At 70.3% G+C, this 57671-nt stretch carries 42 protein-coding genes and 1 pseudogene (1 of these 43 running past the window's edge); 16 read left to right on the top strand and 27 right to left on the bottom strand.

Features of this window, described 5'->3' with window-relative positions:
• From ACIBA9_RS35915 to ACIBA9_RS35905, 3 genes are all read right to left on the bottom strand, one after another.
• Nucleotides 1-2457, bottom strand: the 5' portion of a protein-coding gene (locus tag ACIBA9_RS35915; RefSeq protein ID WP_399369685.1) for an amino acid adenylation domain-containing protein. It extends 816 nt beyond the left edge of the window; 2457 of the gene's 3273 nt are visible here — the first part of the coding sequence; it begins with the start codon at nucleotides 2455-2457; its stop codon lies off the left edge, out of view.
• 13 nt (nucleotides 2458-2470) lie between these two features.
• Nucleotides 2471-5083: a Pls/PosA family non-ribosomal peptide synthetase gene (locus tag ACIBA9_RS35910; RefSeq protein ID WP_399369683.1), complete on the bottom strand. Its 2613-nt coding sequence runs from the start codon at nucleotides 5081-5083 to the stop codon at nucleotides 2471-2473.
• Nucleotides 5084-5454: 371 nt separating this feature from the next.
• Complete coding sequence (locus ACIBA9_RS35905) at nucleotides 5455-6069, bottom strand: TetR/AcrR family transcriptional regulator (protein ID WP_393898169.1); 615 nt, start codon at nucleotides 6067-6069, stop codon at nucleotides 5455-5457.
• A 134-nt stretch (nucleotides 6070-6203) separates the two neighbouring features.
• On the opposite strand from ACIBA9_RS35905, the gene ACIBA9_RS35900 reads away from it, so the two are divergent.
• Together ACIBA9_RS35900 and ACIBA9_RS35895 are read left to right on the top strand one after the other, a co-directional pair.
• A complete protein-coding gene (locus ACIBA9_RS35900) occupies nucleotides 6204-6683 on the top strand; it encodes a cupin domain-containing protein (protein WP_399369681.1) in 480 nt (159 codons plus the stop codon).
• On the top strand, nucleotides 6680-7480 hold the full coding sequence (locus tag ACIBA9_RS35895) for an alpha/beta fold hydrolase (protein ID WP_399369679.1): 801 nt from the start codon (nucleotides 6680-6682) through the stop codon (nucleotides 7478-7480). The genes ACIBA9_RS35900 and ACIBA9_RS35895 overlap by 4 nt, the downstream gene beginning before the upstream one ends.
• Nucleotides 7481-7503: 23 nt before the next feature.
• On the opposite strand, the gene ACIBA9_RS35890 is transcribed toward ACIBA9_RS35895, so the two are convergent.
• From ACIBA9_RS35890 to ACIBA9_RS35830, 13 genes are all read right to left on the bottom strand, one after another.
• Nucleotides 7504-8475, bottom strand: a complete 972-nt coding sequence (locus ACIBA9_RS35890) for a TauD/TfdA family dioxygenase (RefSeq protein ID WP_362155465.1) — start codon at nucleotides 8473-8475, stop codon at nucleotides 7504-7506.
• Nucleotides 8476-8567: 92 nt separating this feature from the next.
• The gene (locus tag ACIBA9_RS35885) at nucleotides 8568-9515 is read right to left on the bottom strand and encodes an AEC family transporter (protein WP_399369676.1); all 948 of its coding nucleotides are present in this window, start codon (nucleotides 9513-9515) and stop codon (nucleotides 8568-8570) included.
• 45 nt (nucleotides 9516-9560) lie between these two features.
• Nucleotides 9561-10445: an aminotransferase class IV gene (locus tag ACIBA9_RS35880; RefSeq protein WP_399369674.1), complete on the bottom strand. Its 885-nt coding sequence runs from the start codon at nucleotides 10443-10445 to the stop codon at nucleotides 9561-9563.
• 11 nt (nucleotides 10446-10456) lie between these two features.
• A complete protein-coding gene (locus ACIBA9_RS35875; protein WP_362155456.1) occupies nucleotides 10457-11290 on the bottom strand; it encodes a hypothetical protein in 834 nt (277 codons plus the stop codon).
• A 91-nt stretch (nucleotides 11291-11381) separates the two neighbouring features.
• Nucleotides 11382-13175: an asparagine synthase (glutamine-hydrolyzing) gene (gene asnB / locus ACIBA9_RS35870; RefSeq protein WP_399369672.1), complete on the bottom strand. Its 1794-nt coding sequence runs from the start codon at nucleotides 13173-13175 to the stop codon at nucleotides 11382-11384.
• A gap of 3 nt (nucleotides 13176-13178) precedes the next feature.
• The gene (locus tag ACIBA9_RS35865) at nucleotides 13179-14126 is read right to left on the bottom strand and encodes a peptidase (protein ID WP_399369670.1); all 948 of its coding nucleotides are present in this window, start codon (nucleotides 14124-14126) and stop codon (nucleotides 13179-13181) included.
• Entirely contained in the window at nucleotides 14123-15418 is a 1296-nt protein-coding gene (locus ACIBA9_RS35860; RefSeq protein ID WP_399369668.1) for an ATP-grasp domain-containing protein, read from the bottom strand. The genes ACIBA9_RS35865 and ACIBA9_RS35860 overlap by 4 nt, the downstream gene beginning before the upstream one ends.
• Nucleotides 15415-19266, bottom strand: coding sequence for an amino acid adenylation domain-containing protein (locus ACIBA9_RS35855; RefSeq protein ID WP_399369666.1), 3852 nt, complete (start codon nucleotides 19264-19266; stop codon nucleotides 15415-15417). The genes ACIBA9_RS35860 and ACIBA9_RS35855 overlap by 4 nt, the downstream gene beginning before the upstream one ends.
• 359 nt (nucleotides 19267-19625) lie before the next feature.
• Entirely contained in the window at nucleotides 19626-20846 is a 1221-nt protein-coding gene (locus tag ACIBA9_RS35850) for an MFS transporter (protein WP_399369664.1), read from the bottom strand.
• Nucleotides 20847-21563: 717 nt separating this feature from the next.
• A complete protein-coding gene (gene leuD / locus ACIBA9_RS35845; protein WP_399369662.1) occupies nucleotides 21564-22160 on the bottom strand; it encodes a 3-isopropylmalate dehydratase small subunit in 597 nt (198 codons plus the stop codon).
• 11 nt (nucleotides 22161-22171) lie between these two features.
• Nucleotides 22172-23563, bottom strand: coding sequence for a 3-isopropylmalate dehydratase large subunit (gene leuC, locus ACIBA9_RS35840; protein WP_399369660.1), 1392 nt, complete (start codon nucleotides 23561-23563; stop codon nucleotides 22172-22174).
• Between the two features lie 39 nt (nucleotides 23564-23602).
• Nucleotides 23603-25078 carry a class I adenylate-forming enzyme family protein gene (locus ACIBA9_RS35835; RefSeq protein ID WP_399369658.1) on the bottom strand — a complete coding sequence of 492 codons (1476 nt, stop codon included), beginning with the start codon at nucleotides 25076-25078 and terminating at the stop codon, nucleotides 23603-23605.
• Complete coding sequence (locus tag ACIBA9_RS35830; protein ID WP_362155426.1) at nucleotides 25078-25764, bottom strand: class I SAM-dependent methyltransferase; 687 nt, start codon at nucleotides 25762-25764, stop codon at nucleotides 25078-25080. The genes ACIBA9_RS35835 and ACIBA9_RS35830 overlap by 1 nt, the downstream gene beginning before the upstream one ends.
• 196 nt (nucleotides 25765-25960) lie before the next feature.
• On the opposite strand from ACIBA9_RS35830, the gene ACIBA9_RS35825 reads away from it, so the two are divergent.
• From ACIBA9_RS35825 to ACIBA9_RS35800, 6 genes are all read left to right on the top strand, one after another.
• Nucleotides 25961-27652, top strand: a complete 1692-nt coding sequence (locus ACIBA9_RS35825) for a 2-isopropylmalate synthase (RefSeq protein ID WP_399369656.1) — start codon at nucleotides 25961-25963, stop codon at nucleotides 27650-27652.
• Nucleotides 27653-27922: 270 nt separating this feature from the next.
• A complete protein-coding gene (locus ACIBA9_RS35820) occupies nucleotides 27923-28975 on the top strand; it encodes an iron-containing redox enzyme family protein (protein WP_399369654.1) in 1053 nt (350 codons plus the stop codon).
• Nucleotides 28976-29011: 36 nt separating this feature from the next.
• Complete coding sequence (locus ACIBA9_RS35815; RefSeq protein WP_362155418.1) at nucleotides 29012-29701, top strand: 2OG-Fe dioxygenase family protein; 690 nt, start codon at nucleotides 29012-29014, stop codon at nucleotides 29699-29701.
• The gene (gene dapF, locus ACIBA9_RS35810; RefSeq protein ID WP_399369651.1) at nucleotides 29698-30576 is read left to right on the top strand and encodes a diaminopimelate epimerase; all 879 of its coding nucleotides are present in this window, start codon (nucleotides 29698-29700) and stop codon (nucleotides 30574-30576) included. The genes ACIBA9_RS35815 and dapF overlap by 4 nt, the downstream gene beginning before the upstream one ends.
• Entirely contained in the window at nucleotides 30573-32699 is a 2127-nt protein-coding gene (locus tag ACIBA9_RS35805) for a molybdopterin-dependent oxidoreductase (RefSeq protein WP_399369649.1), read from the top strand. The genes dapF and ACIBA9_RS35805 overlap by 4 nt, the downstream gene beginning before the upstream one ends.
• Nucleotides 32700-32702: 3 nt before the next feature.
• Entirely contained in the window at nucleotides 32703-33395 is a 693-nt protein-coding gene (locus ACIBA9_RS35800; protein ID WP_362155411.1) for a M24 family metallopeptidase, read from the top strand.
• A gap of 100 nt (nucleotides 33396-33495) precedes the next feature.
• Here ACIBA9_RS35800 and ACIBA9_RS35795 read toward each other — a convergent pair whose 3' ends face one another.
• From ACIBA9_RS35795 to ACIBA9_RS35780, 4 genes and pseudogenes are all read right to left on the bottom strand, one after another.
• Nucleotides 33496-34149: a LysR substrate-binding domain-containing protein gene (locus tag ACIBA9_RS35795; RefSeq protein WP_362155942.1), complete on the bottom strand. Its 654-nt coding sequence runs from the start codon at nucleotides 34147-34149 to the stop codon at nucleotides 33496-33498.
• Between the two features lie 60 nt (nucleotides 34150-34209).
• Nucleotides 34210-34416, bottom strand: a pseudogene (locus ACIBA9_RS35790) (LysR family transcriptional regulator); the annotation flags it as partial.
• Between the two features lie 116 nt (nucleotides 34417-34532).
• The gene (locus ACIBA9_RS35785; RefSeq protein WP_399369647.1) at nucleotides 34533-34865 is read right to left on the bottom strand and encodes a helix-turn-helix transcriptional regulator; all 333 of its coding nucleotides are present in this window, start codon (nucleotides 34863-34865) and stop codon (nucleotides 34533-34535) included.
• A 413-nt stretch (nucleotides 34866-35278) separates the two neighbouring features.
• The gene (locus ACIBA9_RS35780) at nucleotides 35279-36154 is read right to left on the bottom strand and encodes a helix-turn-helix domain-containing protein (protein ID WP_399369645.1); all 876 of its coding nucleotides are present in this window, start codon (nucleotides 36152-36154) and stop codon (nucleotides 35279-35281) included.
• A 929-nt stretch (nucleotides 36155-37083) separates the two neighbouring features.
• Here ACIBA9_RS35780 and ACIBA9_RS35775 point away from each other — a divergent pair.
• Both ACIBA9_RS35775 and ACIBA9_RS35770 read left to right on the top strand, forming a co-directional pair.
• Nucleotides 37084-37881 (top strand): alpha/beta fold hydrolase, encoded by a 798-nt coding sequence (locus ACIBA9_RS35775; RefSeq protein WP_399369643.1) that lies wholly within the window; start codon nucleotides 37084-37086, stop codon nucleotides 37879-37881.
• On the top strand, nucleotides 37878-39284 hold the full coding sequence (locus ACIBA9_RS35770) for a DHA2 family efflux MFS transporter permease subunit (protein WP_399369641.1): 1407 nt from the start codon (nucleotides 37878-37880) through the stop codon (nucleotides 39282-39284). The genes ACIBA9_RS35775 and ACIBA9_RS35770 overlap by 4 nt, the downstream gene beginning before the upstream one ends.
• A gap of 100 nt (nucleotides 39285-39384) precedes the next feature.
• Here the strand turns inward: ACIBA9_RS35770 and ACIBA9_RS35765 are convergent, their stop codons facing one another.
• The gene (locus ACIBA9_RS35765) at nucleotides 39385-40647 is read right to left on the bottom strand and encodes an acetyl-CoA carboxylase biotin carboxylase subunit family protein (protein WP_399369639.1); all 1263 of its coding nucleotides are present in this window, start codon (nucleotides 40645-40647) and stop codon (nucleotides 39385-39387) included.
• 176 nt (nucleotides 40648-40823) lie between these two features.
• Here ACIBA9_RS35765 and ACIBA9_RS35760 point away from each other — a divergent pair, with 176 nt between their 5' ends.
• Entirely contained in the window at nucleotides 40824-42029 is a 1206-nt protein-coding gene (locus tag ACIBA9_RS35760) for an AMP-binding protein (protein ID WP_399369637.1), read from the top strand.
• 830 nt (nucleotides 42030-42859) lie between these two features.
• On the opposite strand, the gene ACIBA9_RS35755 is transcribed toward ACIBA9_RS35760, so the two are convergent.
• Nucleotides 42860-43438: a TetR/AcrR family transcriptional regulator gene (locus ACIBA9_RS35755; RefSeq protein ID WP_399369635.1), complete on the bottom strand. Its 579-nt coding sequence runs from the start codon at nucleotides 43436-43438 to the stop codon at nucleotides 42860-42862.
• A 268-nt stretch (nucleotides 43439-43706) separates the two neighbouring features.
• On the opposite strand from ACIBA9_RS35755, the gene ACIBA9_RS35750 reads away from it, so the two are divergent.
• From ACIBA9_RS35750 to ACIBA9_RS35735, 4 genes are read left to right on the top strand one after another with little or no spacing between them, the layout of a single operon-like run.
• A complete protein-coding gene (locus tag ACIBA9_RS35750; protein ID WP_399369633.1) occupies nucleotides 43707-44330 on the top strand; it encodes a (2Fe-2S)-binding protein in 624 nt (207 codons plus the stop codon).
• Entirely contained in the window at nucleotides 44327-45319 is a 993-nt protein-coding gene (locus tag ACIBA9_RS35745; RefSeq protein WP_399369632.1) for an FAD binding domain-containing protein, read from the top strand. Before ACIBA9_RS35750 ends, ACIBA9_RS35745 begins: the two co-directional genes overlap by 4 nt.
• Nucleotides 45316-47586, top strand: coding sequence for a xanthine dehydrogenase family protein molybdopterin-binding subunit (locus ACIBA9_RS35740; RefSeq protein ID WP_399369630.1), 2271 nt, complete (start codon nucleotides 45316-45318; stop codon nucleotides 47584-47586). Before ACIBA9_RS35745 ends, ACIBA9_RS35740 begins: the two co-directional genes overlap by 4 nt.
• Nucleotides 47579-48718, top strand: coding sequence for an XdhC family protein (locus tag ACIBA9_RS35735; protein WP_399369628.1), 1140 nt, complete (start codon nucleotides 47579-47581; stop codon nucleotides 48716-48718). Before ACIBA9_RS35740 ends, ACIBA9_RS35735 begins: the two co-directional genes overlap by 8 nt.
• Before the next feature lie 164 nt (nucleotides 48719-48882).
• On the opposite strand, the gene ACIBA9_RS35730 is transcribed toward ACIBA9_RS35735, so the two are convergent.
• The 5 genes from ACIBA9_RS35730 to ACIBA9_RS35710 are packed head-to-tail and all read right to left on the bottom strand — an operon-like array spanning nucleotide 48883 to nucleotide 51965.
• Nucleotides 48883-49518: a DUF6875 domain-containing protein gene (locus tag ACIBA9_RS35730; protein WP_399369626.1), complete on the bottom strand. Its 636-nt coding sequence runs from the start codon at nucleotides 49516-49518 to the stop codon at nucleotides 48883-48885.
• Nucleotides 49515-50078: a hypothetical protein gene (locus tag ACIBA9_RS35725; protein ID WP_399369624.1), complete on the bottom strand. Its 564-nt coding sequence runs from the start codon at nucleotides 50076-50078 to the stop codon at nucleotides 49515-49517. Before ACIBA9_RS35725 ends, ACIBA9_RS35730 begins: the two co-directional genes overlap by 4 nt.
• 9 nt (nucleotides 50079-50087) lie before the next feature.
• Nucleotides 50088-50288 (bottom strand): MbtH family protein, encoded by a 201-nt coding sequence (locus ACIBA9_RS35720; RefSeq protein WP_362155357.1) that lies wholly within the window; start codon nucleotides 50286-50288, stop codon nucleotides 50088-50090.
• A 40-nt stretch (nucleotides 50289-50328) separates the two neighbouring features.
• Nucleotides 50329-50565, bottom strand: coding sequence for a hypothetical protein (locus ACIBA9_RS35715; protein ID WP_399369622.1), 237 nt, complete (start codon nucleotides 50563-50565; stop codon nucleotides 50329-50331).
• On the bottom strand, nucleotides 50562-51965 hold the full coding sequence (locus tag ACIBA9_RS35710; RefSeq protein WP_399369620.1) for a class I adenylate-forming enzyme family protein: 1404 nt from the start codon (nucleotides 51963-51965) through the stop codon (nucleotides 50562-50564). The genes ACIBA9_RS35715 and ACIBA9_RS35710 overlap by 4 nt, the downstream gene beginning before the upstream one ends.
• A gap of 617 nt (nucleotides 51966-52582) precedes the next feature.
• Here ACIBA9_RS35710 and ACIBA9_RS35705 point away from each other — a divergent pair.
• Nucleotides 52583-57671, top strand: a 5089-nt coding sequence (locus tag ACIBA9_RS35705; RefSeq protein ID WP_399369618.1) for an amino acid adenylation domain-containing protein, incomplete at its 3' end; no start/stop codon positions are given.

The raw sequence follows: 57671 nt of genomic DNA, 5'->3' as shown, positions 1-57671 counted from the left end.
GGCGAAGACCGGGTGCCGGGTGATGTCCTTCAGCGACACCGCGCGGCCGAGGGCGAGGGTGAGCTTGACGGCGGTCAGGGAGGTGCCCCCGGAGTCGAAGAAGTGGTCGCTCCGGCCGACACGGTCCTCGGACACGCCCAGCACCTCGGCCCAGGCCGCCGCCAGCCGCCGCTCGGCCGGCCCGAGCGGCCCGGCGCGGTCGGGAGCGTCCGGCCGTGGCACGGCCCTGTCGTCGGCCGGCGGCGCCTGCTCGGCCAGCGCCGTCAGGGCCTTGCGGTCGATCTTGCCGTTGGCCGTCAGCGGCAGGCTGTCCCGCCAGTGGAAGGCCGAGGGGACCATGTAGGCGGGCAGCACCGCGCCGAGCGCCTCGCGCAGTTCCTCCGGCCGGTGCCGGCTGCCGGTGTAGAAGGCGATCAGATGCTTGTTCTCGCCGGCCAGCTCGGCGACGACCACCGCGCCGTCGCGTACCCCGTCCACCCGCAGCAGGGAGTTCTCGATCTCGCCCATCTCGATCCGGAAACCGCGGATCTTGACCTGGTTGTCGCGGCGGCCGAGGAACTCCAGCTTGCCGCCGGGATGCCAGCGACCCCAGTCACCGCCCAGGTACAGCCGCTCACCCGGCCGATAGGGGTCCGTCCGGTAGGCCTCCCGGGTGCGCTCGGGATCGTTGACGTACCCGCGACCCACGCAGACACCCGAGAACGCGATCAGCCCGGCGGCGCCGAGCGGCACCAGCGACAGACTCTCGTCCACGACGTGGACGTGGACGTTGTTGACCGCTCGGCCCAGCAGCACCCGCTCCGGGACCCGGTCCAGGACCTCGTGGTTGGTGTCGTCCGAAGTCTCGGTCAGACCATAGGCGTTGACGAGCCTGATGCCGGGCTGGATCGCGAACCAGCGCTGCACCAGCTCACGCTTGAGCGCCTCACCGGTGACGGACACGCAGCGCAGGTCGGGCAGTTCGCGGGGACGCTGTTCCAGGTAGGAGACCACGACCTCCAGGTAGGAGGGCACCACCTGTGCCACGCCGACCCGGCCGCGGACCAGCGTGTCCAGGAACCGCTCGACGTCCACGATCACGTCCTGCTCGACCAGCAGGGTGCGACCGCCGACCAGCAGCGCGGAGACGAGCTGCCACAGGGAGATGTCGAAGCACTGCGGGGCCGTCTGCGCCACCACGCATCCCTCGCCGACACCCAGGTCGTCGATCTTGGCGTGGAGGTGGTTGAGCATGCCCGCGTGTTCGCACATCGCGCCCTTCGGCTCACCGGTGGAGCCGGAGGTGAAGTAGATGTACGCCAGCTGGTCGGCGGCCACCTTCACACCGAGGTCGTGGTCCGCGTGCGGTTCGGCGTAGGCGGCGTCCACCAGCAGCCGCTCGACGTCCGGCGCCGTGGCCAGCGCCTCGTCCAGACAGGCGGTGCTGCCGGCCTCGGTGACCACCAGGCGGCAGCCCGCGCGGGTCAGCGTCGCGGCGATCCGGCCGGCCGGGAAGTGCGGCTCGATCGGCAGGTACGCGCCGCCCGCCTTGAACACCGCCAGCGTCGCCGCCAGCCAGTCGAGATCGCGCTCGGTGACGACGGCGACCACGTCCTCCCGGCCCAGTCCGCGCGCCAGCAGCGCCCGCGCCAGCCGGTTGGCCCGCCGGTTCAGCTCGTCGTACGTCCACACCCGCTCGCCGTGCACGGCCGCCACCGCGTCCGGATGCTTCCGTACCCGCTGCTCGAACAGCTCGTGGGCGCGCGCGTCCGGCAGCGGCCGCCGGGGGCCCGCCAGCCCCTCCAGCTGTTCGCGTACCTCGTCCTGCGACAGCAGGCTCTGCCGCGTGTGGTCGGCGTCCAGGCCGGCCGCCATCAGTCGCAGCGCCGTCAGGTGGTAGCCGCCGATCCTGGCCGCCGCCGCGGCGTCCAGCACGTCGGTGCGGTACCGCAGCCGCAGCATCAGCCGGCCGCCCCGCTCGGACCAGCGCACATGCAGCGCACCGTCGTCCGCGTGCGCCTCATCGGCTCCCATGGGGCCGAACACGACCTCGTACGAGGGCTGCGTCACCCCCAGCTCCCGGCGCAGCTCCGCGACCGGGAACTCGCGGTGCGCGAGCACTTCGGCCTCGGCACGCTCGGCGGTCGTCACCAGGGTCCGCCAGGACCCCGGGGGCACGGCCAGGCGGCACGGCAGCGGCTCGCCACGCACTCCGGTGGTGTATCCCGTCACCACCTCCTGCTCGCCGGACAGGGCCGCCAGCACCTTGGCGTGCGCGGCCAGCAGGAGCGCGCTGACCGGCACTCCCCACCGCCGCACGAGTTCGCGTACCGCGTCCGTCACGTCGTCCGGTACCGACGTCTCCTGCTCGGCCGCTCCCGCGACCGGTTCCGGTGCCCATCGCGGCACGGTGGTGAGACCACCGGCGGTCAGCACGCGGCTCCAGAACTCCCGGTCCGCTTCCACGCCTGTTCCCATCGCTTGGCCTTCCTCAACTCACGGTTGCCGCGGTGACGCCGGCCGCCGAAGCGGCCGGCCCGGTGCCGCCGCGGGAGCGGCCGGGTTCCGGCATGTCCACGGCGGGATTGCCGCCCCAGTGCGCGTGCGCGGGGACTTCCTCGCCCTTCATCAGGAAGGAGTCGGGTGCCAGCATCGAGCCGGCGCCCAGGGTCACGCCGTAGTGGACATGCGCGCCGACGCCCAGCGTGGTGCCGGCGCCGAGCGTGGTTCTGTCGGACTTGAAGGTGCCGTCCTCCTGCGAGTGGCACTGGATCTTGGTGCCGGCGTTGAGGGTGCACTCGTCGCCGATGACCGCGAGGGTCCGGTCGGTCACGTAGCAGCCGTCGTCGAACACCCTGGCGCCGATGCGGACACCCAGCAGCCGCCAGACGAGGGTCTTGAGGGGGGTTCCGTTGAAGACGTTGAGGTAGTGGTCCGGAACCTTCCACAGACGCTCGTGCAACCAGAAGTTCCGGTCGTAGATGGAGCACAACTGGGGGCGCAGCCGGCGGAACAAGGTGACGCACCGTTCCACCAGTACGTAGTACGCGGTGGACAGGGCGAGCGTCAGTGCCAGATACACGGCGATCACCACGTCGCCGAGCACGCCGTACAGGTCCACGGTGGCGAGCGCGAGAAGCGTGAGCAGGAAGACGTGCAGCCAGCGCACACCCAGCATCCAGGCCATCGAGCGCAGGTTGTAGCGGTTCTTCGCGGCGAGATGGCGGCGGAGCGTGTCGCCCGTCCGCAGATGGTCGAACCGTGCGTCACGGTCCACCGAGCGGGGAATCTCGAACGACGGCGAACCGAGCAGTCCGACGCCTTCGCGGACCTCTCCGTCGAGCGGAATCATCACCTTGGTCGCGAGAAGGCAGTTGTCTCCGGTCCTGCCGCCCACGGGATAGGCGATGTTGTTGCCCAGGAAGTTGTGGGGACCGATCGACACCCGGGACAGCCGGAAGGAGGTGCTGGAGTAGTCGGCATTGATCACGGAGAGGCCGTCGGCCACCATCGTTCCGCTGCCGACGGTGACGAGCAGTGGCGTCTCGTGCTGCACTTCGGTGCCGAAGTTCGACCCGGTCTGCTCGACCCGCGACAGGTCGTATCCGAGTCCGCGCAGATAGTGCACGACGTAGGAGCTGTCGCCGAAGAGCCAGGTGAAGAACTTGATGTTCGTCAGGCGCGCCGTCAACCGATGGGCCGTGTAGTGGAATCCGTAGAGCGGGTAGACCCGGTCGGGCTTGACGGCCAGACCCAGCAGCCGCGGTACGGCGTACATCGCGAGCAGGCCGAGGACGGCGAAGCCGACGAACAGCACGAGGGAGAGCCCCAGCGCGTCGGAGATCAGCTCCGGCCGGCTCAACGCGGCCGTCTGCGGATCGAGCCGCTTGCCGATGGCGGGCACCTCGGTGAACAGCATGTACATGCCGCCGACGGCCAGCGGGACGTACAGGAAGATCATTTGCAGCAGTGTGACGGCACCGAACCAGACCCGGCGGGCGGCGCCGCACGGGGCCGATGCGACCCGTAGGTAGTCGATCGACGTGGGCTCGGCGGGGGAGCCGTGCCAGTGCTCACCGCTCGGGACCGCCTGTCCGCGGTGCAGCGCGGAGGCGTGGCCGAGCTGCGCACCGTCGCCCATCGAGGTGTCGATGTCCAGGACCGTCTTCTCACCGATGTACACGTCCCGGCCGAGCGTGACCCGGCCGGTCTGGATACGGCCGCGGTGCGCCCGGTAGCCCAGGAAGAAGGAGTCCTTGCGGATCACCGTCCCGGCGCCGATCGTCAGCAGGTCGGTACAGACCGGGACGGAGGGGGAGAGGATGATGACCCCCTTGCCGATGCGCGCGCCCAGGGCGCGGAGATACAGCGTGTACAGCGGAGTGCCGACGAGGAAAACCATCGGGTTCGCGTGCAGCAGTACCTTGACGAACCAGAAGCGCAGATATTTCAGGCCCCAGACGGGGAACTCGTCCGTCTTCCAGCGGCCGACGAGAATCCATTTGGCCAGCACGGGGAACACGCACAGGGCGATGAATCCGATGCCTCCGAAAAGCAGCGACCGCAGGTAGACGTCGGCCAGTCCCGAACCATGGGCGATCCATTCGTAGCCCGTGGCGGTGACGAACCCGGAAACCAGTGAGTAGATGAGGAAGATCAGACATTGCATCGTCCCGCACAGGGCATGGCTCAGCCGATTCGTGTGCGGCGCCGGGGCCACCGGCGTCATGGGCGCCGGCGCCGAGGGGGAGACGGCCGCCCCGACCGTACCGGGAGCCTTCTGCACGAGGGCCGCCGTCAGACCGCGGATGGTGGGGTACCGGTAGATGTCCCTCATGGAGGGAGACGGCAGCTCTGGTATTTTCCGCACCCGTGCGCAGAACTGGGCCATGACCAGCGAGTTGGCGCCGAGGTCCTCGAAGAAATGGCTGTCGACCGGAACACGCTCGACGCACACGACGTCTGCCAGCGCATCCGCGAGTCTTCTCTCGGTCTCGGTCTCGGTCTCGGTCTCGGTCTCCATCTCGGTCGGTACGGCGCCGCGCATGGTGACGGCAGGTTCGCCCGGCCCGGATATATGGACCCCGGAGGACTGCTCCACCATTCGATCTCCTGGATGACGTATGCCGATCGGTGGTTCGAAGGGGTTTTCTGATCACGAACCGCCATGTTTCAGTCTGGCCAGGACGTCCACAGACTGCCACTCCGGATCGGCGGCCGGATACGGCGGGAAAATGCCGGATGCGCGCGAATTCCTGGCATTCCGTGCCGCGTGGGCCGCGTGACGGATCACCCGAACGGCTGCCTCCATGGCACTGCGGCCCGGAGAGGCTTGGGGGCGGCGGGTCCCGGCCTTATGGGGCCGCGGCTCGGGGAGTGCGGGAGAAATGCGAAAGCGGGACGGAGACACCGGCCTGACGGGGGCATGGCTGCCCGGGCCGCGCCTGCCCCGGGGCGTACGTCGGCCCGCCGTCGTCACCGCCGTGCGGTCCTGCGCACCATGGCCTCGGTGAGCGTCGTCGCGGTGCGTACGGCGCTGGCGACCGCCTCGTCGGGGTCCAGTCCGCACAGGTCGGTGAGGCAGAAGAGCGCCTCCGCGCTGACCGCCACGGCGAGATCCCGCTTCAGCTGCGCGAAGGCCGCGGGGTCCGCCGCCCCCAGCGTGTCCTCGACCGGCGAGAGCGCCTGGTCGATGAGCCCGAAGCGAATGCCGGGGCGGGTCCGCGCTGTCTCGGGCCGGGTGATGGTGGCCGCGATCATGGCCCGGACCGCCCCCTCTCGGACGAGTATGCCGCGCAGCAGGAACTCACAGGCGAAGGCGACGCGTTCGACGGGGTCGGCGCAGTGCGCGACCGGCTGGAGGGCATCGGCGGGCGCGGGCCAGGCGTCGGCGAGGGCCTCGCCGATGAGGGAGGGGAGGTCGGGGAAGTACCGGTAGGCGGTGGCCTCGGAGACCAGGGCCGCGCGGGCGATCGCGGGCATGGTCACCTCGGCGCCGGTGCCGATCAGTTCCCGGGCGGCCGTGACGATCGCCGTCCGCGTGCGCTTCTTCTGGTTGCTGCGGCCGCCGTCCGTCTGCGTCGTCGCCATCGGTGCGCTCCTGCCTCGTTCCGTCCCGGCCCCGACAGACTAGCACTGCTCCACTCTCGTCATGAGAGAGCACTTGCATGAAGAGACCGGGTTCTCTACTCTCCTGAGAGCGAACTCTCACAATGGAGGCGGCGATGAACGAGGTTTCCGTGGTCGGCCCGGACGGTGGCGAGACCATCCAGCTGGGCCCTACCCGGATGCGCATCCTGGAGGACGGGAGCACCACCGGACACCGGATCGGCATCGGCGAGATCACCCTCGCCCCGCACACCGAGGGCCCGCCGCAGCACCGCCACGCCCAGCACGACGAGGGGTTCTACGTCGTCTCCGGAACCGTGCACTTCACCGTCGGGGAGACCACCCACGTGGCCCCGGCGGGCACACTCGCGATGATCCCGCCCGGCGCCCCGCACACCTTCGCCAACCCAGGCGACGAGCCGGCGGTGCTGCTGAACACCTTCACCCCGGATCTGTACGTGGGGTACTTCCGCGATCTGCGCGACATGATCGCCGGCGGCGGGGAGCCGACCCCCGCAGCGATCGCGGACGTCATGAGCCGCTACGCCACCGTTCCCGCCACCGACTTCACCCGACCGCCGAAGGACAGGCCATGACCAGCACCATGCACACCCTCTCTCTCCCCGTCGGGGAACTCGCCATCACTGTGGAGGACCAGGGCCAGGGCCGCCCCTTCCTGCTGCTGCACGGCGGCGCGGGGCCACAGACGGTCACGCCGTTCGCGGGCCTGCTCGCCGCCCGGCGGCCGGCCAGGACCCTCGTCCCCGTCCACCCCGGGTTCGGCGGCACCGCCCGCCCCGACTGGCTCACCGATGTCACCACCCTCGCGCAGGCGTACGAGCGCCTGCTCGGCGAACTCGGCCTCACCGACGTCATCGTCGTCGGCAACTCCATCGGCGGCTGGATCGCCGCCGAGATGGCCCTGCTCGGCAGCGACCGGATCGGCGGCGTCGTCCTCGTCAACGCCGTCGGGATACAGGTCCCGGGCCACCCGGTCGCCGAGACCTTCTCGCTCACCCCTGCCGAACTGTCCCGGCTCGCCTTCCACGACCCGGCGAGGTTCGCCGTCGACCCGGCCACCCTGCCCGAGGCCGCCCGCACGGCGATGGCGGCGGGCCGCGCCGCACTCGCGGTCTACTCCGGGCCCCACGCCATGGAGGATCCCAGCCTGCGCGAGCGCCTGGCCAAGGTCACGCACCCGGTCCTCGTCGTCTGGGGCGAGAGCGACCGGGTCGTCGACACCGAGTACGGGCGAGCGTTCGCGGCGGCCGTTCCGGGGGCCCGGTTCGCGCCGCTCGGGCGCACCGGCCACCTCCCCCAGGTCGAGAGTCCCGACCAACTCCTCTCCCTCGTCTGGGACTTCGCCACCGCCCATCCGACCCGTCGGCCCTGAAGGGGGGACGGGCCGGCCGACCGTTACCAGGCCTGCATCGGTTCACCCGCGACGTGCCGGGAGACGAACCCGTCGGGGCCCTTGGCGGGCTCGCCGAGCACGGTGACGCGGTGCATCACGCGGTCCACCCCGAGATGGGCGAAGTCCGTGGGGGCGAAATGGCAGGTGCTGCGGTTGTCCCAGAAGGCGATGCTGCCCGGCTCCCAGCGGAAGCGGACGGTGTACTCCGCGCTCGTCAGATGCTGGAACAGCAGCTCCAGGACGTGCCGGCTCTCCAGCTCGGAGAAGCCCGTGATGCGCGTGGTCGACCCCGGGCTCACGAAGAGGGCCCGCTCGCCGGTCTCCGGGTGGACCCGTACGACGGGGTGGATCGCGACCTGCGGGTCGGCGCAGTACATCCCGAGGATCTCGCGGTCCCGCTCGTCCGAATGCCGCAGGTGAACGGCGGTGAAGAAGGCGTGCTCCGCGCTGAGCCCGTCGACGAACTCCCGCAGGGCCGGTGACAGGCCCTCGTAGGCGGCGACCGTGTTGGTCCACTGGGTGTCACCGCCGAACTCCGGTGTGCTCTCCGCCCGCAGAATGGACAGGTCGGGCGGGTTGACCGCCTGGGTGAGGTCGCTGTGCCAGCCGGCGAGCGGGGAGGACCATTTGCGGCGGTAGTGCTCCTCGAAGTCGGCGCCGTAGCGCTCGTTGTCGGCCTTCGGGTCGACGGTGAGGATCTCGGGGTGGCCCTCGGGGTGGACGCCGTGCTTCTTCCCCGGGCGCCGGGTGAGCGCTCCGAAGCGGCGGCCGAAAGCGATGTGCTGGGCGTGGTCGATGTCCTGGCCGCGGAAGAACACCACCCGATGGGTCAGTACGGCCCGGCGGATCTCGGCCACCGTGGCGTCGTCCAGTTCCTCGCGCAGGTCTACGCCGGATATCTCGGCCCCGATCCGGCCGGCCACCTGTCGGACGGTGATCCTGCCGGTCTGCGGAGGCTGAAGGGTTTCGGACATGGCGGTGCCTTTCAGGGAACGTCGAGATGCTTGACAGGTGTCTGCGGGGAGGTGTCTGCGGGAAGGGAGGCGGAGGAAGCAGGGCGCCGGCGTCAGGTCCGGTGCGCCCACTGCATGAGCAACGGCAGCAGAAGCAGCGCCACGACCGAGCTCTTGACCACGAGGGCGGCGGACATGTCGACGCCCACCTCGTACCGCTGGGCGAAGATGAACAGGTTCTGCGGGGCCGGCATCGCGGCGATCAGCACCAGGTAGCGCAGCCAGTCGCCGCGCACCCCGAAGCCGTAGTAGGCGACGGCGAATGCCAGGACGGGGAAGACCACACACTTGAAGGCGATGATGCAGACCTCCTCCAGGGTGGTCCCGCGCACGGACAACCCCACCCCGCCCAGGTGCAGTCCGAGGGCGAACAGCGCCACCGGGGAGGCGCTGTCGCCGACGAAGGCGAAGCTGTCGAGGACGGCGTGCGGAAGGCGGACCGACAGCAGGTTGAGCAGGATGCCCGCGTTGCAGGAGACGACCACCGGTGTCAGCAGGGAGGCGCCCACCGCGGCGCCGAGCTGCCGGCTCCGGCTCCCGGTGCGGTCCGCGCGGCCCAGTTCCATCACCGAGATGATGACCAGGGACAGCACGCACACCTGGAACAGGAGGACGGGGAAGATCGGTGCCGCGTTGCCGAACAGCATGATGAACACGGGTACGGCGAAGTAGGCCGTGTTCACCTGGACGGCCGCCATGACACGCAGCGCGATCCCGCGCGGCTCCCGGACACCGGAGGCCCACGCCAGCGCGCCGATGAGGAGCACCGCGACACCCGCCGCCACCGCGTACCCGGTGATCGCCCGCCAGTTGAACAGGGTGCCCAGATCGCTGGCGTAGATGTTGCCGAACAGATAGCAGGGGACCGCGAAGAGGAAGGCGTAGTCGGCGAAGGCCTTGGAGCTCTCGGCCGGCACCACCTTCCGTCTCGCGAGGAGAACCCCGCACCCGAAGGCCAGAACCACCGGCGCGAGCTTCTCCAGCGCCTCGACCGCTCCCATGCGTGTGCCCTTGCTTTCACGGCTCCCGCGAAGGAGCCTCGTTCGCTACCGTGCGCCCGTGACGAGGCGCTGATAGCCGCTGATCAGTGTCCGGACGACCCGGTTGCCGCCGACGTCGTAACGCTGCTCGTCGATCCGGGACACGGGGAGGATCTCGCAGGCCGTGCCGCACAGGAACGCGCCGTCCGCCTCGCTGGCGAAGTCGGGTCCCAGATCGCCCACCGTGCAGGCGATGTCCTCCCGCTCGGCGAGCGCGAGCACGCAGGCCCGGGTGATGCCGTCGATGGTGCAGCGGGTCGTCGGCGTGTACAGCGCGCCGTCCTTGGTGAAGAACAGGTGGGCGCCGGTGGCCTCGACGAAGTTGCCGCGGTCGTCGAGGAGCAGGGCGTCGTCGAAACCGGCCCTGAGGGCCTCGTTCTTGCAGACCGTGCCGATCATGTAGTTGCCCGCCGCCTTGCTCTTCACCGGCGCCGAGTCGGGCGAGGGCCTGCGATAGCGCCCGATGGTCAGGGCGATGCCCGTGTCGAGGGCGTCGGTGGCCGCGTAGTAGCCCGCGGGGAGTTCCCACGCGGCGATCGAGGTGTGCACGGACGTCTTCAGCGCGGCGGTCTGGATCACCTCCGAGCCGCGCCAGGCGTTCATCCGCACATAGCCCTCGGTCATCCCGGTCCGCTCCACGACGTCGAGCGTGGCGGTGCGCAGGGTCTCGTCGTCGTACTCGAGGTCGAAGTCCAGGATGCGAGCCGACGCGCGCAGCCGCGCGATGTGTTCCGTCAGCATGAACGGGGCTCCGCCGTAGACGCGGATGCCCTCGAAGACGCTGGAGGCGTAGTGCAGCCCGTGGCTGAGGACGTGCAGGGTCGCCTCGGGCCAGTCCACCGGTGCGCCGTCGTACCAGATCGTGCCGGTCCGCTGGTCGAAGGGGATCACGACGGTCTCCTTCAGAGCGCCAGGTCGAACAGCGGGTTGCCCAGGTCGCCCACGAGGGCGACGAAGCGCCGCTGGTGCGGGGTCAGGGCACGCACGGACACGCCGTGCAGCGCCAGGGGGTTGATGGGGTACAGCACCAGCGTGTTGCTCTGGTACGGGACGGTGGTGACCTCCTCGACGTACTTCGGGTCGATGTCGAAGCGGTTGTCGCCGTACTCCGAGGCGCTGGTGTGGAACTTGTGGGCCCCGGTGCGGTACCGGTAGAGCACGAGGTCGCCACCGGCGGCGTCGTCCTCGGGCAGCCGCATGTAGAAGAGGCCGCCGAAGAGCTTGTACGGCTTGTCGACGTGCGGGCCGCGGTACGACGACGGTTTGCCGGTCACCGCCGAGTTGATGACGGCGGTGCAGTCCATGAGGATGTCGTGCGTCTCGAAGGTGTCCCGGTTGCGCCGCCCGACCCGCAGCTCACGCAGCGGCCGCCCGATGCCCCGCTCGGCGTCCGGCAGGTTGGCGAGCAGGTCCTCCTGGAAGAGGTCGAGGAACTCCTCGTAGAACGCCGGGGACGCGTGGTAGGTGACGAAGTCCTTCCACACCTGTGCCATGGTCCGGTCGCCGAGGATCGACTCGGACATGTAGTTGTAGCGTTCGTTGGAGGTGATCGGCTTGCCGATCCGCTCACCTATGTACTCGGCCGTGGGCATGGACTTCGCCAGCGCCTCGTACAGCTCCGTCGGCAGCGCGTCGCGGATCACGATGTGCGGGAACGGGTCGCGGCGGATGTCGTCCTTGGTGACGCCGGCCAGCAGCGAGGTGATCGCGGGTGTGCCTTCGCGGGTGTCGCTCACAAGTGGCTCTTCTCTGTGGTGGATCGGTTCCGTGGTGGATCGGTCGTGGGGTGGTGCGGCTGCGGGGTGGTGCGGCTGTGGGGCGGTGCGGTCAGCCGGCGCGTGCGCAGAGCCAGGTCTCCAGCACCAGCAGCGACCAGAGGGTCTCGGCGGCGTGCGCCGTGGGCGTCTCGGTCTGCGTGCGGAAGAGGTCCCGGACGGCGTCCCCGCGGACGTAGTCGTGGCAGCGGGCGCCGGGCGCGAGGAGGAGGTCGCCGATCATGCCGTACAGCGCCTCCCCGGGCCTGATCATGGCCGTGATCGGCAGGGTGAAGGGCTGCTTGGGACGCTCGACGACACTGCGCGGCACCCAGCGGCGCGCGGCCTCGGCGACGGGCGCCTTCACGACGCCGTTCGCCACCTTGACGTGGGCCGGCAGCGAGTGGGCCAACCGCATCACGGACGGCTGGAGGAACGGGATGCGAGCCTCCACCGAGTGGGCCATGCCGAGATGGTCGACCCGGCGCAGGATGTAGTACGGGAACCGCTCGAACTGGTCGTACCGCAGCAGCGTCTCCAGCTTGTCGAGCTGCCCCGACCGGACCCGTTCGTCGAGGTCGTCGCCGATGCCGTCGCCGAAGAACCCGCCCGCGCGATCGACCAGCGCCCGGTACTCCGGGGTGTACAGGCGCTCCAGGGCCGGGCGGTGGACGGCGGCCATGGTGTCCTGGTAGGCGCGGTGCCAGGTGACGGAGTCGTCCTGGGCGGCCTTGCCGAAGCGGGCGTACCCCGCGAAGAGTTCGTCGGCGCCGTCACCGGTCAGCGCGACCTTGAACCCGGCCTCGTGCACGGCCTCGAACAGGGCGAAGGTGCTGAGGCTGTGGGGGGCGTTGTTGGGCTGGTCGAGGTGGCGGACGAACCGCTCGACCAGTGCCGGGAAGTCGGCCGGATCCAGCAGCACCTGGTGGTGCCGGGTGCCGCAGTGCCGGGCGACCTCCGCCGCGAAGTGCCGCTCGTCCAAGGGCCATTCGCCCCGGTAGGCGATGTTGAAGGAGGCGACGTCGGGCACCAGGTCCGCGGCGAGCGCGGTGGTGTAGCTGGAGTCCAGGCCACCACTGGTGATGACGCACACCGGGACGTCCGCGTCGAGCATGCGGCTCATCTCGTCCCGCAGCAGCGCGTCGAGCCGGGCGGCGGCGGTGCCGACGGTCGGCTCTGCGTCGGCCCATTCGACGGGGTCCTCGGCCTGCGGTGCCTGGGTGACGGTGAGGCGCCCGTCCGCGAAGCGCAGTGTGGTGCCGGGTTTCAGGGTGCGTACCCGGGAGTAGACGGTGCCCGGGCCCCAGACCGCCCGGCCGCCGAGATACCGGTCCACGGCGAGCGGGTCGATGGTGTCCGGGAAGTCGGGAAGGCGGCTGAGCGCGCGCAGCTCGGAGGCGAAACACAACCGGTTGCCGCTGCCGGAGAGGTAGTAGTAGAGCGACTTCATGCCGGCGTGGTCCGTGAACAGCTTCAGACACGGCTCGTCACGGCGGTCGACCACCGCGATGGCGAACATGCCCTCCAGCCGGCTGACGAAGGCGTCTCCGTACACCTCGTACAGCGGCAGCAGGACGTCACCGTCGCTGTCCCCCCGGAAGGAGTACCCCCGCGCGGCCAACTCGGCGCGCAGCGCGCGGTGGTTGTAGATCTCGCCGTTGAAGACGCAGGTCAGTCCCGGGCGTTCGAAGGGCTGGTGGCCGTCCGCGATGCCCTGGATGGCGAGCCGGTTGTTGCCGAGCGTCCAGCCGTCACCGGAGCGGCGGCTCATCTCGTCGGGTCCGCCCTCGCGCATCGTGTGCGCGACGTCGTCCCACGCCCCCGGGCCGATCGTCGCACCGCCGAAGGAGCCGTAGATGCGGCACATGGGTCAGGCCTCCGTCCGGGTGACGGCACCGACCGGCTCCAGGGCGCAGTCCACCCCGCTCTGCCGTGCGGCCGGGTAGTGGCGGCCGAGGAACTCGGTGACGATCTCGACCTGCCGCAGGATCTCCTCCAGCTGGGCCGGGGTGGGGCTGGTGCCGTGGCCGTCGAGTGCGCTGTTGCCCGTTTTCAGGTAGACGGGCGCGGCGATGCGGACGATGTCGGGAGCCTCATAGGTGCGGACGAAACCGCCGGACGTACGGGGATTGTCCACATGGCAGTCGAGCGGGATGGCCACCGCCTGGCGCAGCGCTCCGATCATCGGCAGGGTGAGGTCGCGCACGGGGTTGAAGCTGTTCGCGCCGAGCATCTCCAGCATCTGCGCGGCGGCCGGATTGCCCTGGCCGCAGTGGGCGGACACCTTCAGGTGGATGTCCATGGGCAGGTCACCGGCGTTCCGCAGCCGGCCGAGCACCCACAGCAGGCCCTCGTCGTAGACGACGAATCCCCGCACACCGAGGTCGATGCCGCGCTTGACGTCCTCCACGGCACGCACGATCTGCTCCTGGCCACGCAGCCGGTAGCCGATCCGCGCGCCTTCCGGCGTCTGCACGCCGGCGCCGATGTCGTACCCGGCCCGGGGGCCGACGGACATCAGGATCTGGGCGCCGTACTCCTTGCCGAGGGCGACGTACTCGCCGATCGTCCGGGCGGTGTGCCGGTACATGCCGCGTGTCTCGGTGATGCGGTTGATGGTGAAGCCGCGGCGGCGGCTCTCCGAGAGCAGGGTCTCGGCCGCCTCCACGGAGTTCACCGTGGGCACCTCGATGCGGTAGTGGCCGCCGTCGGCGAAGGATCCGCCGGAGCCCGCGAGGTTGTGCGCGTCCTCGTCCGGCAGTCCGAGCTGGGCGAGTTGCGCGCGGGTCTGCTGGTAGAAAGCGGTCGTGTGCATCATCTGGTGACCTCCATGCCGAGCAGCTCGGCCGTGCGCTGGACGATGTCCTCGGCGATCCGTATCGAGGTCGCGCGGTCGGCGTGCACGACCTGCACCTCCCCGAAGTTGCCCAGGTTGCCGCGGCAGGGCGGGATCGTGTCCGTGTCGGGGAACCGGACGGTGAGGGAGTGCAGATCGGCGCCGTACTCGGCCGCGGCCCAGCCGAGATCGGGCACCCGCTCCGGCCGGGGTACGGCGTCCACGGCGCCGAACCACCGAACGGTGGCGTGGCGGGTGAACTCGGTGGGCCCGCGATCGACGCGCTCGTTCAGATGGATGCGGACGAGCAGCTCGAAGATGTCGCCACCGCCGGCGAGCCGGAACAGGTTGGGCAGACAGGACCCCATGATCCGCGGATTGAGTTCGATCAGCCGGGGCCGGCCGTCCGCGCCGATCATGATCTCCACATGGAAGATGCCGAGCCCGAGGTCCATCGCCTCGATGACCGCTTCGGCGAACTCCATGACGCGGTCGTGTTCTTCGGGGCTGATTCCGGCGGGGATCGTGGTCCCCGTCTCCAGCGCCTCATGGCGGTCCCAGGTGGAGCGCTCGCTGACCGCGAGGCGCAGGAACCGGCCGTGCGCGAGGCCGATCTCGGCGGAGACGAAGCGTCCGCTGAGGTACTCCTCGACCAGGATGCCCGTCCGGTAGGCGCCGGCCGCCCGCGGCCCGGTGAGCACCGTACGCAACTCCCTGACGTCGGCGACGACATGGGCACCCTCGCTGCCCGACCCCCGGGCGGGCTTGACGACGACGGGGTATCCGGTGCGCGCGGCGAACGCGGCGGCCTCGTCGAAGCCGGCGACCACCGCGTGCCGGGTGCTGTCCAGGCCCGCCGCGGCGAGGATGTCGCGGCAGCGGTCCTTCTGCTTGGCCGCCGCGGCGGCGTGCGCGTCGGTGAACGGCACACCGATCTCCCGCGCGATCGTCGCGACCGGCACGACGAGCGCGTCGACGGTGGCGACGAAGCCGTCGACGGGCCTTTCGGCGTGGATGGCCCGGATGCTGCTGCGCAGCGCGTCGATGTCGGTCGCGTCCCGCAGGACGTGCACCTGGTCGACGTGCTTGGCATAGGGGGAGGACTCGAAGTCGATGTTCTGGGACTCCTCCATGCGCAGGGAGCGAATGAGGGTGACGTGGTGGCCGAGCCGGGCGGCCGCCTCGAACGCCGGGGCGTTGCCGGCCTTCCAGGTCACGAACACCACGTGCTTCGGCGCCTGCCCGTCGTCCCGGTGGATGTGTGCCGTCGTCATGCCGTCTTCCTCGCGAATCGCTGCCCGATGCGGACATAGGCCGGGCTGTCGGTGCCGGGGGCCGGGATGAAGGAGATGGAGCCGGCCAGGACGTTCCGCTCCGACATGGAGCTGAACCCACCCGCGCCGGACAGGACGAGGTCTCCCTCGTCGAGCCGCAGCCAGGCCCCGTCGGGCTGCCGCTCGGAGTAGGCGTAGCGCAGATGCTCCCGGCCGGGCGTGACCTGGAGCAGGTAGCCGTCGGAGGCGTAGGTGCCCACGCAGTCGTCGAAGGCCATGGTGAACGGCAGCCCCGTGCGGATCAGTCCGTCGCCGGTCAGGATGCGCAGGAGGTCCTCGTAGAGCCCGAACGCCGGGTAGGCGTTGGCGAGCAGCACCAGGAAGGACCGGCTCTCGGGGAACACCTGGACGAAGTTGTGGTGGCCGCTGCCGTTGGAGTTGAAGCCGAAGGCGCTGGGGCCGAACATCAGCCAGCCGAGCCCCCAGGCATGCATGAAGTGGTGGCCCGGGACGGGGATCTGCGGGGTGCGCATCTCCTGGGCGAGCGCGGCGGACAGCAGCCGCTCGCCGTCGGGGGTCACTCCGTCGTTCAGGGCGAGCGCGGCGATCCGCGCCACTTCCTCGACGGTGAGACAGACCGAGAACGAGCCGGCGGCGTCGTCGGCGATCGTCTGCCGGGGCGGATCGTGGCGCACATAGCGCTTGGCGCCCTCGTCCCACAGGAAGCCGTCCGAGACGGTGCCTGCGTAGTGGCCCTCCTCGGCGAGGGTCTCGGGGATCTCCTCGATGCCGAGCGGGGTGAGCATCAGCTCGTTGACGGCGCGCCGCCAGGGCATGCCGAGCAGCTTCTCGATGAGCGCGGCGACGATGGAGGTGCCGACCGCGGAGTACGCGAACACCTCGCCCGGCTCGAAGAGTTGACCGTACCCGTGGAGCGTGTCGAGGTAGGCGTCAAGGCCCGGCAGGTCGGTGTCGTGCCAGATCTCGTAGGAGTCGTCCACACCGCTGGTGTGCGACAGCAGATGGCGCAGGGTGACCGCTACGGCGGCGCCGTCCCGGCGCCGGAACGCCTTGGGCAGCACCTCGTGCAGCGGCTCGTCCAGGCCGACCAGGCCCCGGTCGACCAGGCGCAGGGCGACGAAGGCGAGCATCGGCTTGGTGAGACAGGTGACACGCTGACGGGTGTGCGCGCCGTACGCGTCCCCGGTGCGTTCGTCCACCACGCCGTGGTAGGTGAACTCCGTCGTGCCGTTCAGGTGTACGGCCATGCCGGCGCCCGGCACGCCGTGGCCGCGGCCCGACTCCCGCAGCGTCAGCGCCAGAGCGCGCAGCGTGCCGGCGGTGCCGGTGGCGCCGGGCGCCTCGGGTGTCCGCGCGCGGATGCTGCGCAGGAGCGCGGCCTGGGCGGCGAGTGTGCGGTGCTCGTACACCTCCGCGACGCGGACCGCGCGGCCCGCCACGTCCGACAGCCGGGCCGCGAGCAGGTTCGCCAGCAGGGAGTGGCCGCCGACGGAGAAGAAGTCCAGGTCCGCGGTCGGGGAGGGCATGCCGAGCAGGTCGGCCCAGACCCGGGCGACCGCGCTCTCGTCCGGATCGCCCCCGGTGACCTCGGCGACGGTGTGCCGCCCCCAGTCGAGGTCCCGCGCGGCCAGCGCGTTGCGGTCGACCTTGCCGTTCGGCAGCCGGGGCAGCCTGTCCTCCACGAGGACCTTGGCGGGCTGCATGTAGTGGGGGAGCTTGGCGCGCAGCCGCTCGGTCAGCGCCGCGACGGACACCGTGCCCCCGTCGCGGGCGACGTAGCACACCAGCCGGGTGTCGTCGCCGACGGGCACGGCGAGCGCGGCCACGTCGCGCAGCCCGACGCCCTCGCGCAGGACGGCCTCGATCTCCCCGAGTTCGATCCGGAAGCCGCGCACCTTCACCTGATGGTCCCGGCGGCCCAGAAAGCGCAGTTCACCGTCCTCGGTCCAGCGGGCCAGGTCACCGGTGCGGTAGAGCCGCCCGTCGGTCCGTTCCGCGAGGTGGGCCGGGGCGGCGACGAAGGCCGCGGCGGTCCGCTCCGGGTCGTTGATGTAGCCGTCGGCCAACCCGGCGCCGCCCAGGTGGAGTTCACCGGTGGCGCCCTTCGGCACCAGTCGCCCGCGCGCGTCGAGCAGGAAGGCGACGGTGTTGTGGATCGGCCTGCCGATGGTGGGCGCGGTGTCGACGGGGCCGGTGAAGCACTTGGCGGTGGAGTAGGTGGTGTCCTCGGACGGGCCGTACAGATTGAAGAGCCGTTCGATGTCCGTCTTCTCGAAGGCGGCGTTGACGAGTTCCTTGGACAGCGGCTCGCCCGCCACGTTCAGCACACGGGTGGAGGACGGCACCACCGACCGCTGGAGCAGCACGTTGACCGCGCTCGGCACGCTGTTGACGAGGGTGGGACGCAGCCCCTCCTCCTCGGTGAGCGTCAGGACGTTGTCCACGACGATCACACAGCCGCCGCGGGTGAGCGGCGCCCACAGCTCGTAGACCGACAGGTCGAAGTTGAGCGAGGTGGAGAACAGGACCCGGGCGAGGTCCTCGACCCGGTACGTGCGTTCCGCCCAGGCCAGAAGGGCGGTCACGTTGCGGTGGCTGATCACCACGCCCTTGGGCCGGCCGGTCGAACCGGAGGTGTAGATCAGATGGGTGGCGGCGGACACGGGCACGGCGAGACCGAGCGGAGTGTCGTCCGCGCCGGAAGCCTTCTCCCACAGTTCCGTCAGCGGCAGCCCGGACGCACCGGTGTCGTCGAGCCATTCGGGCGCGATGGGGCCGTCGTGCACGACGGCGGCCATGTCGGCGGTCTCGGCGATGGCCCTCAACCGGTCGGCGGGATAGGCGGGATCCAGCGGAACGTAGGCACAGCCGGCCTTGTGGACGGCGAGGAGCAGCACGACCAGTCGGTGGGTGCGGGGCAGGCAGACACCGACGCGGGAGTCCGGGCCGACCCCGGCGGCGACCAGGGCACGCGCCAACCGGGCTGCCTGCCGCTCCAGCTGACGGTAGGTCAGCGTCGTATCCCGCCATTCGACGGCCGGCGCGTCGGGGGTCCGTGCGGCCTGGGCCTCGACCAGGGCGTGCAGGGGGGTGTCGGACGCGTAGGGGAGTGCCGTGTCGTTGACCTCGGTGACCAACTGGTGGGTCTCGGCCTCGGACAGCACACAGAGGTCGGCCACCGCGGTGTCGGGGCGGCGGACGGCGTCCTCGAGGAGGGTGTCGAGACCCGCGGCCATCCGGCGGACGAACTCGTCCGCGAAGAGGGAGCCGTCGAAGCGGAGCGTGAACAGCAGCCCCGCGGCGGCCGGTTCGCTCTCCAGCAGCAGGGAGCATCCGCCGGTCGTACGGTCGGCGCGGTCGGTGACCTCGGTGTCGCCGGTGCCGTCGTGGTCGACGTAGCCCACGCGCAGACCGGTCCCGAGACCGTTCGGCGCCCGGCCACCGTCGTCGGCGGCCGCCCGGTACCGGGCGGCCCAGGTGGACGCCAGGGAGCACAGGGTGACGTGCGGCGCGAGCGAGGCCCGTACGGCCACCGGACGGTGCGGGGGAGCGCCGCCCGCACCGCCGGCCCGCGCCAGCGCGAAGTCGTCCTGGCCGCTGTAGCGGTGTACGAGCACCCCGAACGCCGCGTGAAGAAGGTCCGGCACACGGACCCCTCCACGGTCGGCGAGGGCGACCAGGTCCTCCGGTCGGTCATAGGTCCACGCGTACGTCTTCGGCGCCTGTGTGCCCGCCTCGGGACCCGCTCCGTCCCGGAGGGGGAATTGCAGGGCAGGTGCTTCGTCCGCCGGTATCACGGTGGACGAGGCGGTAGAAGTGTCCACCATCAGCCTGATCCTTACGTCACGTTCGAAGAGCGAATGGAATCGGCGTTCTTCCTCTTTTCGAGGACCCCTTCAGGGTGTCGCCGAGAATGATCGCCGCATTTGATGAAAGCACGGATTGTCTCAGTGAATGGGCGGCGTCGCGTGAAGAATTCGACGGCATCAATTCACATGAAAAAAGGGCAGGGGGTGCCGCCGGACCGGCGGGAAGTATTTCCGCGCACATACGTGTCGTCCCGAAAGGGGCGATTCCTCATGGTGCGGGGCCGATTTCGCGGGCGCGGGCCGACGAAGGCCGACACTGCGCCGAAGGCCTCGGTCGGATCTCCGGCACACGGGACGGCGGACGCCTCCCGGCGTGCTCAGACCGCCACGGGATCGGGGTCGAGGCGCCTGCTGCGCTGGGCCCAGCCGGCGACGGCCGGCATGGCGGCTCCCACCAGGGCGAAGCCGACGGCCATCGCGAGCCAGCCGGCCGTGCCGTGCTCGACGGCCAGCCAGGTCAGCAGGGCGGGAGCGATGAGCTTGCCCAGGTCGGAGCCCATCGCGTAGGTGCCCTGGTACTGGCCCTGCGCGTGGTCCGGGGCCAGCCCGAACGACATGCCCCAGCTGCCGGCCGACTGCCGGATCTCACCGAGGACATGCGCCAGGGCGCCGCAGATCAGCAGGACCGAGGCGAGCAGCCAGGAGGGCCGGCCACTGAAGGCGAAGACCCCGCAGGCGAGTGCCAGACGCAGGGCGCCGGATCTGGAGGCCCGGGCGGCCGAGGAGGGCTCGTCGGTGCCACGCGCCGCTCTCACCTGCAACAACACCACGGCAACGGTGTTCGTGATCAGGATCGCGGCGATCATCCAGCGGGGTGCCGTCGTGTGGTGCAGCACCCAGATCGGCAGGACGACCTCCAGCAGCACGTTGTGCATGGACAGCAGACCGTCCAGGACCACGAACGTCAGGTAGGGCCGGTCCCGCAGCACGATCAGGGCGGGTCCGCCGCGGGCCGGCTGCGGCGCGACGACGGGCAGCAGCAGCGAGAGCAGGCCGGTCAGCAGGTACGTGGCGGCGTTGAAGGCGACGGCCGCCCGGTAGGCCGTACCGGAGTTCAGGGCGAGCAGCACGCCCGCGAGGACGGCGCCGACGGAGACGCTGATGTTGCTGGTGGCCCGCAGATAGGCGCGTACCGACACGCGCTGCTCGGGTGGGACCAGAGCGGCCACCACGGCCATGCGCGCGCTGCGGCTGGCGCTGTAGGCCAACGCCTGCGCGGACACCACCACCAGGTACATGCCAAAGCCGTGAACGGCGAGGAGTGCTGCGGTGAGCGGCCCGAGGGCGAGGAACGACCAGATCTGCACCGAGCGGGGGCCGAGCCGGTCGGCCAGATGGCCGGTGGGTGTGCTCACGGCGAGGGCGACACCGGCGGCCGCGCCCACCCCGATGCTGAACTGTCCGGGCGTCAGATGGAGGACGGTGATGGCGTAGATGGCGTTGAGCGCCATCCACAGGCCCTGTCCCAGAGTGTGCACCAGCGTGATGCCGGACAGAAGGCGAGCGGGTCCTTTCGGCGGCATGAGTCGGCTCAGCATGTGCCTACCGCATTGTTTCCTGCTTTTGCGCACGTCAGGATCTCTGACACGCCCCTACCTCTCGTTCAGCGCCATTGCCAACGACAAGATTCGGGTATTTCCCCCGTAATCACAGGCCGAGATCGTCGGCCTCTCGGGTCCATCGAATCGGCGTCCGGGGTGCCGTGTCCAGGAAATATGTATGTGACGCCGATCACACTCGGAATTTTTCCGCGCGCAGGGGACGGTTCGCTCGTAAAAACAAGGAAAAGAAAAAGTGCTTGCAGCCCGTGGGCAGGTGGCACGGCTTCCAGGCCGTGGCTCCCGTGGTCCGGTCCCGTGCGTCGGCGGCCGTGACCGCGGTCGGGCCGTGGGCGGCCGAGCCGGCACCGGTGGCGGTCGGGGTGGCGGTCGGGATGGCGGCCGCCGCGTTCGGGCCGGCGCTGGAGGGCCCGCACATGGTCACGACGAGGACGTCACCTGTACACCGAGTGGAGCGGCCAAGTCGCTCGGCTTCGCGTCCGGCGCCTGCGTCCGGGTCCTCCACGACCGAGTTCCACCACCCGTAGGGTCGGTCCCAGGACGCGCCGGAGGGCGCCTGCCGGGTATCCGCCCCGGTCAGGCGCCCTCTCCTCCGGACAAGGTGCTACGCCGCGCGCCGCGCGCCGCGCGCCGCGGAACGCGGCAACCGCCTCTCCTCGCCCCACGACCACCGCACTCGTCTCACACGCAGACGACCTACGCGGACACGTCCAACCAGGGGGCGCGAGCCCGCTCGTACGCCGCGATCCGGTCGGCGGCACGCAGCGTCACCTCCAGCTGGGTCAGCCCGGCGACGAGCCGGTCGCGGGCGTCGTCGTCGAGCCGGAACGGCGCCGCCCGGACCCCCGCCGCCTCGCAGGTGACCGTGCGCTCGGCCACGTCGACGCTGATCTCCGCGCCGGCGTCGGCGGTGGTGGCGGCCATCAGGGCGGCCGCCGCCGCCGGCTCGCACCATACGGGCACCAGCCCGGCGTTCGGCATGTTGTTGCGGAAGATGTCCGCGAAACCCGGCGCGATGACCGCCCGGAAGCCCCACTCGTGCAGCGCCCACGGCGCGTGCTCGCGCGACGAACCGCAGCCGAAGTTCGGACCACTGACCAAGATCGTCGCGCTGGCACGCTCGGGCCGGTTGAGGATGAAGTCCGGGTCGAGGCGCCACTGTTCGAAGAGGCCGTCGGCGTAGCCGGTGCGCGTGGTGTTCTTCAGCCAGGCGGCGGGGATGATCTGGTCGGTGTCGACGTTGGGCCGGTCCAGGGGGACCCCACGGCCGGTGACGCGGATGAGCGGTTCCATACGGCTTCTCCCTACAGATCGGCCGGTGTGGCGAAGCGCCCGGCGACGGCGGTGGCGGCGGCCGTGGCGGGGGACACGAGATGTGTCCTGGCCCCGGCACCCTGACGGCCTTCGAAGTTGCGGTTGGACGTCGACGCACAGCGCTGCCCCGGCGCCACGGTGTCGCCGTTGATGCCGACACACATCGAGCAGCCCGGCATGCGCCACTCGAAGCCGGCCGCGGTGAAGACCCGGTCCAGCCCCTCCCGTTCGGCCTCGTGCCGCACGAGCATCGAGCCGGGGACGACGAGGCCGCGCACCCCGTCGGCCACGCGCCGCCCACGCAGCACGTCGGCCGCCGCGCGCAGATCCTCGATCCGGCTGTTGGTGCAGGAGCCGATGAAGACCACGTCCACGCCGACGTCGCACATCGGCGTGCCGGGACGCAGGCCCATGTAGCCGAGGGCGCGCTCGGCGGCGGCCCGCTCGGCGGGGTCGGTGCTGTCGGCGGGGTCGGGAACCGCGCCGTCGACCGGCACGCTCTGGCCAGGGTTGGTGCCCCAGGTCACCCGCGGCACTATGGCACCCGCGTCGACGACCAGTTCGCGGCCGAAGACGGCGTCCGGGTCGCTGCCCAACGTCCGCCACTCGGCGACCGCCTGGTCCCACAGATCACCCCGCGGGGCACGGGGGCGGTCCTTCAGATACGCGAACGTGGTCTCGTCCGGGGCGACCAGACCACTGCGCGCCCCCATCTCGACAGCCATGTTGCACAGCGTCATCCGCCCTTCCATGGACAGCGCGCGTACCGCGGGACCACGGAACTCGATGAGCGTTCCCGTGCCCGCGTCCGTGCCGCCGGCGGCGAGGATGCCGAGCGCGAGATCCTTGGCGGTGGCACCGGGCGGCAGTTCGCCGGTGACCGTGACGGCCATGGACTCCGGTCGACGGGCCCGCAGGGTCTGTGTGGCGAGGACGTGCTCGATCTCGCTGGTGCCGATGCCGAACGCGATCGCCCCGAACGCCCCGTGGGTGGCGGTGTGGCTGTCGCCGCAGACGATGGTCGTACCGGGCCGGGTGAGCCCCATCTGCGGGCCGATCACATGCACGATGCCCTGCCCCGGGCTGCCCACCGGGTGCAACTCGATGTCGTTGTCACGGCAGTTCTCGGCGAGCACCCGCAACTGCTCGGCGGCGCCGGCGTCGGGCGACAACTCGCGCCCGTCGGTCGGGACGTCGTGATCGGTGGTGGCGACCGCGAGGGCGGGACGGCGCACCGCGCGGCCGGCCTCGCGCAATCCGGCGAACGCCTGGGGCGAACTGACCTCGTGCAGCAGGTGCAGGTCGATGTAGATGAGGTCGGATGCCCCGGGTTCCACGACGTGCAGGTCCCAGATCTTGTCTACCAGGGTTTTCCGGGTCATGACTCGCCCTTTCAGAGCATGTCGCCGACGACGGGTGCGTCAGGAGGACTTCGAGTCCGCGAGGTAGCGGCGGCGGAGCAGCGCGCGGTCGGCCTTGCCGACGACGGTGCGCGGGATCCGGTCGAACGCCAGGACCGCCCCGGTCAGCCCGTGCGAGGCGAGGAGTTTGTCGACGGCGCTGACGGCGTCGTCGTCGGAGGTCCCCGGTGTCGCGCGCAGCACCACGAGCACGCGGTTGGTCAGGGTGTCCGTGTCGGCGGCGAGGCTGACGGACTCGGCGACCGGGCAGTGCCGGGCGATGAGTTCGTCGAGGAAGGGAGCGGCCAGCGGACCGTCCGTCGCCAGCAGGAGGTCGGTGACGCGCCCGAGCAGGCGCAGACTGCCGTCCTCCAGGCGCTGGGCGACGTCGCCGGTCCGGAAGTCGGGGCCGTGGAAGGTGGCCGCGTTGGCCTCGTCGTCGTCCAGGTAGCCGTCGCTGGTGCAGTCGGAGGTGAGCACCAGATGGCCGAGGTCGTCACGGTCGTACCCGGCAAGCGCCTCCAGACGGGCGCGCACGCCCGCGACCTCGTGCATACCGCCGACGGTCTGCACCTCGTCCGCCATGTTGCCGAGGGCGAGGCCGAACTCGGTCGAGCCGTAGATGTGGCGGATGTGGATGCCGAGCACGTCGGCGGCGTTGGCGATGAGGGCCGGGCTGGCGTAGGCGCCGCCGCACATCGGGCGGCGCAGCCGGGAGAGATCGGTGCCGGGCCGATTTCCGGCGGCCGCGATCAGGTCCTCGTAGTGATTGGGCAGCATGCTGGTGTACGTGGCACCGGTCGCGCCCAGCTGCGTCAGCAGCGTCGCGGGTTCCGCGCCCGGGTCGGCGAGGATCAGGCGGGCGCCTGCGAGCAGCGCCGCGAAGGCGTGCAGGTCGGTCGCGTGCGCCACGTCGAGGGTGTGCCGGCAGAAGAACGCGTCGCGCTCGGTGGCCTCGATGTGGGCGATCCAGCGCCGGCGCTCGCGGACGAAGGGCTCCTGCCGCCAGGTGACGAGCTTGGGCGCCTTCGTCGAGCCGGAGGTCCACAGCATCCGGAAGGTTCCCGGGGCCAGCGCCCGTCCCTGCGGCGCGGCGTCGGCCGGAGCGCCGGGGGTCCCCAGCTCGGCGAGCTCCACGCGGGGCAGAGTGACGCCCGCCCGGTGGTGGTTGTCGGGGCCGACCCAGAGCACGGGTTCCGTCATCCGCAGGGCACGGGCCACCGCGGTGGCGTCGAAGTCGGCGAGCAGCGGCACATAGGCGGCACCGGCCGCGCAGATCCCGAGCAGGAAGGCCATGTAGGAGGCGTCGTTGACCAGGCCCGAGCACACGACGACCCGGCCCTCGGTGACGCCGCGGGCGCGCAGGCCGACCGTGATCCGGTCGGCCCGCTCGAGCAGTTCGGCGTACGAGGTGCGCTCGCCGGCCGTGGTCTCGACCGCGACGGCGTCCGGCCGGCGTTGCGCGATCTCCCGAATTGCCTGGTACAGCGCAGTCATCAGGAGACCCAGCCCGCATAGGTGGCGAAGCGGAAGTCCTTGGCGAGGCAGTCGACGCTGCGGAATCCGGCGTCGCGCAGCCACTGCAATTGGGTTTCCAGGTCGATGCAGACGTCGAATTTCATCCGCTCGCGACCGGCCGCCCATTCTTCCGCCGGAGCCTGCTCACGGACCACGTGCAGTTCGTGCTGACTGTCGTAGAGGGATTCCAGGTGCGGCAGCGGGCCCTGCACCTGTTCGACGTTGACGAAGACACCGCCGGGGCGCAGCGCCTCGCGAATCCGGCGGAACAGGTCGCGCTTGTCGGTGTGGCTCAGGTGGTGGATCGCGAGACCGGAGACCACCGCGTCGAACTGGCCTTCCGGCAGCGGGTCGGTCAGGTCGCCGGCCTGCACCGAGACCCCTTCCTGGCTGGCGAAACGGCTGCGGGCCTGCGTCAGCATCAGTTCCGAGCGGTCGACGAGCACCACGTTCGCCTGGGGGAGTTCCCGCAGGATCGCCGCGCTCAGCAGACCGGTGCCGGCGCCGAGGTCGAGGACCCGCGGCGCGGCCGGCACGGTCGCCGCGACGGTACGCACGGCGGCCTCGTAGATCAGGTCGAACGACGGGATCAGCTGACGGCGCAGCGCGTCGAACGTCGTCGGGTCCCAGAGGTCGTTTCCCTTGATCTCAAACGTTTGCGTCACGTCTTGTCTCCGTTCGTCATCATGCCGCTGCTGCGGAACCGTGGTGAGTATTGCGGCGCCAAAGAAGGGGTGTCAACGCCGTTGCGGTAAAGCGCAATGGCGCTTCCAATTCCCCGACTTCGCTTCTGCGCAGAATCCTGGAAGGCCGCTAGTTCGCTGGCTAGCATGCTTTGCAATTTATGCGCGAGGAGTGTCCATGACGAACGAATTCGCGACCCGCCCGGTCTGGAACGAGCAGCGCCCGAGCCCCATGCCGGCCCACCGCTACCGCTCGTACGCCGAGGAGGTCGAACCAGTTCTGCTGCCGGACCGGACCTGGCCGGACCGGACGATCACCCGTGCCCCCCTGTGGTGCTCGGTCGATCTGCGCGACGGAAACCAGGCCCTCGCCGTGCCGATGGACCCGGCCCGTAAGCACCGCTTCTTCCAACTGCTCGTACGGATGGGCTACAAGGAGATCGAGGTCGGCTTCCCCGCGGCCAGTGCCACGGACCTCACCTTCATCCGGGAGATCATCGAGAACGACGCCATCCCGGACGACGTTCGCATCCAGGTCCTCTCGCCGTGCCGGCCCGAGCTCATCGACCGCACGGTCGAGGCCGTGGCCGGGGTGCGCAAGGTGACCCTGCACATCTACAGCCCGACCTCCGAGCTCCAGCGCCGGGTGGTCTTCCGTCAGGAACGGGCCCAGATCCGGGAGCTCGCCGTCGCGTCGGCACGCCGACTCGCCGCGGCCGCCGAGTCGCTGACCGGCGCCGATGTACGTCTGCAGTACTCGCCGGAATCCTTCACCGGCACCGAGCCGGGCTTCGCCGCCGAGGTCTGCAACGCGGTCCTCGACGTCTGGCGGCCCACCCCTCGGCGACCGGCGACGATATGCCTGCCGGCCACGGTGGAGATGACCACCCCCAACACCTACGCCGACTCGATCGAGTACATGAGCCGCAATCTGGACCGGCGCGACTCGGTCCTCCTCTCGCTGCACCCGCACAACGACCGCGGCACCGCCGTCGCCGCGGCCGAACTCGGCCTCGCCGCCGGAGCGGACCGCATCGAGGGGTGTCTGTTCGGCAACGGCGAACGCACCGGCAACGTCTGCCTCGTCACGCTGGGCATGAATCTGTTCAGCCGTGGCGTCGACCCCGAGATCGACTTCTCCGACCTGGGCGAGGTCCGCCGGGTCGTGGAGGAGTGCACGGCGCTGCCGGTGCACGAACGCCACCCGTGGGCCGGCGAACTCGTCTTCACCGCCTTCTCCGGCGGCCACCAGGACGCCATCAGCAAGGGGATCTCGGCGCTCGCCGACCAGGCCCACTCCAGCGGATACGACCTGCGTGACGAGCACTGGCAGGTGCCCTACCTGCCGATCGACCCGAGCGATGTCGGCCGCGAGTACGAACCGGTCGTCCGGGTCAACTCGCAGTCCGGCAAGGGTGGTGTGGCGTTCGTGCTCAACGACTCCTACGGTCTGCGCCTGCCCTCGCAACTCCGCGCGGACTTCGCCGTCCGGGTCCAGCAGGTGACGGACCGCGAAGGCGGTGAACTGAGCCCGGAGCGACTGCGTGAACTCTTCTACACCGCGTACACGTCCCCTCCCGGCTCCCTGCGGCTCCTCGACCACACGCCGTCCTCCGTCACGGTCAGCCTCGACGGCATCGACAAGGAAATACCCCTGACCGGAAGCGCGTCGTTGCCCGCATTCGCCGACGCGCTCACCCAACTCGGACTGGAACTCACCATTACCACGGCCACGGCACACGAACTCCCCGACGGCCGGGCGATCGCCTATATCAACAGCGGTGGGACCTGGGCCGTCGGGACCGGGGAGGACACCACCGCGGCGGAACTCGACGCCGCGGTGGCGGTGATCAATCAGACGCGCCCCTGACCAGCGCGAACCTCAACACCGGCAGGGCCACCGGGCACGGGTGGCCCTGCCGGTGTCGGTGCATTCCATTTGCTAACGTCCGTGGCGGCGTGATCGCACGGTGAAAAAATCTATTGATGAGTGCGATAAACAAATGGACTTGGACCCCACGCGACGCCTCTGGGTAGGCTGACACCAATCGAAGCCGAAATCTATTCGGCGTTTCGCCTGAGGGAAAACTCGCAGCCCTTTCGGCGGACCGAAAGAATGACGACCGAGAGGAATCCCGACATGCCTGATCCGCAGCAGAACGACTTCCCGCTCCTGGCCGGCTTCACGGCGGCGCTCACCTCGGCGACCTTCGAAAAATGGCAGGAGCTCGTCGACGACTACGCCCACCGCGCCGAGCTGGCCGGGGAGTGCCGACGGCTTGCGGACCTGGCCTTCCACGGTCGCGACGCCGCGGCCCGCGCCCACCTGCACGAGGTACTCGAGGTCGTCTACGCCTACGAGTTCAGCCAGTCCGCGGCCCGCAACCCCGACCAGGACCCCCAGCCGGTCCTGCGGGACGTCACGAGCATCCTCGAGAACGCCATGCTGGACCACGAGTTCCGGCAGGTGCCGGAGGAGCTGCTCAGCGGCTACCCCAGCGGCGAGAAGGAGTACGTGCGCTGGCTCAAGGCCCTCATCCAGGACCACCCGGCGAGCGCCCACCCGATGTACTCCGAGCACCTGACGAGCTCGGCGACCGCCGAGGACATACGCTTCCTGCTGGCCCAGGAGACCTCCCTGGACCCGCGCTTCGACGACATCCTCGCCGTCATGCAGCTGGGCGCGACCGGCGCCGAGAAGATGGAGATCGCCGCCAACTACTGGGACGAGATGGGCAACGGGGAGTTCGCCGACGTCCACACCACGCTCTTCTCCCAGTGCCTCACCTCGATCGGCGTCGACCAGGGATACATCGAGTCGAACCTGCTGCCCATCGCCAAGGAGTGCGGCAACATCTCGGCCGGCCTCGCGCTCAGCCGCCGCCACTACCTGCGCGCCATCGGCTACTACGGCGTCACCGAGTTCCTCGCCCCCCGACGCTTCCGCCAGCTGGTCACCGCATGGGACCGCCTCGGGCTCCCCCCGGAGGGCAAGATCTACCACGACATCCACATCAACGTCGACGCCCACCACGCGGCCGGCTGGTACAAGAACGTCATCGGGCCGGTCGTCGAGCGTGATCCCGCCGCCGGCCGCGAGATCGCACTCGGCACCTTCGTACGGCTCAACACCTCGGCGCAGTACCTCGACCGAGTCCTCGAGGTGTGTCTGAAGCAGCCCCAGCCCGCCTGAACCACCGTTGCCCCGCCTCCCCGAAAGGCATCGAACGTGACTCTCAACGCGCAGCACTTTCAGGTCTTCGACCTCCCCGAGACGGGGGACGACATTCTGAAGAGCTTCGACGACCTGGCCTTCGACGAGTACATCGGCAACGGCAACCGCTGGCGCCGCTTCTCCCAGTACCGGCTCGAACACCGCGACGGGGCCTGGGAGTTCGAGCGGCTCCCGCACCGCCCGTACGTCACCTACTCCAAGTTCAACCCGATCGCGGGCGGCATCCGGCGGCACTACCAGCCGATCCAGGTCGACCTGGTCGAGCACATCCGGGAGGCCTGCGCCCAGATCCCGTTGCCCGAGGACGACGTCTGGCAGATCAACGTCCACCAGTACCGGGTCATCGCCAACAAGGAACTGCAGGGCGTCGTCGTCCCGGAGGGCGTGCACCAGGACGGCCACGAGTTCGTGGTGATCTCCGTCTACAACCGCGTCGGCGTCACCGGCGCCGAACTGACCCTGCGCCGCGCGGACGACAAGGAGACACCCATCTTCACCGCGACCCTGCCGGCGGGGCAGGCCATCGCGTTCGACGACCGTGCGCTGTGGCACTACGTGACCGACATCGTGCCGATCGAGGAGGAGGGCCACCGCGACATCACGGTGGTGTCGTTCTCCCGCTGGAGCGAGCGCTGGTACGGCGACGACTTCGAGGAAGAGGCCATCGGCGAGGGCCGCGGATGACCACCCTCCTCAAGTACCACACCCTCGGCAACGACTACCTCGTCGCAGACCCGGAACTCGGCGCGCCCGCGCCGGGTGCCACGGCCACCCGGGCCCTGTGCGACCGGCGCACCGGCATCGGGGCGGACGGGGTGCTCTACGGCCCCCTCCCAGCCGCAGGCGGGGCGGCCGGCCCGCAGGACGCCTTCGGGGTACGGGTCTTCAACTCCGACGGTTCCGAATGCGCGCGCAACGCGAACGGTCTGCGCATCTTCGCCCGCTACCTGCGCGAGCACGGCCGCACGCGCCGCGACGAGATCACGCTGCGGACACCCGGCGGCGACGTGAGCGTACGGCTCGGCAGCCCGGTCACCGCGCCCGGCACCATCGACCTGGGCTCGTGGACCCACCACGCTCCCGCGCCGGCCGACGGCGGGGAACTGATCGGCGTGCCCCTCGAGATCGAGCCGGGCACCGAACTCACCGCGACGGCGGTCCACAACGGCGTACCCCATCTGGTCGCGCTGGTCGACGACGCGACCGCCGAGCTCGCCGCCCGGATCGGCCCGAAGATCGTCGAGTACGCCGGCTTCGCCGAGCGGCCCAACGCCGAGCTGCTCACCGTCGAGGACCGGCGTACCGTGCGGATCCAGATCTGGGAGCGGGGCGTCGGATACGCCCTCGCCTCCGGCAGCGGTGCCTGCGCCGCCGCCTGCGCCGCCTACCGGCTGGGCCTCACCGACCCCTCGGTGACCGTCGTCATGCCCGGCGGCACCGTGTCCGTGGAGATCACGAAGGACGAGCGGGTGCTGCTCTCCGGCCCCAGCTCCTACGTCGGCCAGATCACCCTGGCCGACGAGTTCGTACCCCACCTGCGCGCGGAGCCGTCCCGGTGAACCGGAACACCCAGGGCCCGGCGCAGGCGGCGCCGGGCGTCCACGCGCCGGCCGGCCGAGCCCTGAAGATCCTTCCCGGTGGCTGCCCGCTGGACTGCCCGGACGCGTGCTCCTGGCAGGTCGAGGTCGAGGACGGCGTCGCGGTAGGGCTGCGCGGAAACCCGGAGCATCCGTACACCCGCGGAACCCTCTGCGTGAAGGTGAACCAGTATCTGGAGCACACACGGGCCCCCGACCGCCTGCTGCATCCGCTGCGCCGGACCGGGCGCAAGGGCGAGGGACGGTTCGAGCGGATCGGCTGGGACGAGGCCCTCGGCGAGATCGCCGACCGCCTTACGGAGGTGATCGACCGGTACGGCGGCCAGGCCATCTGGCCCTACCAGGGAACCGGGAACCTGGGCTATCTGCAGGGCCTCCAGGGGCGCGCCGGCAGCCGGCTGTGGAACACCCTGGGCGCCTCGCGCCACGACATGACCATCTGCTCGGTCGCGGGCCTGGTCGGCACCGGATACACGCTCGGCACCAGCCGGGGCATCGACCCTGAGGATCTGCGGCACGCCCGGCTGATCCTGTTGTGGGGCTGCAACACGCTCACCACGAGCCACCACCTGTGGAAGGTGCTGTCGCAGGCGCAGCGGTCCGGGGCGTACGTCGTGGCCATCGACCCGGTGCTGACCAAGACGGCTCGGCTCGCCGACGAGCACGTGCCGCTCAACCCCGGCACGGACGCCGCGTTCGCCCTCGGGCTGCTCAACGTGGTGCTGTCGCTCGGCGCCGAGGACCGTGCGTACCTGGCGGAACACACCGAGGGCTGGCCCGAGTTCCGCGCACGCATCGAGGAGTTCACACCGGAACGTACGGCCGAGATCTGCGGACTGCCGGTGGAGACGGTCGAGCGGCTCGGGCGGCGCCTGGCCGTCACCCGGCCCACCGGGATGAAGGCGGCGCAGGGCATCCAGCGGCACGCCGGCGGTGGCATGGCCCTGCGTACGCTGGCGGCGCTGCCCGGGGTGACGGGGGACTGGAAGCTCCCGGGCGGCGGACTGGCCTACTCGACGGACGGCTACTTCGGCGGCGACCGCGAAGCCCTCTTCCGTGACGACCTGCTGCCCGGACCGGTACGAAGCCTGTCGATGACCCGCCTCGGCGAGGCCCTCACCACGGTCGACGATCCACCGGTCAAGGCGCTGTTCGTCTACGGGGCCAACCCGGCCACGGCGGTGGGCGGCCAGGACCAGGTGCACGCGGGCCTGCTGCGCGAAGACCTGTTCACCGTGGTCATGGACCATTTCCGCACCGACACGGTGGACTACGCAGACATCGTGCTGCCGGCCACGATGCAGACCGAACACACCGATCTGCTCGACGGGTACGGGCACATGTACATCACCTGGAACGAGCCGGCGGTCGCCCCGCCCGGCGAGTGCCTGTCGACCACGGAGACCTTCCGCCGGCTCGCGGCCCGGCTCGGCCTGACGGAGCCGAGTCTCTTCGACTCCGACGAGGACCTCGCCCGGCAGCTGCTGTCCAGCGGCCACCCGTCGCTGAACGGCATCGACCTGGAGCGGCTGCGCCGTGAGGGCTACGCCCGGCTCGACTACCCCAGTCCCTTCGTCCCGTTCGCCGACGGCTTCCCCACACCGTCGGGGAAGCTGGAGTTCGTGTCCGCGACGGCCGCCGCCGACGGCTACGACCCGCTGACCGGGTACACGCCCCCCAAGGAGGCCGCGGACCCGGAGCTGGCACGCCGGCTGCCGCTGGTGCTCATCTCGTCGGCCTCCCACTTCTTCCTCAACACGACGTTCGCGAACAAGGAATCACTGGTACGCCGGGCCGGCGCACCCTTCGTGGAGCTGCATCCCGCCGACGCGGCGGCCCGGGGACTGGCCGAGGGACAGCAGGTGCGGATCTTCAACGACCGGGGAGCCTTCACCGCGCGGCTCCAGGTGAGCGACTCGGTGCGGCCGGGAGTGGCCCGCACCACCAAGGGCTGGTGGGCGAAGCTCACCGGCAACAGGGCGGGGGTCAACGCCACCGTGGCCGAGCGGGACTCGGACATGGGCGGCGGCGCCGTCTACCACGACAACCGCGTCGAGGTGTCCGCGGCCGAGCAGCGAGGGTGAGGTATGGACGACGACGAGGCAAGGCGCGCGGCGCTCCTGCTGGAAGCGCAGGAGAAGGCTCGGGAACTGTTCGACGAGATCGAGCACCGGCAGCTGATCGTCGCCGGGAAGAGCGAACGCGAACTCAGCGACGAGATCCGGGACCTGGCGCACGAGATGTTCGGCATCGAACGCTTCTGGCACAAGCGCATCGTGCGCGCGGGCCCCAACACCCTGCACCCCTACCGCGCGAACCCGCCGGACCGGCTGCTCGCCGAGGACGACCTGGTCTTCTGTGACTTCGGACCGCTACTGGAGCAGTGGGAGGCCGATGTCGGCCGCACATACGTGCTCGGTGACGACCCGGTGAAGCATCGGCTGCGCGACGACGTCTCGGCCGTCTTCGACGCCGGCCGCCGCTACTTCCACGAGCATCCGGACATCACCGGCGCGCAGCTGTTCGCCGAGGTCCAACGGCTGGCGGGCGAGGCCGGCTGGGAGATCGGCGCCACCCACGCCGGCCACCTGGTCGGGGAGTTCCCGCACGAACGCATCAACGGCGACGACATCGAGTACTACATCACCACCGGCAGCGACGAGCCGATGCGCCGCCCGGACCGTGCCGGGCGGCTCTGCCACTGGATCCTGGAGATCCACCTCGTCGACCGGTCCCGCGGATTCGGCGGCTTCTACGAGCAGTTGCTCGACCTCGGCTGACGACGCCCGTCGACGGCGAGGCATCCCGGTGCCCCCCTGCCCCCTACGGCCGCCGCGACCTGCGCGGCGGCCGGGGGACTGGGACGTCATGGTGAGCCGGTCAGGCCGCGGTTTCGGTGACCCGTCCGGGCTCGTCCATCAACGGGGTCTGACGGAGCGCCGCCTGGGCGACGGAGAACGCGGCTTCGACCACGTCGGCCGGCGTGCCCGGCGCGTGGACGAAGGAGATCGGCACGAACCCGGGGTGGAAGGGCAACGTGCCGCCGGGGACGGGCGTCAGATTCCACTTCTCGCCGCTGTCGGCGAGCAGACCGATGACGCCGAGCCCCGCCCGGGTGGCCGCTCGCAGCCCGGCCAGGTCGGGGCCCTCATAGGCGACATGCCAGGGAACTCCCTGGCCGTCGAGGGCGCTGATGATGTGGGTGCGGGTATTGCACGGCTCGGCGGGCAGCACCATGGGAATGGAACGACCGGAAGCCAGGCTCGCGGCGTCGTGCGCGTACCAGGCCAGCTGCAACGAGCCCAGCGAGCGGCTGCGTTCGCCGCGGGAACGGCCGATGATGACGGCGACGTCCGTCTCCTGCTCGGCCGTCCGCGCGGCGATGTGTTCACTCGCCCCGACCCGCGCGGTCAGCGTGACCCGGGGCAGCGCGCGGGTGAGGCCGACGAGCAGGTCCTGGAGGACGTCCTCCAACTGCTCCGAGACGCCGATGGTGAGCCGGAGGCCGTCCCTCGGTGCGGTCAACCGGGCCATTGCCTCGTCATTGACGGTGAGTATCTTGCGAGCGTAGAAAAGCAGTTCCTCACCGGCGTCGCTGAGTTCGAGCCGGCCCCTGGTTCTGACGAAGACAGGCCCGTGCAGAACCGCTTCCAGACGACGAATGTGGTAGCTTACCGCAGGCTGGGTCAGTGCGAGCGCATCCGCTGCCCGCCGGAAACTCCCCGTTTCCACGATGGTGTTCAGCGTTCGCAGCTGATTCACGTCGAGATTACGGGACGTGATGGTTCGTTCTGGACTCATGGGTCTTCACTTTCGCATTCGGCAAGCCGCCTCGAACATCCCCCGATATTCGAACTGATCTTCACGAAGAAGGGGTTTGCGCACATCCGCGGGTGGGACGCTTTTCGAGCGTGTCCTCAGTAACGGCCGTGGTCATGTGCGGCGTTCGTCATGGCAGGTTGGCGCGGTGCCGGGCAGCCGGCGCAGGTCCGGCTGCGGGCGCCGACGGCGATGCCGAGCTGGAAGCGGTTGTTGATACCTAATTCGTCCATCATGGAGCGGAGCATGTAGGTCACGGTGCGACGGCTGACGCCGAGCTGCCGGGCCGCGCTGGCATCGGTATGACCGGTGGCCAGCAGGGCGATCAGTCTCTCGTGGCGGTCCTCGACCGTCTCACCCGGACCGTATGGAGGTGATGTGATGGCGCGTTGATGTATATGGCCACAATTGTTGCACATGACTCGAACCAACCTGAGATTGTCATCTGGTCGAATGATGAAGAGCACCCGTGCGGGTGCCGGCACTGACGAAGCCGCCGTCGGCGGCGAAATGTCTCAGCGAGGCGGAAAACCGGGGGTGATGGTTTCGCCCGTCTCCATGAAGACCACCGTCTCGACCTCGTCGTGAGAGGACAACGATGTCAGGTGTGGTCTTTGCATGCGGCAGAATTCTGACCAGGCTGTCGTAGGCGATCTTTCCGGAGTGAGCCGGGCGGCTGTGTGGGGGTTTATCGTGCCGTCCTTCCAGTTCTGCAACACCGTCTAGCGTGGCTGGGACCCTGCGCCCGTACGACCGGGAGATGGAATTCCACAGTCCCCTCCGATCCGGACCGGCACAGGTGCCACGCGAAACGCTACGGTCGATCGGCGGACTCAGCCACGCACTATCGATACGTGGACACGGCGTCTCCCGACACGTATGAAAGCCTGGTCAAACGCTGTTGGGTGAGGGTCCCCGGAACCGCGTGGAGCGAGAACAGGCGCTGCCTTGTCCGCGTACCCAGCATCAGCGCGTAGTCGAAGTCCAGGCGGCCGACCCGGTCGTCCAGCACGCTCACGATCGGAGCGGGGGCGCTGGAGACCTGGTGCTCGTCCCACATCCGCGAGAATTCCGCGCTCGCCCCGCGCAGATCGGCCACGAGGGTGGCCGCCGCCGGGTCGTAGCCGCGCTCGGCCACGATGACGCGCAGGTACCCGACGTAACTGCGACCGATGGCCTCCTGGTGCTCCGCCGAGTTCAGCACCGACCGCCGCCAGCGGCCCGAGCCGAACCAGCACCAGAACATGTTCCCCTCCCAGCCGGGCAGGCCGGCGACGTGGCCGAACAGCGTCGAGTGCAGGTCGTTCTGTGCCGCCACGGTGGCGAGGTCGTCCACGACGAACGCCGGTGACGTCGCCGCCACCGCCCGCATCACCGAGAGCAGTTGGGGATCGACGCCGCCGTCCGGGTCGGCCACCGCGGGCTCGGTGCGACCTGCCAGCAGGTACAGGTAGGCACGCCCGTCCGGGGTCAGCCGCAGCGCGCTGGCCAGCCCGGCGAGGATCGCGGCCGACGGCTGCGGGCCACGGCCCTGCTCCAGCCGTTCGTAGTACGTGGTCGACATGTTCGCCAGGCGCGCCACCTCGTCCCGGCGCAGTCCCGGTGTCCGGCGCCGTTGACCGCTCTGCAGCCCGACCACCTCCGGTGACAAAGCGTCACGTCGTCGGCGCAGGAAATCGGCCAGTGCCTCCCGCGTGGCCGACTCGGCGTTCTCCCGCATCGGCTACACCGCCCCGCACGGGCCACAAGCCCCCCCTCCTGGTAAGGGGTTGCCGGTCATCATGTCGAGGACGACCGCCGAGCCTCGGGAGGCTTGTGTGCCAGGGGCCAGGGAATGGGGCGTGACGGCCACATTCACTCCTTTGCGGTGGGGAGACCGAGCCTAGAGCCAGTGCGTGTGGGATCACGGCAGGGCTGCCGGGCTGCGCAGCCAGGGGACCGAGCCGAACGTCTCGATGATCTTGGATGCTCGATCTGTGTGCCGCAAGGGCGCGTGGATGCCGTTGGCTGGTCTCGGCTGGTGTGATGTGGCCCTGGAGTTGGTGCTGACCAGGAGGGCCCCGGAAACTCGCCGCGAGTGCGGATCTATCGCCGCCGCGACAACTCAGGCTCCAGCTAAGGGAGTTGGGCTGCCTGGCATTTGCTCACGCGATCCGTCACCCTCGGGGCGTCGACGCCCGGGGAAGCGTGGTGGTGCTCGGCGACGGCGTGGCCGGAAAACGGCCCAAGGCCCGCTTGCGCCGTAAGCACCTTTTGAGCGGAGGATGGTCAGGCCTTTACCCGTCGGCCCGGCCCGGCCTCGTCCCCTGGCCTCTCCCCCCGGCCGGGGCGGCCGGCGGCGGGCGAGGCCTCCGCCGCCACGGGCTACCGGCTACCCGGATTGCCCCCGGTGAATCCAGGCTCGGCCGGCAATTCCCGTCGATAATGCTCGCGGCGAAACCTATCCGGTTCTCGTCGTCCCGGTCAAGGTGATTCGGGCGATGACCTGCGTCTATAAGACTCCTTTATCGATGAGTTTAGTGCGCGCGAGTTCCGGCGGTCGAATATAAGAAAGTTTGATCACCATCGGCCGCTGGGTCCCATGGGCTGGCCCTATATTTTGATCACCGCACCCGGGGATTGATTGGAGCTCTCACCATGCTCGAAGTGATGCATCATGTCCGGCGCCCCGGCGCCGGACCGACCGTGTTGTTCGTCCCGGGCCTGGGGATGACCTCGCAGTGTTTCGCACACATGGCGGCCGGCCTCGGCCCGGACCACGACGTCGTCACCGTGGACCTGCGCGGGCACGGGAACAGTCCGGTACCCCCGCTCGGCTGGACTCTCGAGGACGCCGCGGCCGACCTGGCGCAGGTCGTCGAGCAGCTCGACCTGCACGACGTCACGCTCGTCGGCTGGTCGCTCGGCGCGACCGTCACCTACAACTACCTCGACCGGTACGGCACCGACCGGGTCTCCCGGCTGGTCTCCGTGGAGATGTCGCCCCACCTGCTGCGGGAGGAGGGCTGGGAGCACGCGGCGTTCGGTGGTCTGGACGCGGTGGGCGCGCTGCAGGCGACCCAGCAGCAGTGGGCGGACCCGGACACGTACCTCACCGCCCTGATCGAGAATTGCTTCGCCTCCGGCAGTGAACCCGAACCCGGTGTGCTGCAAGCGCTGTTGGCCGAATCCCTGAAGACGTCGCGGCTGGCGCTGCTGGCCCTGTGGAGCGGGGTCCTCACCCAGGACTGGCGCGAGCGGATCGGCACCCTGACCCTGCCGACATTGCTGGTGCACGGGGCCAAGAGCCGGATCTTCCCCACCGAGGTCGGCAAGTGGCTGCTGGGCGCGCTGCCCGACGCCCGGCTGGAGATGTTCCCGGAGAGCGGCCACGCTCCCTTCCTGGAGGAACCGGACCGCTTCGTCCGTGTGCTGCGCGACTTCATCGACGGGACGGCGGCCGCGTGAACCGGCTGCGCGCCAACCCCTGGGCGACGCTGGTGGTGTTGTCGCTGGGGTACTTCATGACCTTGCTGGACTCGACGATCGTCACCATCGCGATTCCCAGCATCATCGACTCGATGCACGCCGCACTGCCCCAGGTGCTCTGGGCGCTCAACAGCTACATCATCGCCATCACCGTCCTGTTGATCACCGCGGGCCGCCTGGGCGACCGGTACGGCCCGCGGCAGGTGTTCGTCGTGGGCGTCCTGCTCTTCACGGTCGCGAGCCTGCTGTGCGGGCTCGCGACCGTACCCGGCGTCCTGGTGGGCGCCCGCGTGCTGCAAGGTGCCGGGGCCGCGCTGCTGATGCCGCAGAGCGTGACCCTGATCGTGGCCTCTTTCCCGCGCGAGCGGCGCGGTACGGCGCTGGGGGTGTGGGGCGCGATCGGCGGCGTCGCCTCGGTACTCGGCCCCTCGCTCGGCGGCCTGCTGATCAACCTGGCCGGCTGGCGCTGGATCTTCCTCGTCAACCTGCCGATCGGCGTACTCGTCGTGGTGGCCGGCCTGACGATCGTCCCGGACCTGCGAACGGGCCGGCAGCACTCCCTGGACATCCTCGGCGTCGGCATCGCCTCGGTGGCTCTCGCCTGCTTCGCCTACGCGGTGACCAACGGCGCGGATCACCACTGGGGCCCCCTCGTCTGGGCACTGCTGGTGGCGGCCGCGCTGTTCGGCACCGGCTTCACCGTCCGCCAGCGGCAGCGCCAGGACAGCGACCCGCTGGTGCCCTTCGCCCTCTTGCGGATCCGCGGGTACACCGTGACGCTCGGGATCGCCGCGGCGATCACCGGAGCCACCTTCGGCATCACGGTGGTGGCCGCGCTGTACTTCCAGTCGGTACTCGGCCTGAGCGCGTTTCGGGCAGGGGTGATCCTGGCGCCGGCGTCGGCGATGTCCCTGCTGATCGCCCTCGTCGCAGGCCGGCTGGCCGACCGGATCGAGGGCCGGTACATCCTGCTGACCGGCATGGTCGTACAGGGGGCCGGCATCCTGTGGACCGCGCTGCTGATGACGGGCTCGGCGCACTGGACCGCCTTCCTGGCCCCCATGGCGGTCATCGGCATGGGCAACGGCTGCTCGATCGCGCCGAGGACGACGGTGGCCATGCGCGACGTCCCCCAGGAACTCACGGGCGCGGCCTCCGGAATCCTGGAGACGACGCGACAGTTGGGCGCGATGGTCTTCACCGCCGGCGTCGTGGCGCTGGCACAGGGCCTGGAGTCGGTGACGGGCGGCAGCGGCGCGGCGATGCGCGCCGCCACGGTCCTGCCGATCGCGGCGCTGGCCCTGGGCGCCGTCGCCTGCCTGGCGCTGCCGCGCGAGACGACCGAGCCCGCCGTGCGCGCACGGCCGCTGCCGTCGGACTGACGGCGACCGACCCCGGGAGCGCGGCTGCCCCGCGGCGAACAGGACTCTCGAGGAGTCCCGTCGCCCCGGGGCAGCCGCACTGCGCGCACGTCCGGGCGGGCTAGCTTCTCGAACCGCTCTGTCCGGGCGTGTTGTCGAGGAGGAAGTCGATGTTCGCGTGGACGGACGAGTGATCGTCGGACGCGAACAGGACATGGCCCGCACGCCAGTACCGGATGCGCAGGCCCTCGTACGCGAAGACCTTCGGAGCCCGGCGGCGGTCGAGGTCGATCGAGACGACCGCCTCGGGGTGCGGGAAGGCATAGGACGGCCAGGCGAAGGGGGCGTCGGTGGGACCGTTGAAGAAGCCCACGCCGTAGTGGGCACCGGTCGGCCGGGGCCGGCCCGGGGTGCGTCCGTTGAGCATCGCGTCGAAGTACGCCTCGTACGGCCGTATCTCGTACGCCGATTCGAGCAGCTCGACCACGCGGTCGCCCGGGTAGCGGGTGTGGATCTCGACCAGCTCGATCCGGTCGTCCAGCAGCTTGATCTCGGCGTGCATCGGGGAGGTGACGAAGCCCAGCGCCGACACGACGGCCTGGAGGTACTCCTCGACCTGCGCGGTCCGCTCCTCCGTGTACCTGCTGGGCACCACGTGGCCGACTTCCTCGAAGTGCGGCATACCGGTGTTGACCTTGTCGGTCAGGGTGAACAGTGTGAGCCGGCCGTCGACGACGAGCCCCTCGGCGCTGATCTCGGGGCCCGGCACATACTCCTCGACGATGACCTCGTGCGTACGGTGGTCCCCGGCCAGGTGGGCCACCCGCGTGTCACGGTCGTCGCGATTGGTCTCGGCCAGGTCGTACGGCTCGAAGACGCGCGCCAATTCGGAACGGTCGGCGACGAACGTCACGCCGTGGCTGCCGCTGAACGATCGCGGCTTGACCACCACCGGCGGCTCCAGTCCGCCGAGCAGGTCCTCGGGGGAGAGCAGCGAAGTCCGGTGGAAACCCACCTTGGTGAGCCCGTGCTCGCGCAGCACCTCACGGGTCGCCGCCTTGTCCAGGACGCGGGCCTCGACGGCGGACGGCGTGCCGGGGATGCCGAGCTGCTCGCGCACGGCCGCCGCCAGCTCCATGCAGAACTCGGTGATGGCGAGGACGGTGGCCGGCTCGGTGTCGCGCACGCAGTCGGCGATGAGCAACGGGTCGAGCGCCTTGACGGTCCGGGTCCGCACGGCGGTCTGCTCGCCGATCTGCGCGAGGGACTCGGGTGTGTCGACGACGAGGAGCGAGGCGCCGAGCGCGGTCGCGTCACGGACGGCGTCGTCCAGTTCGTGGACGCTCCACGGGACTCCCACGAGCACGACGGTCTTAGTATTCATCCTGCTATTTTCCATACGCGACGCTGAGCCGACAATGCCGGAGACTTTCAGCAGTTGTTATCGGTCGATCAAAAATCATTATTGGACCGCTTGACGGCAGGTTGCATAGGATCCATTTGACCTGATGCCACACGGCGTGCGAATTATTCGAAAGATATCGACTGTCTCTTTCGCGCGTGACCGTGTCCCTCCATCGATGTGCCAGGAGAGTCATGATCGGAACGATCGACGCGGAGACCCTGCTCGCTCACGCCCGGACGATCGCCTCGTCCGGCGGGAAGGCAGTCCCCGACGGGGCCAAGGAGCTTTCCGACCTGGAGATCTGTGGTCCTGCCGAGATCACGGCGATGACCAGGGCGGCGGCCGAACGCGATGGCGGTGTGCTCGTCTCCAGCGGCGGCACCACGGGCACCCCGAAGCTGACCTACCTGCCCCACCACATGGCCTTCGACCGGCTCCTGCCGGTCTGGAGCCCGCTGGGCGTCGGTGACGTCGTACTCAACCTCTATGACGCCGGCCGCATGTGGGGCACCCACTATTTCGTCCAGAAGCTCGCCGAGCGCACCGAATCCACGGTGATTCCCTCGGGGCCGATGACGGCCGAGGAGCTCGAACTCCGGCTTCCGATGCTCCGCGAGGTCGGCGTCACCGCTCTGGCCAGCGTCCCCTCCGTGCTCGCCGACTTCGCCGAGACCGTGCTCAAGACCGGGGTGAAGCCGCCGGTCAAGACCATCATCTGGATGGGCGAGGCATGGACCGAGTCCAAGCGGGAGCTGGTTCGGCAGGCCTTTCCCGACGTACAGCTGTGGGGCATCTACGGCTCGGTCGAGACCTGGGCGATGGGGTCCAACCGGCCGGGGTGCGACGAGACGACGCTCCATCTGCTCGCCGACGAGATCTTCGAACTGGAGGACGCGGGCGCCCTGTTGACCCGGGCCGGCGATGGATGGACCGTGCCCGTCGTCCGCTACCGCCTCGGCGACCGCATCGAGGCGGCGCAGTGCCGTTGCGGACGCGGCGACGCCTTCCGGGTCCTGGGACGTGCCGACGACGGCTTCGGTCTTCTCGGCAACTTCGTCAACATCGCGGACATCGTCGATTCCGCTCGGCAGTGCCCGGACGTCGTGGATGCCCAGCTCGTACTGGTCCGCGACACCGACATGGCCGACTCGGCGCGTTCGATGACCGTCGAATACACCGGTACGGCCGCCCCGGAGACCGTCCGGAGCTGGCTGACGGGTGGCAACGTGCGACTCGGCACCGTCGACAGCCAGCACCCCGAGGCGATCTCCGCCCGCCGGGTCGACCGGCTGCGCCGCATCACGAGGACGAACAAGACGCCGGCCGCGGTGTGGCAGGACGCGCTGGGAAGCGGTTCGTAGCCGGCCCGCCGAAGGGCTGCCCCAGGGCGGACACGCACTCGGGGACGCCCAGAGGGGGCCGGGGCCTGGCCGGAGCGTTGTCGATCACGTCCGTCCGCGTCACCCGATCCCCGGCCGCGAACCCCCGCCGCCGAAGGAGGCGTTGACCTGGGGCCCGGCTGGCAATGATCTGGTGCCGGTAGTGATCCCGGGCGCGGTCGATGACTGACCCGGCGCCCTCGCGACGAGCGCGGCTCATCCGCTGTTCGCCCGCATCCACGGCGACGTCTCGCCACCGCGCCCGGAGGTCATGCAGACGCGGCTGATCGAGCGGGAGCGGGGGAACCGCCGGGGCCGTTCGCCGCGTAGGGAGGCCACGCGGCGGGCGGGCAAGGTCGGTGGCGGCGGCTGGGCGGCGTCGGTGGCGGTCGGTGACCAAGGTCTCTGGAGACTGGGCGAGTTGGGTGACCGCGGGCGGCGCACCGCGTACGGAGATCCGCAGCCGGGCGGGTAGAGCCTGCCGGCGGCGAAGGGCACCCCGCCGACCGCCCGCCGCCATCACGAGCGGCACGAGCCGGCGCCCGGTCGGCAGACCGTGCCGCCGGCGGAAACCCAGCCGATAGGCGACACCCCATACCTGCACCGTCATCACGAGCACGTCGGCCGCTCGGCGTACGGAGCGGACTCGGCGGTCCAGTCCTCATTCCACCGACGACGCCTGGACCCGGCGGCGGGTCCGTGCACCGCTCGCGCGCACGGCGTCGGCCGTCGCGCTGGCCGGCACAGCGCACCGCCCCGGCGGCGGGGGCCGCCGCCGGGGCCCTGCCGGCGGTCGGTGACAGTGCCCGTGATCAGCGGCCCGGCGCCCCCGCCCGCAGACCGTCCATGACGAGGTCGAGCAGACGTCCGGCACGGGGCCGCCAGTCCTCGTGTGGCCCGAGTTGCCACAGGCCCGCGATGGCGAGGAGGAAATCGTCCCCGGTGACTCCGGGGCGGATGGTGCCGGCCTTCTCGTTGGCCCGGAGCAGGAGTTCCGCCGCGGACGTCACGGGTGTGTGGGTGGGCTTCGCCGGGCTGCCCGGGGCCCCCGTGACCTGGCGTATCGCGTCGGCCAGACCCGCCTTGGTCATGGCGAACTCGGCGAGCCGGTCCATCCAGGCCCGCAGCGCCGCCTCGGGATCCCGGCTCCGCAGCAGCCGGGCCGCGCTGTCGGCGACCTGCTGCATCTCGTGGCGGTAGATCTCCAGTACGAGTGCCTCACGGTTGGGGAAGTTGCGGTAGAACGTGCCCTGGCCGACACCGGCCTTCTTGGCGATCGCGCTCAGCGGGATGTCGGCGCAGCGCGTCAGCTCGGCGAGTGCCACCTCCAGAATGCGCTCCCGATTACGCTGCGCGTCCGACCGCAGCGGTACGTCCTTCCTCGGTTGCACTCGTCCTCCTCGAGAGGTTCATGGCCGAACCCCGCCTTGCTAACCGGACAGCTGTCCGTTACGGTTCCCAATAGCGGACAGCTGTCCGGTTGATAACACGATAGCCGTGCGGACGACCCCGCGGCAGTCGGCATCCCCGCCCACGGCCCCAGTACCCCGTTTGCTCAGCTCAGCCCGGCACCGACCCGCGCCACGCACTCCCCACCGCGACCGCTGCACCCCGGTCCTCGGACATCCCATCGTCCTGGAAACGCGAAAGAAGCTGATCATGGCCCTGTCGACGTCCAGTGTCATCACCTTGAGGATCAACGGCGAGAAATACACACTGCCCGTCGATCACCGCACCACCCTGCTCGACGCCCTGCGCGAGCGGCTCGACCTCACCGGCACCAAGAAGGGCTGTGACCAGGGGCAATGCGGAGCCTGCAGCATTCTGCTGGACGGCCGCCGAGCCCTCGCCTGCCTGCAACTGGCGGTGGCGGCCGAGGGCCGGGAGATCACCACCATCGAAGGCGTCGCCGACGGTGAGCGGTTGCACCCGGTACAGCAGGCGTTCCTGGACCTCGACGGATTGCAGTGCGGTTACTGCACTCCCGGCCAGATCTGTTCGGCGATCGGAGTGATCGCGGAGCACGCGGCGGGCTGGCCCAGCGCCGTCACGGACGATGTCCGTCCCGAGGCGGGTCCGCCCCCGCTCACCGCCGAGGAGATACGCGAGCGGATGAGCGGCAACCTGTGCCGCTGCGGCGCGTACGTCTCGATCGTCGAGGCGGTGGCTCGCGCCGCCGAGGCCGGCACGGAAGCGGAGGGGAAAGTGGACGGGGACGGGGCCGGGGCCGCCGCGCCGCCTGACAGCGTCGGAACCGTGCGCCCGAAGGAGGCCGTGGCATGAGGGAGTTCGCATACCGACGCGCCTCGGACGTGGCCGGCGCCGTCGCCCTGCTCGGCGCCGACCCGGACACGCGCTTCCTCGGCGGCGGCACCAACCTCGTCGACCTCATGAAGACCGGAGTCGAACGCCCCACCCGGCTCATCGACATCCGTGAACTCCCGCTGGACGACATCGAGTCGACACCGGGAGGCGGCCTGCGCATCGGCGCCACCGTCACCAACGCCGACCTCGCCGCCCACCCCGAGGTCCGGCGCCGCTACCCGGCCCTGGCCCAGGCGGTACTGGCCGGCGCGTCCGGGCAACTGCGCAACATGGCCACGGTCGGCGGCAACCTGCTCCAGCGCACCCGCTGCGGCTACTTCACGGATGTCACCAAGCCCTGCAACAAGCGTGTCCCCGGCAGCGGTTGTCCCGCCATCCAGGGCGAACACCACAACCACGCCATCCTGGGCGCCTCCGACCACTGCGTGGCCGTACATCCCTCGGACATGGCCGTCGCGCTCACCGCTCTCGACGCCGTCGTCCACTACGAGACCAAGGCCGGGCCCGGGGAACTGCCGATCGACGGGCTCTACCTGCCCGTCGGCGACACCCCGCACCGCGAGACCGCCCTGCCCCCGGGGGCGCTGATCACCGGCGTCACGCTGCCGCCCGTGCCCACCGCGGCCAACTCCCGCTATCGCAAGGTGCGCGAGCGCGCGTCCTACGCGTTCGCGATCGGCTCGGTCGCCGCGGCGCTCGACGTGCGGCTCGGCGTCGTACAGGACGCCCGCCTGGCCTTCGGCGCCGTCGCCGCACGACCGTGGCGGGCGCTCGCGGCCGAGCGGGTTCTCGTCGGCGCCCCCGCTGGTGCCGAGACCTACGCGGCGGCCGCCGACGCCGAACTGTCCGCGGCGAGGACACTGCCGCACAACGCGTACAAGGTGGCCCTCATGCGCAATCTCGTGGTGGCCGTACTGACCGAACTCGCCGAGGAGGCCGCCCGATGACCACCGTCGCCACCGGCACCCCCACCCGAGCCGCCTCCGTCGGCCGCGCGCACACCCGAATCGAGGGCCGGGAGAAGGTCACCGGAGCGGCCCGCTACGCGGGCGAGATCCCCTTCGCCGACCTCGCGCACGGCTGGCTGGCGCTGTCCACGGTCGCCCGCGGCCGCATCCGGGCCATCGACAGCGACGCCGTCCTCGCCATGCCCGGCGTTCTCGCCGTCCTGGACCACCGCAACGCCCTGCGCCTGGACACCGACTACACCGGTCTGCTGGGCATGCGGCCGGACCCGACCTGCGCCGTCTTCCAGCACGACCGGGTACCGCATCTGGGCTGGCCCGTGGCCCTCGTCGTCGCCGAGACGTCAGAGCAGGCCAGGGAGGCGGCGGAGGCACTCGTCGTGCACTACGAACAGGAGCCGCACGACGTCGACTTCCGCGGTGAGCACCCGGACGCCTACCCCCTGGACAACCACGGGCCGGCCGTGACGGGGAAGGGGGACCTGGACGCCGAACTGGCCGCCTCCGCCGTCGTCGTGGACGCCGAGTACACCACCCCCGAAGAGCACCACAACCCGATGGAACCCCACGCGGCCACCGCCCGCTGGGACGACGGCCGCCTCGAAGTGATCGACTCCAACCAGGGCGCCACCTGGGTCGTCGGCGAACTCGCCAACCTCTTCTCGCTCGACCCGGCCACGGTGCGGGTGCGCTCCGAACACGTCGGCGGCGGCTTCGGCAGCAAGGGCGTGCGCGCCCACCAGGTGGCCGCCGTGATGGCCGCGACCGTCCTGCGGCGCCCGGTGCGCGTCGTCCTGACCCGCCGGCAGATGTTCTCGCTGGCCGGCTACCGCAGCCCCACCACCCAGCGGGTCAGGCTCGGCGCCGACGCCGACGGACGACTGCGCGCCCTGGAACACCGCTCGCTGAGCGTCACCTCCACCGTGTACGAGTTCATCGAATCGAGCGCCGGACCGGCGCGCGTGATGTACGACGCCGACGCGCATCACACCGCCAACCGCGTCGTACGGCTCGACGTGCCGACCCCCACCTTCATGCGCGCCCCCGGCGAGGCACCGGGATCGTTCGCGCTGGAGGCGGCGCTGGACGAACTCGCCGAGAAATGCGGGACGGACCCCATCGAGCTGCGCCTGCGCAACGAACCCGACAGGGGGCCGGTCTCGGGCCTGCCGTTCGCCGGCCGCCACCTGCCCGCCTGCTTCCGTGAAGGCGCCCGCCGGTTCGGGTGGGCGGACCGGGACCCGCGACCCGGCCTGCGACGGGACGGCCGCTGGCTGCTGGGCACGGGCACGGCCGCCGCCTCCTTCCACGCGGGCGCGGCACCGTCCACGGCCACCGTGACCGCACACCCGGACGGCGGCTTCACCGTCCGGATCGCCGCGGCGGACATCGGCACCGGAGCCCGTACGGCCCTCACCCTGGTGGCCGCGGACGCGCTGCGCGTCGCCCCGGAACGGGTCCGGGTCCGCATCGGGGACAGCGACTTCGGACCGGCGATGATCGCCGGCGGCTCCATGGGCACCCGCTCCTGGGCCTGGGCGGTCACGGCGGCCGCGGACGAACTGCGCGACCGGCTGGACCTCGGCACCGACATCCCGCCGGAGGGCACCACGGTGCGCTCGGACACGGCCGCGGCCATCGGGGCCCTCGCCCCCGCCGAACGCCACTCCTTCGGAGCGCAGTTCGCCGAGGTCGCCGTGGACCCGGGCACCGGCGAGGTACGCGTACGGCGGATGCTCGGGATCTTCTCGGCGGGCCGCATCGTCAATCCGCTCACCGCACGCGGCCAGTTCCTGGGCGGGATGATCTGGGGCATCTCCATGGCCCTGCACGAGGAGGCCGTCCGGGACCGCGCCTCGGGCGGTCACGTCGGCGCCGACCTCGCCGGCTACCACGTGGCCACGCACGCCGACGTGCCGCACATCGAGGCCGACTGGATCGACGATCCGGATCCGCAGGACCCGGTCGGAATCAAGGGCATCGGCGAGATCGGCGTCGTGGGCGCCGCGGCCGCCATCGCCAACGCCGTGTGGCACGCGACCGGAGTACGCCACCGCAGCCTGCCGATCCGGCCGGACCGCGTCCTGGCGGGGGCCGGGCGGACGCGGGCGGACGCGACCGGGGGAGCGCGGGCCGGCACCGGGGCACCTGCGGAGAGGGCGGCGGGGACCGGCGGGCGAGCGCCAGCGGACGCGGCGGCGCGCACCGGCCCGAAGACGCCGGCGGACGGAGGATCACCGGATGCTTGACCTGGCCGAGGAACTGGACCAGTGGATGCGCGAAGGCCGGGACTTCGCCGTCGCCACCGTCGTGTCCGTCGGCGGCAGCGCGCCACGGGGCCCGGGCGCCGCCCTCGCCGTCGACAGCGCGGGCACCGCCATCGGCTCGGTGTCCGGCGGCTGTGTGGAGGGCGCGGTGTACGACCTGTGCGTGCAGGCGCTCCAGTCCGGCGAGAGCGTCACCGAACGCTTCGGCTACAGCGACGAGGACGCCTTCGCCGTCGGGCTGACCTGCGGTGGCACCCTCGACGTACTGATCACACCGGTGTGCGGGCAGCCGCCGGAACGGGCCGTCCTTGCGTCGGCGCTGTCGGCCACCGGCCGGGGTGAGCCGACGGCCCTGGCCCGGGTGGCCCGCGGCCCCGCCGCACTGCTCGGCCGCGCCCTGCTGGTACGAGCCGACGGCACGTACGAGGGCGGTCTCGGCGGCCCCGCGGAGCTGGACCGGGCGGCCCTGGCCAACGCCGGGGCCCTGCTGGAGGCGGGACGCACCGGCACGGTGGACGTCTCCGAGGACGGCTCGAACTGCCCCGGCGGCCTCACCCTGCTGGTCGAGTCGCACGTGCCGGCCCCGCGCATGATCATCTTCGGCGCGATCGACTTCGCCTCGGCACTCGCGCGGGCCGGCAAGTTCCTCGGCTACCACGTCACCGTCTGCGACGCCCGCCCCGTCTTCGCCACGCGGGCCCGCTTCGCCGACGCCGACGAGGTCGTGGTCGACTGGCCGCACCGCTATCTGCGACGCACCGAGACCGACGCCCGCACGGTCCTCTGCGTGCTCACCCACGATCCGAAGTTCGACGTCCCCCTGCTCAAGGAGGCCCTCGGAATGCGGGTGTCCTTCATCGGCGCCATGGGCTCACGCCGCACCCACGAGGAGCGCGACCGGCGCCTGCGCGCGGAGGGCGTGACCGAACACCAGCTGGCCCGGCTGCGCTCCCCGATCGGCCTCGACCTCGGCGCCCGGACACCCGAGGAGACGGCCCTGTCGATCGCGGCCGAGATCGTCGCCGCCCGGCGGGGCGGGACCGGGGCGCCCCTGACCGGCTCGAAGGAGCCGATTCACCACGACGCGCTACCCGGCGGGGCGACGGCCGCTTGAGAGACGGCGCTTCTTGACGGGGAGGCGATGGCGGTGTCGGCGGCCCCCTCGCGCACGTCGCCTCCCCGGCCGGCCTGCCGGACCGCGCTGCCGCGCGTGCGGGCAGGTGTGCGGCCCCGGCGATCTGCTGTTGGGGCACCCCAACTGCGCTGAGTTGCCTGCACCTACGGCGGCGGACCACCGCAAGCCTGCTCGGCCTCCCGGTAGCGCTCCACCAAGAGCGGGTCCATCACGGTGGACCCCGGTCCGAAGAACTTGCCGAACCGCTTCCGGTATTGCTGGAACCACTGCGGTCGCTCGGACAGGAAGAAGACGTCGTGCAGGGCGATGGCACGGATGGCGAACAGGGGCAGGGGTGCCTTGCTCACCGCGAAGCGGGGGTTGCGGGCGGCCGTCACCTCGCAGTTCTCGTGGAACTGGCCGATCATGAGCCCCTGTTCCACGAAGGCGTCCTTCACCCGGGCATGGGCCTGGTCGAGCAGTCCGGTGTCCTCGCTGCGCAGGTCCGGAAGTGCGACCACCATGGCCCGCAGCATGGGATTACGGCCTTGCCAAGTCGTCAGCTCGTACTCTCGCAGACTGCTGCGGGCGATCTCCTCGATCAGCTCCAGGGTCGGCGCATGGCCGGCCAACCGCAGGCGGATCTCCATCGTCCGGTTCTTGCGCGAGGGTGCCACGAACGGACAGATGGGCCCCGTGCGGCCGATCTCCGGATGACTCGCGGAGATGTACTCGGTCAGCCATTCCTCGACCGCCTCCAACGCTGACGCGAAGTCGACCAGGGATGCCGCGGACGTCATGACGCACCGGTCGGTTCGGTGACGCGGTCGACGGCGATGCGTGCGAGCCGATGGATCTCCGACTCGTCGGGGACACGGGCGTTGACGAAGGTGAGAATGTCGTCCTTCGCGACGATCACCCAGGCGGTCTCGATGCGGAAGTGGTCGACGGTGGACAGCCAGCGCACCAGAAAGCCGCCGTCTCCCAGCTCGACAGGCGCCAGGTCCACCCTCGAGATGTCGAGCCGCACGCCGTCGTTGAGCTCCATCCGGTACTGCGCGCAGGCGTGCACCGCGTCGAAGAGCTCCTGGTAGATCTGCCGGCAGGTCCCGTGGCCGAACTGGGCGACATGGTGGAACACCACCGATCCCACGACGTTCGTGAACAGCGCGGAGGCGTGGTGCACCGTCTCGGGATGCGTGCCGTGCGTGAGCATGTTGGTCAAATCGACGATGGCCCGCCCCGACTCGTCGCCGGAGACGAAGGCGGGATCGTAGGCGGCGCTCGGCTCCTCGCCGTAGAACGACTCCTCGAGGTCCTCCTCCCGTAACAGCAGCAGCTGGAATGCGGCGTCGTCCATCGAGGTCTCCTATCGGCGCACGAGGCTCAGCGGGCGCATGTCGGTCCAGTGCTCCTCGACGTAGGCGAGGCAGGACTGGCGGTCGCTCTCGCCGAGCGCGACCGTCCAACCCGCGGGTACCTCGGCGAACGAGGGCCACAGCGAGTGCTGGCCCTCGTCGTTGACGAGCACCAGGAAGGTGCCGTCGGGGTTCTCGAAGGGGTTGCTCATCATCGCTCCTTGCGCATGCGGTCGGAGGGGGGTGTGCCGGTCAGTGCTCCTGCGCGACCCTGGACACGTAGGAGTGGATGCCGTCGATCGAGGTGAACTGGCCCATGTCGTCGAACTGCGGGTCGATGACCACGCCGTGCCGCTCCTCCAGGACGTGCTGAAGGACCACCAGGGTGAAGGAGTCGATCACCAGCTCGGCGTCGTCGGTCAGTTCCTCCGACGGCCCGAGTCCCGCGTTCTCGGTCAATATCGTCCTGAGGTCGTCTTTCGAGATCACCGGTCCCCCTGTGCCCGCGAGGGCGATTGCGACGGGACGCGTCCGTGCATCAGCGCACGGTCGCGGATCAGCTTCCCCATCGAGTTCCGCGGCAGCAGTCGCGTGACGTGGAACCTCTTGGGGACCTTGACGGGGCTCAGCCGCTCCCGGCACCAGGCCGTCAACTCGTCCGCGCCGACGGTGGGTTCGGCGCCCACGAAGGCCTCGATGACCTCTCCGTGCGTCACGACGGCCTCCGTCACCCGGTCGTGGGTCAGCAGGACGTTCTCCACTTCCGTGAGATCGACCTTCAGTCCGCCGATCACGGCCAGCGAGTCGGCCCGGCCGAGCATGCTGAGCACCCCGGTCGCAGGGTCCTGCCGAACCCGGTCGTAGGTCCGCAGCCAGCCGTCCGTGTAGCGGTCCGCGTGCTCGCCGTACAGATACGGCGAGTGGTCCATCCGCACGTACAGCTCCTCGTCGACGACCTTGACCTCGGCCCCCGGCACCGGAAGCCCCAGTTGCGGAGGGACGGACGTGCCGGACAGGTCACCCGCGATCAGTCCGATCTCGGTCAGCCCGTAGACCGGGCTGATCGGCAGGCCGAAGCGTGCACGAAAGTTCTCGTACGTCTCCTGCGGCACCCGCTCGCCGCCGGACACCGCGAGGCGCAGTGCGGGCAGTTGGGGCCGGTCGGCGACGCGAGACAGCAGGTCGTAGTGGACGGGGGTTCCGTAGACGGCGGTCGTCCCGGTAGCCGCCATGAGCCGCACGACCTCGGCCGGGCGCAGTGTCGGCGGGATGATCAGTGTCGCCCCGGACGCGAGGGCGTGCAGCACGCCGCTGACCAGGCCCATGTTGTGCATGACCGAGTTCAGCAGCATCATCCGGTCGCCCGCGCCGGGGATCCCGGGGAGGGCGGCATGCCGGTCGATCTCGGCCAGCACGGAGTCGGCGGGGCGACCGATCACCTTGGGCCGGCCGGACGAGCCCGAGCTGAACTGCACCAGTCGGATACCGTCGACGGCGGGCCGGCCGTCCGGCAGCTGCCGGACCGTGAAGTCGGACTCCTGACGGAATCCGGCCACCGGCCCTCCGGCGCCGGACGCGGCGACGAGGTACTGCGGACCCACCAGCCGGGCCAGCGGTTCGTACTCCGCCGGTTTCAGCCGGAAGTCGACCAGTACCACCTGCGCCCCACGGCTCCACAGGGCCAACAGGACCTGTATATAAGTGAAACTCGGCGTCATCCTCAGGAGAACCGAGCTGCCTTCGCCGATTCCCTGGTCCCGGAAACGCTCCTCGAACTCGGCTACCGCACCGCGTAACTGTTCCCGGGTGACCGGAGCGCTCGAAACGGCCCACGGGTCGTCGTCCGCTCCACGGTTCAGCAGATGACTTACCCACTGCATTTTTGCCATACGGGTTTCCTTTTGTGGAACAGCCTCGGGAAACGTGCGACCGGCATTTGTGAAAAGTTAAGCTAACACCGCGGAGAAACGGCGGGCAAGAGCACGTTGATCAAGGCGTACCGCTCCGCGGCCGACGCGCGGGTCCCGACGCCGGTCGCCGCGCGGGCAGAGGGCAGCCCGCGTGAAAGGACTCCGTCCGGCGTGCGGCGAGCATCGGCCACGCCCCACCGCAAGCGCGGATGGCGAGTCATCACCAGTCAAACCAAGGCAGTTGGCCGCCGGGCCGCATCGGCGGGGCACCTCGGCCGACGCCGGGCGTGCGCGCGGGTCCCGCCGCGTTGTCCCGCGTGTCCCGCCGGCGGGACACGGCGTGGACATGCACGTGGCATAGCCGATTGATCTCCTTGACCCTTCGGATCAGCCGGGGTTAGGTTCCCTCTGTTGCGTTTCCGGGCGGTTACGCCCGGCTCCTGTGCACACACGGCGAACCGCGTCGCTACGACAGGCCAGAGGTCGCCGTCTCATTTCTGCGCGATCGAATCGGCGACGCGTTTTCCAGGACGTCATGGGTTTTTCATTCCTGCCTCTCCGGCCGTCCGTGCGGGGGAATTCTCGGAGGTGGAGACTTGTCCGTCAGTGCCGGCACCACGCTTCCCATCACGGCTGCGCAGCGCGAAATATGGATCGCCGAGCAACGGCTGGGGAGAGGGAATCGAGTTTTCCGGGTGGGGGAGTACCTGGAGATCCACGGAGGCGTGGACCCGGAGCTGTTCGCGCAAGCCCTGGGACTCGTCGTCGCCGAGGCGGAGGCGCTGCACGTCCGCTTCGTCGAGGAGCCTGGCGAGGTCCGGCAGGCCCTCCAGGAGCCTGCCGACTGGCCGTTCGCGGTCACCGACCTGAGCGCGGAGCCGGACCCCGAACAGGCCGCACGTGCCTGGATGGACTCCGCGGTCGCCCGGCCCATGAGCCTGACCGAGGGCCCGCTGTTCGAGTACGCGCTTCTGAAGCTGAGCGCCGACCGCTTCTGGTGGTACCAGGGCTACCACCACGCCGTGATGGACGCCTTCGGGTCCTGGCTGATCACACGCCGGGTCGGCGATATCTACACCGCACTCGCCGGAGGCGGCCCGGTGGGAGCGAGCCCGTTCGGCACGCTGTCCGACCTGATCGCAGCCGAACAGGCATACCAGGCATCGGAGCAATTCGCTCAGGACAGGGCGTACTGGACGGAACGCTTCTCCGACCGTCCGCAGCCGGCCGGAATCGTCGGCACGCCGTCGACCACGCCGGAGCGCTATCTCCGGCACACCACCGCGTTGGAGCCGGCGGAACACACGGCGCTGCGCGACGCGGCCCGCCGGGCCCGCGTCCCGTGGTCGCACCTGGTCATCGCCGCCGCGGCCCTCCACGTCCACCGGACGACCGGCACGACCACCGTCGTCCTCGGCCTGCCGGTGACGGCCCGCCTCACCCAGGCGGAGCGCCGCACCCCCGGCACGGCCGCCAACGTCCTACCGCTCCGGCTCACGCTACGACCGGAGCTGACGCTAGGCGAACTCCTCGCCCAGATCGGCGAGCGCGTGCGCGAACTGGGCGGCCACCAGCGGTACCGGGCCGAGGACATCCAGCGCGATCTCGCACTGCCCGGCCGCCTGGGGACGTGGTACGCACCGGTCGTCAACGTCATGTCCTTCGACTACGCGGTCACCTTCGCCGGACTGCCGACCACCGCGCACAACCTCTCCTCCGGCCTGGTGGGCGACTTCACCCTCGCCGTGTGGGACCGGCGCGACGGCGCCGGGCCGGCCGTCGACGTGAACGCCCACCCCGAACTGTGCACGCACGACGAACTGAGCGTTCACCACCGTCGTCTGCGCACGGCCTTGCGAGCCGTCACGGCAACGGATTCCTCCCGGCCGATCGGGCGGATCGATCTGCTGTCCGCAAGTGAGCGGGCGGCTGTGCTGGCGGTGCCTGCGGGTGTGGTGCCGTCGCGGGTGACGTTGCCGGAGTTGTTCGAGGCGCGGGTGGTTGCGGCGCCGGGTGCGGTGGCGGTGGTGTGGGGCGGGGCCACGTTGTCGTACGGGGAGTTGAACGAGCGGGCGAACCGGTTGGCTCATGAGCTGGTGGGTCGTGGTGTGGGTCCGGAGGACGTGGTGGCTCTGGCTCTGCCGCGGAGTGCGGACCTGGTGGTGGCCGTGCTGGCGGTGCTGAAGGCGGGTGGGGCCTACCTTCCTCTGGATCCGGCCTATCCGGCGGCTCGGGTGGCCCATATGGTCGCCGATGCGCGGCCCGCCCTTGTGCTGACGACGAGCGGGCACCGTCTCTCGGCGGACACCGTGGACGGGACGCAGGTACTGCTGCTGGACACGCTCGACGTGACGGGCCGGTCCGCGGACAACCCTGTCACCGCACTCGTGCCCGATCATCCCGCGTACGTCATCTACACCTCCGGCTCCACCGGACGACCCAAAGGCGTCGTCGTCGCCCACCGCAACGTGGTGCGGCTCTTCGACGCCACCCGGAAGTGGTTCGGCTTCGGCTCCGACGACGTGTGGACACTGTTCCACTCGTACGCCTTCGACTTCTCCGTCTGGGAGCTGTGGGGAGCGCTGCTGCACGGCGGCCGGCTGGTCGTGGTGCCCTACGAGGTCAGCAGGACGCCCGGCGCCTTCCTGGACCTGCTGGCCGATCGCGGTGTCACCGTCCTCAACCAGACGCCGTCGGCCTTCTACCAGTTGGCACAGGCCGACGCCGACGCCTCCCCGCCGGCGCGTGAACTCGCCCTGCGCACCGTGGTGTTCGGCGGTGAGGCACTCCAGCCGTCCCGTCTCGCCGACTGGTACCGGCGTCACCCCGACGACACGCCGGCCCTGGTCAACATGTACGGAATCACCGAGACCACGGTCCACGTGACGTACCAGACGCTGACCCGGGAGCGAGCAACCGCGTCGGCGGCCAGCGTCATCGGCGTCGGGATTCCCGACCTGCGGACATATGTGCTCGGTCCGGGGCTGGAGTTGGTGGCGCCCGGTGTGGTGGGGGAGCTGTACGTCGCGGGGGCCGGTGTCGCCCGCGGCTATCTGGGCAGGCCCGGTATGACGGCGGAGCGGTTCGTGGCGGACCCGTACGCGCCTGAGCCGGGCACACGGATGTACCGCACCGGTGACCTGGTGCGGTGGAACCAGGACGGCGAGCTGGAGTTCGTCGGCCGCGCCGACCACCAGGTCAAGATCCGCGGCTTCCGCATCGAACCGGGCGAGATCGAGAAGGTGCTGACCGACCACCCGGACGTCACCGAGGCGGCGGTGGTGGTCCACGAGGAGCCGTCCGGCGATGCCCGCCTCATCGCCTACGTGGTGGCACGGGGAGCCCTCCGCGCCGGGGACGTCAAGGAGTTCGCGCGGGGCCGGCTGCCCGACTACATGCTGCCGGCCGCCGTCGTCGTACTGGACCGGATGCCACTCAACGCCAACGGCAAGTTGGACAAGGCGGCGCTCCCGGAGCCGGACTTCACCGTGCCCAGGTCGGGGCGGGAGGCGCGTACGCCGCAGGAGCAGATCGTGTGCGATCTGTTCGCGCAGGTGCTGGGGCTGCCCCGGGTCGGCGTGGACGACGACTTCTTCGATCTGGGCGGCCACTCGCTGCTGGCCACCCGCCTGATCGCCCGGATCCGTGCCGCGTTCGGCGTGGAGCTGGAGCTGCGCGCGCTGTTCGACGGGCCGGCACCGGCCGCGGTGGCGGCACTTCTCGACACCGCGGGACCCGCTCGGCCGCCCCTGGCGGCGCGGGTACGCCCGCCGGTGCTTCCCCTTTCGTCCGCGCAGCGGCGGCTGTGGTTCCTGCACAAGATGGAGGGGCCGAGTGCCACCTACAACATCCCGCTCGTCGTGCGACTGACGGGCAGGTTGGACCGTGACGCGCTGCGTGTCGCCCTTGGTGACGTGGTGGCCCGGCACGAGAGTCTGCGGACGGTGTTCCCCGAGGCCGAGGGCGTTCCGCACCAGCAGGTCCTCGACAGTGCGAGCGTCGAGTTGCCCGTCACCGACATCACCGAGACGGAGCTGCCGGACGCCCTGAAGTCAGCGGCCCGACACACCTTCGACCTGGCGACTCAAATCCCCCTCCACGCCACGTTGTTCACGATGTCCGAACACCGGCACGCGCTGCTGCTCGTCCTGCATCACATCGCGGGTGACGGGTGGTCGTTGGGTCCGCTCGCCACCGATCTCACGCGGGCTTACACGGCGCGGGTGGAGGGGCGGGTGCCGGAGTGGTCTGCGTTGCCGGTGCAGTACGCGGACTACACGCTGTGGCAGAACGAGCTGCTGGGGGACCAGAACGACCCTGACAGTCTGTTCGCCACCCAGATCGCGTACTGGAGGGAGGCGTTGGCGGGTCTGCCGGATCAGCTGACGCTGCCCTCGGATCGTCCGCGTCCGGCGGTGATGACCTACCGGGGTGACTACGTCACGGTCGACATCGATGCGGATCTGCACCGGCGGCTGTTGGACGTCGCGCGGGCGTCGGGTGCGAGCTTGTTCATGGTGTTGCAGGCGGGGCTCGCGGCCTTGTTGACGCGGCTGGGGGCTGGTGAGGATGTTCCGGTGGGCAGTCCGGTGGCCGGCCGCACGGATCAGGCGTTGGACGAGCTGATCGGGTTCTTCGTCAACACGTTGGTGTTGCGCACGGACACGTCGGGTGATCCGAGTTTCACGGAGCTGATCTCGCGGGTGCGGGAGCGGAGTCTGGCCGCCTACGCGCACCAGGATGTCCCCTTCGAGTACCTGGTCGAGCTGCTCAACCCGACCCGGACGCTGTCGCACCACCCGCTCTTCCAGGTGATGCTCGCCCTCCAGAACGCGCCCGAGACCGAACTCGAGCTTCCGGGGCTGCGAGCCGGGGTCGAGTTGGGCAGGACGGGTACGGCGAAGTTCGACCTGTTCTTCAGCCTTGCGGAGCAGCGCGGGGAGCGCGGCGAGCCACAAGGCCTCACCGGTGCCGTCGAGTACTCGAGCGACATCTACGACGTGCCCACCGTCCAAGCCCTGTTCGACCGTTGGATACGGCTACTGGACGCGGCCGTGTCCGATCCCGACCGCCCGCTGGCCGGCATCGACATCCTCACCTCCGACGAACACCGGCGGGCCGTGGTCGACTTCAACGACACGGCTCATGCCGTGCCGGATGCCTCGCTGGGGGAGTTGTTCCTGCGGCAGGTGGCTCAGACGCCCGATGCCCCGGCGGTCACCGACGGCGCCACCACGCTCACGTACGCACAGCTCGACGCGCGTGCCAACCAGTTCACGCACCATGTGATCGGCAGGGGAGTGCGGCCCGGCGACGCGGTCGGCGTACTTCTGGAGCGCTCGATCGAGACGGTCACCACGGTCCTCGGCCTGATGAAGGCCGGAGCCGTCTACGTACCTCTCGACGCCCGTTATCCGGCCGAGCGCATCCGCCATGTCCTGGCCGACACCGGCGCGCGCTTGCTGATCACCGACGAACGGTCGGTTCCGGAGTCGGGTGCCGAGGCGGTGGAGCTGCTCCACATCGAGTCCTTTCGGCCCCCTGCGTCCGAACCCGCTGATCCCCGGGTGGGTGTGCGGTCGGGGGATGCCGCGTATGTGATGTACACCTCGGGTTCGACGGGTGTGCCCAAGGGGATCGTGGTGACGCATGGCAATGTCGCCGCTCTGGCTCTGGACCCGTGTT

The organism is Streptomyces sp. NPDC051452 (assembly GCF_044454765.1).
In the GTDB taxonomy this organism is placed as follows: domain Bacteria; phylum Actinomycetota; class Actinomycetes; order Streptomycetales; family Streptomycetaceae; genus Streptomyces.
The sequence above is the reverse complement of the archived record's forward strand: the minus strand, read 5'-3'. Positions and strand labels throughout refer to the sequence as shown.

Excerpts from the sequence above, each read along its gene's own strand:
- ACIBA9_RS35910 (WP_399369683.1), bottom strand. The coding sequence starts at position 5,083 with ATGGTGGAGCAGTCCTCCGGGGTCCATATATCCGGGCCGGGCGAACCT.
- ACIBA9_RS35905 (WP_393898169.1), bottom strand. The coding sequence starts at position 6,069 with ATGGCGACGACGCAGACGGACGGCGGCCGCAGCAACCAGAAGAAGCGC.
- ACIBA9_RS35900 (WP_399369681.1), top strand. The coding sequence starts at position 6,204 with ATGAACGAGGTTTCCGTGGTCGGCCCGGACGGTGGCGAGACCATCCAG.
- ACIBA9_RS35895 (WP_399369679.1), top strand. The coding sequence starts at position 6,680 with ATGACCAGCACCATGCACACCCTCTCTCTCCCCGTCGGGGAACTCGCC.
- ACIBA9_RS35890 (WP_362155465.1), bottom strand. The coding sequence starts at position 8,475 with ATGTCCGAAACCCTTCAGCCTCCGCAGACCGGCAGGATCACCGTCCGA.
- ACIBA9_RS35885 (WP_399369676.1), bottom strand. The coding sequence starts at position 9,515 with ATGGGAGCGGTCGAGGCGCTGGAGAAGCTCGCGCCGGTGGTTCTGGCC.
- asnB (WP_399369672.1), bottom strand. The coding sequence starts at position 13,175 with ATGTGCCGCATCTACGGCTCCTTCGGCGGTGCGACGATCGGCCCGGGG.
- ACIBA9_RS35865 (WP_399369670.1), bottom strand. The coding sequence starts at position 14,126 with ATGATGCACACGACCGCTTTCTACCAGCAGACCCGCGCGCAACTCGCC.
- ACIBA9_RS35860 (WP_399369668.1), bottom strand. The coding sequence starts at position 15,418 with ATGACGACGGCACACATCCACCGGGACGACGGGCAGGCGCCGAAGCAC.
- ACIBA9_RS35855 (WP_399369666.1), bottom strand. The coding sequence starts at position 19,266 with ATGGTGGACACTTCTACCGCCTCGTCCACCGTGATACCGGCGGACGAA.
- ACIBA9_RS35850 (WP_399369664.1), bottom strand. The coding sequence starts at position 20,846 with ATGCTGAGCCGACTCATGCCGCCGAAAGGACCCGCTCGCCTTCTGTCC.
- leuD (WP_399369662.1), bottom strand. The coding sequence starts at position 22,160 with ATGGAACCGCTCATCCGCGTCACCGGCCGTGGGGTCCCCCTGGACCGG.
- leuC (WP_399369660.1), bottom strand. The coding sequence starts at position 23,563 with ATGACCCGGAAAACCCTGGTAGACAAGATCTGGGACCTGCACGTCGTG.
- ACIBA9_RS35835 (WP_399369658.1), bottom strand. The coding sequence starts at position 25,078 with ATGACTGCGCTGTACCAGGCAATTCGGGAGATCGCGCAACGCCGGCCG.
- ACIBA9_RS35825 (WP_399369656.1), top strand. The coding sequence starts at position 25,961 with ATGACGAACGAATTCGCGACCCGCCCGGTCTGGAACGAGCAGCGCCCG.
- ACIBA9_RS35820 (WP_399369654.1), top strand. The coding sequence starts at position 27,923 with ATGCCTGATCCGCAGCAGAACGACTTCCCGCTCCTGGCCGGCTTCACG.
- dapF (WP_399369651.1), top strand. The coding sequence starts at position 29,698 with ATGACCACCCTCCTCAAGTACCACACCCTCGGCAACGACTACCTCGTC.
- ACIBA9_RS35800 (WP_362155411.1), top strand. The coding sequence starts at position 32,703 with ATGGACGACGACGAGGCAAGGCGCGCGGCGCTCCTGCTGGAAGCGCAG.
- ACIBA9_RS35795 (WP_362155942.1), bottom strand. The coding sequence starts at position 34,149 with ATGGCCCGGTTGACCGCACCGAGGGACGGCCTCCGGCTCACCATCGGC.
- ACIBA9_RS35780 (WP_399369645.1), bottom strand. The coding sequence starts at position 36,154 with ATGCGGGAGAACGCCGAGTCGGCCACGCGGGAGGCACTGGCCGATTTC.
- ACIBA9_RS35775 (WP_399369643.1), top strand. The coding sequence starts at position 37,084 with ATGCATCATGTCCGGCGCCCCGGCGCCGGACCGACCGTGTTGTTCGTC.
- ACIBA9_RS35765 (WP_399369639.1), bottom strand. The coding sequence starts at position 40,647 with ATGAATACTAAGACCGTCGTGCTCGTGGGAGTCCCGTGGAGCGTCCAC.
- ACIBA9_RS35750 (WP_399369633.1), top strand. The coding sequence starts at position 43,707 with ATGGCCCTGTCGACGTCCAGTGTCATCACCTTGAGGATCAACGGCGAG.
- ACIBA9_RS35745 (WP_399369632.1), top strand. The coding sequence starts at position 44,327 with ATGAGGGAGTTCGCATACCGACGCGCCTCGGACGTGGCCGGCGCCGTC.
- ACIBA9_RS35740 (WP_399369630.1), top strand. The coding sequence starts at position 45,316 with ATGACCACCGTCGCCACCGGCACCCCCACCCGAGCCGCCTCCGTCGGC.
- ACIBA9_RS35735 (WP_399369628.1), top strand. The coding sequence starts at position 47,579 with ATGCTTGACCTGGCCGAGGAACTGGACCAGTGGATGCGCGAAGGCCGG.
- ACIBA9_RS35730 (WP_399369626.1), bottom strand. The coding sequence starts at position 49,518 with ATGACGTCCGCGGCATCCCTGGTCGACTTCGCGTCAGCGTTGGAGGCG.
- ACIBA9_RS35725 (WP_399369624.1), bottom strand. The coding sequence starts at position 50,078 with ATGGACGACGCCGCATTCCAGCTGCTGCTGTTACGGGAGGAGGACCTC.
- ACIBA9_RS35720 (WP_362155357.1), bottom strand. The coding sequence starts at position 50,288 with ATGAGCAACCCCTTCGAGAACCCCGACGGCACCTTCCTGGTGCTCGTC.
- ACIBA9_RS35710 (WP_399369620.1), bottom strand. The coding sequence starts at position 51,965 with ATGGCAAAAATGCAGTGGGTAAGTCATCTGCTGAACCGTGGAGCGGAC.